Here is a 52,762-nt window from a genome sequence, read left to right as displayed (position 1 = left end):
AAGCCGTCGAAGATGAAACCCGGAGCGCCCTTGTTCTGCGCCAGCGCATCTTCGATCAGCTCGATCACGATCTCGTCGGAAACGAGCGAACCCCCATCCATGATCGCGGCGACCTTATTGCCGAGCTCGGAGCCAGACTTGCGCGCCGCGCGCAGCATGTCGCCGGTCGAAAGCTGCACGTAGCCGCGTTCGGCCGTGAGGCGCTTGGCTTGCGTCCCCTTCCCTGCGGCAGGGGGACCAAACAGGATCAGATTCATTTCTTGACGATCCCGCCGCCCGAGCCGCGCAGCTTCGAGCGCTTGATCAAGCCTTCATACTGGTGCGCGACAAGGTGCGACTGGATCTGCGCCACCGTATCCAGCGTGACGGAAATGACGATCAGGATCGAGGTGCCGCCTAGATAGAACGGCACCGCGTAAGCCGTGATCAGGATTTCCGGCAGCATGCAGACAGCGGTGATGTAGGCCGCGCCGATAACGGTGAGGCGCGTCAGCACGTAATCGAGGTATTCCGCCGTCTTCTTGCCGGGGCGGATGCCCGGCAGAAAGCCGCCGTACTTGCGCAAATTGTCGGCGGTCTCCTCCGGATTGAACATGATGGAGGTGTAGAAGAACGTGAAGAAGATGATGCCGACGGCGTAAAACGTCAGGTGCCCGACCGTGCCGTAACCGAGCCACGTCTGCAGCACCACCGCCCATTCGGGCGGGTTGGCGCCCATGCCGCCGAAGCCGATGATGGTTTGCGGCAGCATCAGCAGCGACGAGGCGAAGATCGGCGGAATGACGCCGGCGGTGTTGATCTTGAGCGGCAGGAACGAGCTTTCGCCCATGAACATGCGGTTGCCCTGCTGGCGCTTGGGGTACTGCACGACCAGGCGGCGCTGCGAACGCTCGATGAAGACGATGAATACGATCACCGCCACCATCAGGCCGATGAGCGCGAACACGGCGAATGCGTTGATGTCTCCCGTGCGCGCGAGCGCCAGAGTGGACATGATCGTGCGCGGCAATTCGGCGACGATGCCGGCCATGATGATAAGCGAGACGCCGTTGCCGACTCCGCGCGCAGTCACCTGCTCGCCCAGCCACATCAGGAACATCGTGCCGCCCGTCAGCGTGATGACTGTGGAGGCGATGAAAAAGATGCCCGGCTCCAGCACCAGGTTCCCCGTCTGAAGGGTGATCGCAATCCCGTAGGACTGTACGACCGCCAGCAGCAGCGTGAGATAGCGCGTGTACTGGTTGATCTGCTTGCGGCCGACTTCGCCCTCTTTCTTCAATCGCTCGAGCGAGGGCACCGACGTCGACATCAGCTGCATGATGATCGAGGCGGAGATGTACGGCATCACGTTCAAGGCGAAGACGGCCATCCGCTCGATCGCGCCGCCGCCGAACGTGTTCATCATGCCGAGGATGCCGCCGGCCTGGCTTTGGAAAGCCTCGGCGAAGCGGACCGGATCGATGCCCGGGATCGGGATGAAGGTGCCGATCCGGTAGACGATCAGCGCGATGATCGTGAACCAGATCCGCTTCTGGAGGTCGGTCGCCTTCGCGAACGCCGCGAGGTTGATGTTGGCGGCGAGTTGTTCTGCGGCTGAAGCCATGAGGGCGCGCTGCTCCGAATCTTATCCGGCGAGGCCGGGATACTCCCCGTCCGGAGAGCGAACCTTAGGCGGCTGCTTCGTCCGCGGCAGGCGGATTGAGCAGTGTCACCTTGCCGCCTGCCTTCTCCACGGCGGCGATCGCCGCGGCGGAGGCGCCGGAAACGGTGATGTTCACTTTGGCTTTCAGCTCGCCGCGCGCAAGGAGACGCACGCCGTCTTTCTTCCGGCGCAACACGCCGGCCTCGACCAGCGTGTCCTCGGTGATCTCGTTCTTCGCATCGATCTTCTTGTTATCGATCGCGTTTTGGAGCGTCGCCAGATTGATCCACTGCGTCGTCTTGCTGTTCAGCGCGTTGAAGCCGCGCTTCGGCATGCGCATGTGGATCGGCATTTGTCCGCCTTCGAAGCCATTGATCGAGACCCCGCGGCGGGACTTTTGGCCCTTCACGCCGCGGCCGCCGGTCTTGCCCTTGCCCGAGCCGACGCCGCGGCCGACGCGCATCAGCTTCTTGGTGGAGCCGGGGTTATCGGCGAGTTCGTTCAGTTTCATGTCGCTACGCTCCGAGGCGAATAGCGAATAGCGAATAGCGAATAGCGGTCGCCCGACTTTCGCGTTGTTCCCTATTCGCTACTCCCTACTCACTACTCACTTATTCTACGACTTCGACGAGGTGATTGACCTTGCGGATCATGCCCTGCACGGCGGGCGTGTTCTCGAGTTCAACCACCTGATTGGCGCGCTTCAGCCCGAGGCCGAGCAGCGTTTGGCGCTGCGAGTCCTCGCGGCGGATCGGGCTTCCGACCCGGCGCACTTTGATCTTCCCAGCGGCTTGCTTCTTCGGCGCCATCTATCAACCCTCCGCCGGCACTTCGCCGAGGCTCGCGCCGTCCTTGCGGCGGCCGACCAGCTCAGCAACCTTGAGGCCGCGGCGGTTGGCGACCTGACGCGGCGAGCTCTGTTCCTTCAACGCGTCGATCGTGGCGCGCACCATGTTGTACGGGTTCGACGAACCCTTCGACTTGGCGACGACGTCGGAGACGCCCAGCACTTCAAGCACGGCGCGCATCGGGCCGCCGGCGATGAGGCCGGTGCCCGCCGGCGCGGCGCGCAGCATGACTTTGCCCGCGCCCCAGCGGCCGGCGCCGTCATGGTGCAGCGTGCGGCCCTCACGCAACGGCACGCGAATGAGCGATTTCTTGGCTTCTTCCGTCGCCTTGCGGATCGCTTCCGGCACTTCGCGAGCTTTGCCGTGGCCGAAGCCGACGCGGCCCTTCTTATCGCCGACGACGACGAGCGCCGCGAACGCGAAGTTCTTACCGCCCTTCACGACCTTGGCGACGCGATTGATGGCGACCAGCTTATCGACCAGTTCGCCTTCGGCGCGTTCCTCCGTCCCCTGCGCGTCGCGCTGACCGCGGCGAGGGCCTCGCTCACCACCCGGGCCGCGTCCGGCGCCTGCGCCGCGGCGCGGACCACGCGGACCACGGCTGCGCGGTTGTTCAGTGCCTTCCGGGGCGCCGCCGCCTGCGGTTTCGTCCGTCATCTCTACTTCCTCAGAATTCGAGACCGCCCTCGCGGGCGGCGTCGGCCAGGGCTTTCACCCGGCCATGAAATACGTAGCGGCCGCGATCGAACACGACGGCTTTCTTGCCTTGAGCAAGCGCGCGTTCGGCGATGAGCTTGCCGATAGTGGCGGCGCCTTCCTTGTCCGAGCTTTTCTTGCCCGTGTCCTTGAAGGCCTTGTCGAGCGTCGAGGCCGACACGACGGTGACGCCGTTCGCGTCGTCGATCAGCTGGGCCGAAATGTGCTTCGACGAGCGGAAGACCGAGAGGCGCAGACGGCCTTCGCCGGCGAGCTTCTTCAGCCGGGTGCGGTTGCGCTGAGCGCGCCGGTCGGTGGGAGTGAGTTTCCGGACCATGGCTTACTTCTTCTTGCCTTCCTTGCGGCGGATGCGTTCGCCGGCGTAGCGCACGCCCTTGCCCTTATAGGGCTCGGGCGGGCGGAACGAGCGGATTTCCGCGGCGGCCTGACCGACGACTTGCGGATCGATGCCGCTGACCTTGATTTCGGTCGGCTTCGGCGTCGCCAGCGTCACGCCTTCCGGCGGCTGGTAGACGATCTCGTGGCTGTAACCGAGCTGCATCTGCAGGTTCTTGCCTTGCATCGCCGCCCGATAGCCAACGCCCGTCATCTCCAGGTTCTTCTCGAACCCTTCGGTGACGCCCTTCACGTTATTGGCGAGAACAGCGCGGGTGGTGCCCCACAACGCGCGCGCACGCGGCGTCTCGTGACGCGGCTTCACCGAGAGCTCGCCGTTGCCGAACGCGACCTCGACGTCGTCGTGCGCGCGGAAGTTCAGCGCGCCCTTCGGGCCTTTCACGTTCACGTCCTGGCCCTTCACCGTGATGGTGACGCCATTCGGAGCCGGGATCGGTTTCTTACCGAGGCGGGACATCTTAGTAGACCTCGCAGAGGATTTCGCCGCCGACGTTCTGATCGCGCGCAGCGGCGTCGCTCATCACGCCCTTCGGCGTCGAGATGATCGAGATGCCAAGGCCGTTGCGCACCAGACGCAGGTCCTTGATCGACGAATAGACGCGTCGGCCCGGCTTCGAGACGCGCTGGATCTCATGGATCGCCGGCGCGCCTTCGAAGTACTTCAGCTCGATCTCGATTTCCTTGTGCGCGCCGTTCTCGATGGCGCGGAAATCGCGGATGTAGCCCTCGTCCTTCAGCACTTGCAGCACGCGCATGCGCAGCGTCGAGGCCGGCGACGTGAGTTTCGAACGACCGCGCAGCTGGGCGTTGCGGATGCGAGTGATCAGATCGCCGACGGGATCGTTGATGTTCATCTATCGACGCTCCCTTACCAGCTCGACTTGACCATGCCCGGGACCTGGCCCTTGGAGGCCAGTTCGCGGAGCGCGATACGGGAAAGCTTCAGCTTGCGGTAGAACGCACGCGGGCGCCCCGTCAGCTCGCAGCGGTTGCGGATGCGCGTGGGCGAGGAATTGCGCGGCAGCTGCGCCAGCTTCAGGCGCGCGGCGAACCGCTCTTCCAGCGGCAGATCTTCGTTCAACGCAGCGGCGCGCAGCTTCGCGCGGCGGGCAGCGTACTGCTTCGCCAGGCGTTCGCGCTTTCTGTTGCGTTCGACTGCACTCGTCTTTGCCATACTCTCACTCTCTCCCGGTGCGTTCGCGGGGTGGATCGTCTTGCGGCGATCAGTTCCGGAACGGGAAATCGAATTCTCTCAGCAGGGCCTTGGCCTCGGCGTCGCTCCGTGCGGTGGTGCAGACGACGATGTCCATGCCCCAGATCTGATCGATCTGGTCGTAGTTGATCTCGGGGAACACGATGTGTTCCTTGATGCCCATCGCGTAGTTGCCGCGGCCGTCGAAGCTCTTGCCGTTGAGGCCACGGAAGTCCTTCACCCGCGGCAGCGCGATCGTGACCAGACGGTCAAGGAACTCGTACATCTGGTCTTTGCGCAGCGTGACCTTCGCGCCGACGTTCATGCCTTCACGCAGCTTGAACGCGGCGATCGACTTGCGAGCCTTCGTCGCCACCGGCTTCTGGCCGGAGATCGCCGTCAGCGCCTCGATCGCCGAGGTCAGCTTCTTCGAGTCCTGGGTCGCCTCGCCGACGCCCATGTTGATCACGATCTTCTCGAGACGCGGGATCTGCATCTCGTTCGTGTAGTTGAACTCGCTCTTCAGCTTGGCGCGAATCTCACTCGTGTAGCGCTGCTTCATGCGCGGCGTGTAATCGGCCGGCTTCGGCGCACGCGGCTTCGCCGGCGCTGCAGCTTTTTTGTCCGCCGCCGCTTTACGCGCCGCTTTCGCAGCGGCGTTCTCAGCCTTTTGGGCCTCTCTCGGGTCCTTAGACATCGATCTCAACTCCAGAGCCCTTGGCGACGCGGACCTTGCGGCCCTTGTCGTTGACCTTGAAGCCGACGCGGGTCGGCTTGCCGGTCTTCGGATCGCGCAGCGCCACGTTCGAGATGTGCAGCGGCGCTTCCTTGGCGATCACGCCGCCCTGCGGATTGGCCATGTTCGGCGCGGTGTGGCGCTTGGCCAGGTTCACGCCCTCGACGACGACGCGGTCCTCATCCGGCAGCACCTTGAGGACGCGGCCAGAGCGGCCTTTGTCCTTGCCGGCGATGACGATGACGGTGTCGTCCTTCTTAATGCGGGCGGCCATTAGAGCACCTCCGGCGCGAGCGAGATGATCTTCATCTGGTTCTTCGCGCGCAGCTCGCGCGGCACCGGCCCGAAGATGCGCGTGCCAATCGGCTCGCCCTGGTTGTTGATCAGCACGGCGGCGTTGGAATCGAAGCGGATGGTGGAGCCATCCTTGCGCTTGATGTCCTTCGAAACGCGCACGACGATCGCCTTGCGGACATCGCCCTTCTTAACGCGGCCGCGCGGCATCGCTTCCTTCACGGAGACGACGATGATGTCGCCCACGGTGGCGTAGCGCCGCTTGGAGCCGCCCAGCACCTTGATGCACATCACGCGCTTGGCGCCGCTGTTATCCGCGACGTCGAGATTGGTTTGCATCTGGATCATGACATCATGCTCCGACGCGGCCGACCACTTCCCAGCGTTTCAGCTTGGACTTGGGCGGGCATTCTTGGATTTCGACAACGTCGCCAGCCTTGTAGGCGTTGGCTTCATCATGGGCGTGGAACTTCGCAGACCGGCGGACGGTCTTCTTCAGGAGCGGGTGCAGGTAGGTGCGCTCAACCTGCACGACGACGGTCTTGTCGCCTTTGTCGCTCACGATCGTTCCTTGCATCACGCGGCGCGGCATGGGCTTAAACTTTCGCTTTCGGTGACTTTTCGCGCAGCACGGTCTGCACGCGCGCGATGGCGCGGCGGACTTGGCGGATGCGCGAGGACTTTTCGAGTTGGCCGGTGGCTTGCTGGAAGCGCAGATTGAACTGCTCCTTCTTCAGCGAGGCCAGTTCGTCCTTGAGGCGGGCCTCGTCCATGTCGCGGACGGTTTTGATGTCGGCGTTGGCCATGGCTTAGAGACCTTCCATCCGGGCGACGATCTTGGTGCGCACCGAGAGCTTCGCCGCGCCCAGACGCAGCGATTCACGGGCGACCGCTTCCGGCACGCCGTCGACTTCGAACATGATCCGCCCGGGCGCGACGCGCGCGGCCCAGAACTCGGGCGCGCCCTTGCCGGAGCCCATTCGGACTTCGACCGGCTTCTTCGAAACCGGCACGTCCGGGAAGATCCGGATCCACACGCGGCCCTGGCGCTTCATCTCACGCGTGATCGCGCGGCGGGCCGCTTCGATCTCACGCGCGTTGACGCGGTTCGGCTCCAGCGCCTTCAGGCCGAATTGGCCGAAGTTGAGCGCGCTGCCGCCCTTGGTGTTGCCTTTGATCCGGCCCTTGTGGGCGCGCCGGAACTTGGTTTTCTTAGGCTGCATCATGGCGGGTTAGCCTTCCGAGTCCGTAGCTTCTTCGCCGCCGCGGGGCGGACGGCGGCCGCGGCGCGGACGGTCGCCGGACGGCGGCCGGTCTTCGCGCGCGCGCGGCGGGCGATCGTCGCGGTCGCGGCGCTCACGGCTCTCGCCGGTCTCCAGCGAGCGCTTGTCTTGCGCCATCGGATCGTGCTCGAGGATCTCGCCTTTGAAAATCCAGGTTTTCACGCCGATCTTGCCGTAGGCGGTGTCGGCTTCGGCGAAGCCGTAATCGACATCGGCGCGCAGCGTGTGCAGCGGCACGCGGCCTTCGCGGTACCATTCCATGCGCGCGATTTCCGCGCCGCCCAGACGCCCCGACACGTTGATGCGGATGCCCTGCGCGCCGAGGCGCATGGCCGATTGCATCGCGCGCTTCATGGCGCGGCGGAACGCAACGCGGCGCTCCAGCTGCTGGGCCACGCCTTCAGCGACCAGGTTCGCATCGGTTTCCGGCTTGCGGACTTCGACGAGGTTCAGGTGCACTTCGGCGCCCGGCGCCATCTTCGCGAGGTCCTTGCGAAGCTTCTCGATATCAGTGCCCTTCTTGCCGATGACGACGCCCGGCTTCGCGGTGAAGATCGTGACGCGGCACTTCTTCAGCGGACGCTCGATGATGATCTTCGAGACGCCGGCGGCCTTCAGCTTTTCGCGCACGAACTTGCGGATCGCGAGATCCTCGTGGAGCAGGCGCGCGAAATCCTTGGTGTTCGCGTACCAGCGCGAGTCCCAGGTGCGGTTGACGCCGAGGCGCAGACCGATCGGATTGACTTTCTGACCCATTACGCGGCCTCAGCGGTTTCGGGCTGCTTCGTGGTGTCACGAAGCACGATGGTGAGTTGGGAGAACATCTTCTCGATGCGCACGCCGCGGCCGCGGGCGCGGGTGTGCATGCGCTTCATGGTGATGTTCTTGCCGACATGCGCCTGTGCCACCACGAGGCCGTCGACATCGAGGCCGTGGTTGTTCTCGGCGTTGTCGATCGCCGACTTCAGGCACTTCAGCACATCCTTGGCGATGCGCTTTTGCGAAAAGCGCAATTCGTTGACCGCCTTTTCGGCGGACAAGCCACGGATCGACTGAGCGACCAGATTGAGCTTTTGCGGGCTGATGCGAACCGTGCGCAGCACTGCGCGCGACTCGTTCGAGGCCTGCTTCGGAGGAGCCTTCGGTTTGCTCATCTCACTTCCTCTTGGCCTTCTTGTCGGCGCCATGGCCGAAATAGTTCCGCGTCGGCGCGAACTCGCCGAGCTTGTGGCCGACCATGTCCTCACTCACGAGCACCGGCGTGAATTGCTTGCCGTTGTGCACTTGGAAGGTGAGGCCGACGAATTGCGGCATGATGGTGGAGCGGCGCGACCAGGTCTTGATGGTCTCGCGACGGCCCGAGCCAGAGGCCTTCTCGGCCTTGGCGAGCAGATAACCGTCGACGAACGGGCCTTTCCAAACAGAACGCGGCATCTCGATTAGCTCACTTTCTTCGAGTGACGACGACGGACGATCAGGCGATCCGACGGCTTGGTTTTGCGGGTCTTCGGACCGCGCGTCTTCTTGCCCCACGGGGTGACCGGGTGGCGGCCGCCCGAGGTTTTGCCTTCACCGCCGCCGTGCGGGTGGTCGACCGGGTTCATGGCGACGCCGCGAACGCTCGGCTTGCGGCCCAGCCACTTGGTTCGGCCGGCCTTGCCCCATACTTCGTTCATGTTGTCCGGGTTCGACACCGCGCCGACTGTCGCCATGCAGACGTCCGGCACCATGCGAACTTCGCCCGACGCCATGCGCAACTGCGCGTATCCGGCGTCACGGCCGACGACTTGCGCGTAGGTGCCAGCCGAACGCGCCATCTGCGCGCCCTTCAGCGGCTTCAGCTCGATATTGTGCACGATGGTGCCGACCGGGATCGACTTCAGCGGCATCGCGTTGCCGGGCTTCACGTCGACGCGCTCGCCGGCGACCACCGTGTCGCCCGCCTTCAGGCGTTGCGGGGCGATGATGTAGGCAAGTTCGCCGTCCGTGTACTTGATCAGCGCGATGAACGCTGTGCGGTTCGGGTCGTACTCGAGCCGCTCGACCTTCGCCTCCATGCCCCACTTGCGGCGCTTGAAGTCGATGGTGCGGTAGGTGCGCTTGTGGCCGCCGCCGTGACGGAACGCTGTGACGCGGCCCATGTTGTTGCGGCCGCCGGACTTGGTGAGCCCCTCGGTCAGCGCCTTCACCGGCGCGCCCTTGTGCAGCTCGGCGCGATCGACGATCACGAGCTGGCGGCGACCCGGCGAGGTCGGGCGGAAAGTCTTGAGCGCCATTACGAGAGCCCCGTCGTCACGTCGATGGAGTAGCCGTCGAGCAGCGTCACGACCGCGTTCTTGTGGTCGGAGCGCTTGCCCGGGATGCCGCGGAAGTTCTTCGTCTTGCCTTTGCGGACAATGGTGTTCACCGCGCCCACTTTGACTTTGAAGAGAGCTTCGACAGCTTCCTTGATGTCCTTTTTCGTCGCGCTTAGCGGCACGCGGAAGACGACCTTGTTCTGCTCGGAAAGCAGCGTCGCCTTTTCCGTGATCACCGGCGCGATGATGGTGTCGTAGTGCTTGAGCGCGCTCATGCCGCCGCCCCTTCTTCAGTCTTCTTCGCCACACGCTTTTTCGGCGCCGGCTTGGCTTCGCCGGTCTTGCCCTTGAAGCGATCGTGGATCGCGCTCACGGCGTCCTGCGTCAGCACGAGCTTGTCGGCGCGCAGGATGTCGTAAACGTTGAGGCCGGCGTTCGGCAGCACGTCGATGTGCGGGATATTGCGCGCGGCGCGCGCGACATTCGCATCGACTTCAACGCCGGCGATGAACAGCGCCTTCTCGAGCTTCAGGTTCGCCAGCGACTTCTTCAGCGACGAGGTCTTGGCTTCGGCCAGCGTCAGCGCGTCGATGATGACGAGGTCGCCCGCATTGGCCTTGGCCGACAGCGCGTGGCGCAGCGCGAGCGCGCGGAATTTCTTCGTCAGATCGTGCGAGTAATCGCGGGGCAGGCGGTTGTGCGCATGACCGCCGCCGCGGAAAATCGGCGCGTTGGCGGCGCCGTGGCGCGCTTGGCCCGTGCCTTTTTGCTTGTAGATCTTCGAATGCGAGCGGGCGACTTCGCCGCGCGAGAGCGTCTTGTGCGTGCCGGCGCGGCGCTTGGCGAGTTGGTACTTCACCATGCGCTGCAGGATGTCGGCGCGGACTTCCTTGATGCCGAAAACAGCGTCGTCGAGATCGACGGAGCCGCCCTTTTTGCCATCTAGAGTTTGAACGTCGAACTTCATAATCGTCCTCACTCAGCCGCAGCTTGCTGGCGCAGACCGGCCGGCTTCGGCGCTTCTTTCGGCAGCGCGGACTTGGCCGCGTCGCGCACTTCCACCCAGCCGCCTTCGGCGCCCGGCACAGAACCGCGGACAAACAAAAGTCCGCGCTCGGTATCGACGCGGACGATTTGCAGATTTTGAGTCGTGACGCGTTCGTCGCCGAGGTGGCCGGCCATCTTCTTGCCTTTGAAGACCTTGCCCGGATCCTGGCGCTGACCGGTCGAGCCGTGCGAACGGTGCGAGACCGAGACGCCGTGCGTGGCGCGCAGACCGCCGAAATTCCAGCGCTTCATGGCGCCGGCGAAACCCTTGCCGATGGTGATGCCGGAGACGTCCACCTTCTGGCCCGGCACGAAATGCTCGGCCGAGATCACCGCACCGACCGGCAGCAAGTTGTCTTCGCTGACGCGAAATTCGCGCACGACAGCCTTCGGCTCGACCTTGGCGCGGGCGAATTGGCCGCGCTCGGCTTGCGCCTTGTTCTTGGCCTTTGCAGCGCCCGCGCCGAGGATAACGGCGGCGTAGCCGTCGGCCTTGGCTTCGTGCGCCGGCGCTTCCTTGCCTTCATTCTTGCGCGACTTCTTCGGCTTCAGCGCCACCGCCTCGCCAGCGGAGTTCTTGAACTCCTCGGCGTTCACGGTGCGGCGGCCGACGACTTGGCAGCCCGCGAGATCGAGCACGGTGACCGGAATGTGCGCGTTGTCTTCACCGAAGACACGCATCATGCCGACCTTGCGCGCGATGACGCCGGTGCGACGGGATTGGTCTTGAGCCATCGCTATCAACCCAGCACTTGGATCTGAACGTCGACGCCGGCGGAGAGGTCGAGCTTCATCAGCGCGTCGACCGTTTGCGGCGTCGGTTGGACGATATCCAGCACGCGCTTGAACGTGCGGATTTCAAACTGCTCGCGGCTCTTCTTGTCGACGTGCGGCGAACGGTTGACGGTGAACTTCTCGATGCGCGTCGGCAGCGGCACTGGACCGATCACGGTGGCGCCGGTGCGCTTTGCCGTCGACACGATCTCCTTGGCCGACATGTCGAGCGTGCGGTGATCGAAGGCTTTGAGCCTGATCCGGATATTTTGCTGCATCATCGCCAAGTCTTCCCGAACTCGAATTCCCGAAAGCGCAGAAGCTGCGCCCAAGACGCAAAACACGACGACGCAGCCTCTGGCCGCGCCGACGAATTCTGCGCCGCTTCAAACCGAACGGCTGCCTAAAGACGGGAGATCCGCAAAAAACCCAGGCCTTACGGGACCTTCGGTCCCGCGCGTCAACCCCGCTTGTCCCTGCTGGACGAATTGGGGGATGCTGCCCGCGTTAGGTGCGAACCGCGTCTAAGCTTAAGCTTACGGCCGGCTCGAAGGGGCGTGTCCTACAGAGCTGAATCGGGGGCGTCAAGGCGCGTTTTGCGCCGCCGCGCGCTTGTCGCAGATGGGGCTTTAGCGCCCCACCTGCACGTCGCCCGAACCCATGATGTGTTTGCTGACGCTGCCGGTGACGGACTGCGCCGTGACGTCGCCGGAGCCGGCAATATCCGCCTCTATGTCGCCGACCGCGCCTGCTACCGCGACGTCGCCCGAACCGACGATCGAGACGTTCAGCGTCTGCACCGGCGCGGTGATGGTGACGTCGCCGGAGCCGGCCAAATCTACGCTCGCCAGCGTCACGGCGCCGCCTTGGACGACCACGCTGCCGGATCCCGCGGAGTCTGCCGAGAGATCACCCGAGAGCGACGCGATGGTGACCGTGCCGGAGCCAGCGAGATCGATGTCGGCGCCCTCCGAGACGGAGCCGATGCTGATGTCGCCGCTGCCTGCCACATCCGCACTGAGGCGCCGTGCGGCCCCCGCCCGGACCCGGCCCGAGCCAGCAACCTCAAGGTCGAGCGCATCGGCCACGTCGGCCAGGGTGGCTGTGCTGCAGCCGGCGAGGTCGAGATCAACAGCCTCGGCAGCGGCAATGTCCGTGCTGCCTGCGCCATTGCGGTTGATCGTCAGCGCCCGAGGCGCGCGGATGACGATGCGCGGAAGCTGTGCGGCGGTGACGTTTTCGTAGCCGCGCAACTGGGCCCCGCCGTCTTCGGTGCAGCCTGAAATGCGGCCACGAAGCCGGCCATCGATGGTGACGCGGCCCTCCTCCGCGGTCACCGTCGGCATGGGCGTGCCGCCAGGGCTGCTGATCTCGATGAGGTAGTCGGAACGGTTTTCCGGGGTAATGGTGACAACGGCGGCCAGATGTTTCAAGCGCAATTCCCCGCCCGAATAGACCTGCGGCTCAAGCCGGCCCGCCGTTGTTTCCACGATCGGCGCCGTGCCGCCGTCGCCGTCCATGTCGAAGCTGATGAAATTTCCGCTGCCAAACACAGCGCCAATGCCGAATATGACCGCAACCACGATCGCGGTGACGAAAACGAAGCGCTCCATCGACTTCTCCCTCGCGCCGGCTCACGGCGTCATTCTTCACTTTGATGCCCCGAGCGGGCGCGCCGGATGCATCCGCGTTTCATGAATATCCTCGTAAGGTGAAACCTGGGAGTGTGTTTTCCCCGCACACGTAACCGAGATTTCACCCAACGCCGACCGATTGCTTTTCCGAAGCCGCGTTAACCACGCTACCACAAAGGGGCAGGGACACGCTGCGCCCGGCCAATCGCCGGTTCTCCAGGGGTTAGCAAACATGAAGAAGACAGCGCTTTTGGCGGCTGCGGCCGCAATGATGATGGCGACGCCGGCGGCCGCTCAGGGCTATCTCGGCGCCGAGTACGGCAACACGAACATCGACTTTTTCGGCAGCGACACCGACGCCGACAAGTGGCAGGGCGAGGGCGCGTTCGGCTGGAACCACGGCAGCTGGGGCGGCCAGATCGGCGGCAGCGTCGGCAACATCGACGCCGGCGGCGGTGATGTCGACTTCTACGATATCAACGGCCACCTGTATTGGGACGGCGGCGCTTGGAAGCTAGGCGTGATGGCGGCTCAGACTCAGGTCGATGACGCCGACGCCGAAGACACGACCTACGGCCTCGAGGCCATGTTCGACACCAGCCCGAACAGCAACATCTTCGCCAGTTATACGATGGGCGAGTCCGAATTCCTGACGGACTGGGATGTTTGGAATTTCGATGCGGGCGTGAACTTCTACACGTCGCCGAACATGCGCATCGGCGCTTTCGCCGGCACAGGCAACGTCGATGGCGGCGGCTTGGACGCCGACTCTTTCAGCTTCGGCATCAACGGCGAGTTCCAACCTTGGAGTGCGCCGGTGAGCATCACACTTGGATGGAATTCATTTGAGATCGAGGACATCGACCTCGAGTCCAACACCTTCACTGTCGGCGCGCGCTGGAATTTCGGCGGCGGCACGCTGCAGGATCGCAACAACGCGACGCCGTTCTCGACCCCGACGGGCCTCGTCAGCCGCACCTACGGCGTTTGGTAAAACATCAAACTCGTTTGCACATTACAACGCCCTGGCTCCGGCCGGGGCGTTTCTTTTTGCAGCTTTCCGGCAAAGCAAAAGGGCCGCTCGTCAGAGCGGCCCTTCGCATTTTCAGAGCGAGCTGAAGATTACTCGAGGATCTTCGCCACGACGCCCGAACCGACGGTGCGGCCGCCTTCGCGGATGGCGAATCGGAGGCCTTGATCCATCGCGATCGGCGAGATCAGTTCGACCGACATCTTAATGTTGTCGCCCGGCATGACCATTTCGACGCCAGTCGGCAGTTGAACGATGCCGGTGACGTCCGTGGTGCGGAAGTAGAACTGCGGACGATAGTTGGTGAAGAACGGCGTGTGGCGGCCGCCTTCTTCCTTCGTCAGGATGTACACTTCCGCTTCGAACTTCTTGTGCGGCGTGATCGAGCCGGGCTTGGCCAAAACCTGGCCGCGCTCGACGCCTTCACGGTCGATGCCGCGCAGCAGCGCGCCAATGTTGTCGCCGGCCTGGCCCTGGTCGAGCAGCTTGCGGAACATTTCGACGCCCGTGCAGGTCGACTTCACGGTCGGCCGGATGCCGATGATCTCGACTTCGTCGCCAACCTTTACGATGCCCTTCTCGACGCGGCCGGTGACGACCGTGCCGCGGCCCGAGATCGAAAATACGTCTTCGACGGGCATCAGGAACGGCTGGTCGATCGGACGCTCCGGCTGCGGGATGTAGGTGTCGACGGCGGTCATGAGGCCCATGATTGCGTCTTCGCCGATGGCCGCGTCACGGCCTTCGACCGCCGCGAGAGCCGAGCCCTTCACGATCGGAATGTCGTCCCCCGGGAAGTCGTACGAGGACAGAAGTTCGCGCACTTCCATCTCAACGAGGTCCAGGAGTTCCTGGTCGTCGACCATGTCGACCTTGTTCATGAACACCACCAGCGCGGGGACGCCGACCTGACGGGCGAGCAGGATGTGCTCGCGCGTCTGCGGCATCGGGCCATCGGCGGCCGACACGACCAGGATGGCGCCATCCATCTGGGCGGCGCCCGTGATCATGTTCTTCACGTAGTCGGCGTGCCCGGGGCAGTCGACGTGCGCATAGTGGCGGTTTTCGGTCTCGTACTCGACGTGCGCCGTGTTGATCGTGATGCCGCGCGCCTTCTCTTCCGGCGCGGCGTCGATGTCGGCGTACGACATGGCCTTGGCCTGGCCCTTCTTGGCCAGCGTCATCGTGATGGCCGCCGTGAGCGTGGTCTTGCCGTGATCGACGTGGCCGATCGTGCCGATGTTGCAGTGCGGCTTTGTCCGCTCAAACTTTTCCTTGGCCATTGTGAGGTCCTGTCTCTCCGGCGTCCAAAAATGCTGGTCGGCGCTTAGGCCCAGCCGAAGCGCGCGTAAGGTGCGGGTCTTTAGCCGCGCCTATGGCTACGTCAAGCCCCATGCGGCTTGGCGGACGTTTGAGTCGCGGCTAGAAGCAGCGGCGCGACGGTCGTCCAACCAGGACGTCAAATGGGAACGCGGTGCGGGGCCTCCACCCCTAACCCGCGGCTGTGCCCGCAACTGTAAACGGCGAGCGCTCCGCCACAACGCCACTATCCGGAACTCCGGTTGGGAAGGCGGCGGAAACGCGATCGAGCCGTGAGCCAGGAGACCTGCCGCCGCACGTCGCTCGTTCGCCGGCCGGGTCCAGCCGAACGAACCGGAGCTTTCCGTAGCAGCGACGCGGGCGGCCCCGCGCCTTCTTGCGCCCCGCTCGTCGCTTGGAGACGCGCCGCAGGGGCCGATGCGCGTTGCATAAGGGGAAAGCTCCCATGCGCAACTCGTTCAAGGCCGCACTGTTGGCGGTCACTTCCCTAATCTCTGTGCCTGCACATGCACAGGACGAAGAAGACCTTGTCGTGACTGCGACGCGCGCGCCGACGCAAGTCGAGCGGCTGCCCGCAGATGTCGATGTCATCGATGCCGACGACGCGCGGACCCGCGGCGTCCTGAACATCAGTGATGCGCTGGCGGAGGTGGCCGGCCTTGACGTCGTCCGCACCGGCGGATTTGGCCAGCAGAGCAGCCTCTTCGCCGGCGGGGCCAATTCGAACCACACGCTGGTGTTGTTCGACGGCTTGCGCCTGAACGATCCCTCGACACCCGGCTCATCCTTCGATGCTGGTCAAGAGACCCTCGCCGGGCTTTCGCGGATCGAGACCGTGCAGGGCCCGATGAGCGCAGTGTACGGCTCCGACGCGATTGGCGGCGTGGTGAACATCCTGCCGCGCCGGGGCGGCGACGGGCCGCTGAACGCGCGACTCGACGTCGCCGGCGGTTCGTTCGGCACACTGACGGCGAGCGCCGGCGCCGACGGCTCGATCGGGCCATTCCGCTATGCTTTGACCGGCGAGGGTTACACCACGGACGGGCACGATCTGGTGCCGGAGCGCATGGCGACCCACTCGGGCGACGCCGACGGCGCAGAATCTGCGACTTTCACGGGCGTATTCGATCTCGATCTCTCCTCAACCATTTCGCTCGATCTGCTAATGCGCCATCGCGAAGCGCGCGCGGATTTCGATGCATTCATTTTTCCGCCGCCCAGCTTTAACGAGCAGCGCGCAGACGACGCCGATCTTGAGATCGCCAAAAACGATCTGACGGTGATCCGCGCGGGCGTCACCTGGCGCTTAGATGAAGCCCTCTCGCTGCGCACCAGCGGCGGCGGCCTGCAGCAGGACCGCGAAGAAGCCGACGGTGGCGCCCTCACTGCAAGGTACGCCGGCGATCGCCGATTTGCGGATCTGACGCTGGAGTGGCGCGCCGGAACGATCCGCGCGCTGACGAACACACAGCTCGTCGCGGGAATCGAAGCGCAGCACGAGGAAGTGCAGATCGATCAAGGCTTCGCGACCGTCTCTGCCGATCAGCGTCACGAGGGCGCGTTCATCACTGCGCAGAGCGATATCAACGGAGTGACATTGACCGGGGCAATGCGAGTCGATGAGTTCGAAGGCTTCGGCCAGACCAGCACTTGGCGTCTCGGCGCGTCCTACACGCTCATCGAGAATGCGCGCCTGTATGCAGCGTACGGCACATCGTTCCGGGCGCCGACCCTGTACGAGCGCTTCATTTTCTTCGGCGACCCCAATCTCAATCCCGAGCAAGGTTCTGCTTGGGAGGCGGGCGCGGACGTCCGCCTTTCGCTTTTCGGCCAAGACGCCGGCGCTGAACTAGGCTTGGTCTATCGCTCGCAGGGGATCGAAGACCTGATCGATTTCGGGCCCCTGTTCACCTACGTGAACATCGACCAAGCCGAGATCGAGAGCGCCGAAGCGCGCCTCGCGCTGCGGCCGCTCTCGTGGCTCACGGCACGGATCTCCTACGTTCACACCGACGCGCGGGACGCGACAAACGGCGATGCGCTACTGCGCAGGCCCGAGCACGCTTGGTCGGCTTCGCTTGCGGTGGAGCGCGGGGCGTTTTCGGCCGAGTTGGCATGGCGTCAAGTGGGCGAGCGGGCCGATCAAGTCTACGGCGATAACGGCTTCTATGCCGGCATTGGCCAAACGCCGTCATACGATCTTCTTCGCGGATCGATCCGCTGGTCGATCACACCGAACGTCGAGACGTATGTCGCCGCCGAAAATATGGGCGACGAAACCTACGAACCGGCCAACGGCTTCGCGGGCGCGCCCGCGAGCGTGCTCGTCGGCTTGCGCTTGCGTTCATGAACAAGGAAGCTCCCCGAAAGGGGAGCTCGTCTTCACGGCTGCAGCGGACGCAGTTCGAGATCATCTCCCATTACGCGCTGTCGATCCGAGTCGTAACAGAGCGATCTCAGCTCGCCGTTCTGCTCCATGCCCTCCGGCATGGAATCGCGCCGGTACCATTGCCGGCTGAGCGACACCGAACCTGGCAGCGTCACACCGACCGGGGCCCATTCGGCGGCGATGCGAGTCCGCGCGCTTTCTGTGCGGGCCCATGTCGGCCAGTCGTCGGAGACGTGATTGAAGCGCACGCGCAGCGAACCGCACGGAAACTCGCCCCACTCCAGTTCGGTGACTTCGACCACCCTTCGTTGCGAGGGAGCGCAGAACGATGGGCGTTCGCCGCCATAGGGCGAACCGCGCAAATAGGCGACGCCCTCGCTGGTCAGCGTATATTCGACGACACCCGGCGCGATGTCCGGCCGCTCGCGCGCGATCAGGAAGCCGAGATCAACGAATTCCTGCATGCGCGCGCGGTTTCGATCGGCGATATCCTGGCCCCAATCCCGAGCCATCAGGTCATACCTGACAAAATAGAAATTGCGGCGGTCGCTGGCGTCCAGCCAGAGACCCGGCCAGGAGAAGCAAAGGCTCTCGCGCTGCACCAAAGTCTGAACGGCCGCCACGACTTCCTCGCGCGAGACCGTCGGCTCTACCGGCTCGATCATCATGTCGGCGGCGCCAGTTCGGATTTCCCGCGGCACGCGCTGAAACTCCGCCACGGATGGCGCATCGGCGATGGCGCAACCCGCCACGACAACTGCAAGCGCTGCGCCTGTGAGGCGCGCAACCGCTTTCGCGAGCGACATGTCCCGCCCTCCCCGCCAGGAAAACCGTCGCCAGTATTAACCCGCTGTCGCAAAAGGCAAATGCCTGCGTCGACCCCGGGACCGATTTCGCGGTGAGGTTCTGCGGCGGCGCCTGAAAATCAGGCGGGTCTGTGCGGTAGGATTGGAGCGGGTAGAGGGAATCGAACCCTCGTCTTCAGCTTGGAAGGCTGCGGCTCTACCATTGAGCTATACCCGCGGCGCGCTGCGCGCGCAGACGTCAGAAACCAGAAAACAGAAACGCTCGCCAGAGCCCTTCTGACTATTGGGTTCCGGCTTCTTTCCGCCGAAGGCGGTGGTGGAAGGGGCTGGATTCGAACCAGCGTACGCTCTCGCGGGCAGATTTACAGTCTGCTGCCATTAACCACTCGGCCACCCTTCCGGCCATGCTTCCGCGAACGGCAAAGCCTCTATAAGCAAGGCCCCTGATTTCGCGGAGCGCGTCCTATAGCCAAGCCCCCTCCTCCACTCAAGCCACACAACATCCCGGCTGACAGACTGCCGCGGCGCCAGTTCGAGGAAGAGACCGGCGGCCCGTCTTGGGTTTGGGGCGTGCATGCGGCGCTCGCGGTGCTGGCGAACCCAGCTCGTCGGGTCGAGCGTGTGGTCGCCACCCGCAACGCCGCCTCGCGCCTGCCCGAGGGTGTGGCGCCGCAGATCCTCGATCCGGATGCCATCGACGGCATGCTGCCCCCCGGCGCTGTGCACCAAGGCCTAGCGGTGCGAGCCTACCCGCTCGAGCCAATTGCGCTCGAAGCCGCCTGCACGCCGCCAGATGGTCGCAGCGTGCTGATCCTGGATGGCGTCACCGATCCGCAGAACGTCGGCGCGGCGTTCCGTTCCGCCGCAGCTTTCGGCGCGCGCGCCGTGATCCTGCAGGACCGCAAGTCACCACCGCTGACGGGCGTGCTGGCGAAGGCGGCGGCCGGCGCGGTCGAACTCGTGGCGCACGTGCGCGCGGTCAATCTCGGGCGCGCAGTCGAAACGCTGCGCGCGCGCGGCTACAACACGGTCGCGCTCGAGGGCGAAGCAACCCTCAGCCTGGCGGAAGCGCTGCAGGACAAGCGGCCAGTCGCTCTGGTGCTGGGCGCGGAAGGCAAGGGCGTGCGGCCTGGCGTTGCCGCAGCGTGCGAATATCAAGCACGCATCCCAATCGCGCCGGCGATGGAAAGCTTGAATGTCGCGGCCGCGGCCGCGATCTCCCTCTACGAGGCGTCGCGCCAGCAGTCCTAGTGTGCTTTGGCCTTCGCCGGCGCGGCTTTGAGGAACATGCGCTTCAGGAAGAACAGCACGCCGATCAGGATCAGGTAGCCGATATAGATCGACGCAAGCTCGATCCAGAACGCCGGCTCGACCACTTGTGGAAGCTCAAGCCCACCGGACGAGCCCGCCAGCATCGGTGCGAGCAACTCGATCAGCTTGTGCGCGACGACGGCGACCACGCCGATGGGAAGCCACTGCTTCCAGTTCTGCAGGAACACCGTCGCCGCAAGCGCAATGAGTAGCGCCTTCGCCGGATTGGCGTTCAGCTGCGCATAGCCTTCGCGCATGAAGTCCAGCACCGGCTGGATGTAGGACGTCACCGTTTCCATGCTGCCCTCCGAACGCCGGCGGCGCGTGTCCCCGCGCCGCTCCCCGGCAAGACCTTATGGGTTGCCGCCCATCACGTCCAGACGCCGTTGAGTCCTCTCTGAGATAAGGGGCAAAGTTCCCGATTGAGGCGTCAGTAAGCAAGGGTCAGGCACATCAGCACATCGTCCAACAGCGCGCCCTCGACCTGGATGCCGCCAGGGATGCAGCCGGTGCGGCGGAAACCGCACCTTTGATAGTACCGCAAGGCGGCTGAGTTCCGTTCATTGACCCAAAGCGCGACCCGCCGGGCGCCGCGAGACTTGGCCTCGTCCAGCGCCGCGCTCATTAGCGCCTCGGCCGCGCCGGCGCCGCGTGCGTCAGGGTGGACATAGATCGCGTGTAGCCAATGCGTATGGGCGAGGCACGCATAGGGCGGCGCGTCGATCACCAGCTTGCCAACGAGGCGCTCGCCTTCGAAGACGCCCCAGGCCTCGCCGCGCTCGATCATAGCTCCGACAACTGCATCAGGGCGCGCTGCATCGTCCGCCGGCGCTTCCACGAACGCGAGCGGCGATTCGGCGAGGCCGTACCGATGCAGCTCGCGATAGGCGCCGAGCTCTGGCAACGAGAGCACCCGCACCGAGAAGGCGCGCCGCGGCTCGCGCCAGAGCGGTTCGACTTCGACGTGCTCAGTCGCGACCCGCTCCTGCAAATGCCGCATCGCCTCGTGCGCTTGCGACGTGATGCGCCAGATTTGATGCTGCTGCTCGTGATCGGAGAGGCTGAGGCCGACCTTGTCGATGACTTGAAGCGCCTCGCGTATCTGTTCGATCGAAGTCAGCACTTCGCGCAGCCGGCGCTCGTTCATGCGCCAGCTCCGAACTGCGCCGCCCAGGCGGCGACATCCTCGTCCTCGATCTTCTTGAACAGGACCTCGGGCGGCGTGATGGCGAGGCCCCGCGGCAGCGCATCCCAAACGCCGCGGTCTTCCGGTTTCGGCCACATCCGCTTCTCTTCCGGGACGCCGAGCGCATCCAGCACCGTTTTCGCCGCGTCGGGAATGAACGGCTGCGCCAAGATCGCAAACAGCGCGCAGGCGTTGAGACCGGTGCGTACGCCGACGGCGGCGGCGGCACGATCCGTCTTGAGCGCAGTCCATGGGGCCGCGACCTGCAAGTATTCGTTGCCGGCAACCCAAATCGCGCGCAACTCCGCCGCCGCTTTGCGAAACTCCATCTGATCGTGGAATTGCGTCAACGCAGCGAGCCGCTGTGCGAAGTCATCGGCAAGTTTCTGCTCGTTGGCGCCTGCCTCACCGCCGTCCGGCACTTGCGCGTCGAACTTCGAGGCGCAGAAACGCGTGATGCGATTAACGAAATTGCCGAAGACGTTGGCGAGGTCGGCATTGATGGTTTGCTGGAATTGTTCAAGCGTGAACGCCGCGTCCGAACTCTCCGGCGCGTTCGCCATCAAGTACCAGCGCCAGTAGTCGCTCGGCAGGAGTTCGAGCGCCTGATCCATGAAGATGCCGCGCTTCTCGCTGGTCGAGAACTTGCCGCCGTACCAAGTGACCCAATTGAACGCCTTCAAGCGGTCGACGAGTTTCCACGGCTCGCCGGAGCCCATGATGGTCACGGGGAAACTCACGGTGTGGAACGCGACGTTGTCCTTGCCCATGAACTCTACGTAGGTGACGTCGCGCGCGCCCTTGTCCTCGCGCCACCAGCGCTCCCAACCGCCGCCGGTCGCTTCCGACCACTCGACCGTCGAGCCGATGTATTCGATCGGGGCATCGAACCAGACGTAGAACACCTTGTTCTCGAAACCCGGCCGCACCGCGCCATTCTGGGTGACCCTGATGCCCCAGGAGAGGTCGCGCGTGATCGAGCGGTCGATCAGGCCTTCGTCGAGCCATTTGTAGGCGATCGACCGGGCGAGCGGCGGCCACTCGGTCGACTTGTCGACCCACGCGCGGATGCGGTCCTGCATCAGCGGCTGTTTCAGAAAGAGGTGCGCCGTGTCGCGCGGCTCGACATTGGTGGAGCCGGAGATTTTGGATCGCGGATTTTTCAATTGGATCGGATCGAGCAGAGTCTGGCAATTGTCGCATTGGTCGCCGCGCGCGCGCTCGAAACCGCACACGGGGCACGTGCCTTCGACATAACGGTCCGGCAGGAAGCGCTTGTCGTCGATCGAGTAAATCTGTTTCGAGACGCGCTCTTCGATCAGTCCGTTCTTCTCCAGCGCCTCGCAGAAGTGCTGCGTCAGACGGTGGTTCGGCGGATTGGACGAGCGGCCGAAATGATCGAACGACAGCTTGAAGCCGTCGCAGGCGTCTTTCTGAATCTGGTATTGTTGATCGCAGTAGGTCTTCACATCCAGGCCGGCTTCGGCGGCGGCGAGTTCCGCCGGCGTGCCGTGCTCGTCGGTCGCGCAGATGAACAGCACCTCGTGGCCCTGCAGCCTGCGGAAGCGCGCGTGCACGTCCGCCGGTAGCATCGAGCCGGCGAGGTTGCCGAGGTGCTTGATGCCGTTGATGTACGGAAGCGCGGACGTGATCAGGTAGCGGGCCATAAGGCCCGCTACCTAGGCTGTTCTCAGCGACCGCTCAAGCCGATGCTCAGGCGATCAGGCTCGGATCGCGCTTCAGGTTCGCGTAAGCTTCGGCCATCCGCGTGTCGTATTGGTTGGCCGCATAGCTCGGGCCGTTGTAGCGGCTCGCGAACCCAGCCCAGTCGAGCCGCTGCAGTTCGTCGGCCAAGCCGTTGGCGCGGATGAAGCCCTCGAATGCGTCGAGCTGATCCTTCTCCGAGCGCGCCAGCTTCGACACGTACTCGTGCGCGTTGGCCATCTGCAGGTTCGGATAGTTCTGCCCGAGCACCTGAAAGCGGCCGTAACTCGCGCTCTCCAACGCCGCGGCGGGATCAAGCCCATAAGCTTCGGTGAGCTGCGCCCAACGATCCGCTTGGCTGCGCGGATAGCCGCCGGCGGTGCGGTTCGACACGTTCGGGTTAGACTGGTCGTAGCGCGAGTTGGTCTTGCGCGAGAATAAGTGGCGCTCGAACAGAATAATCGGGCGCCCGTCCTGACCGAAGCCGCCGAGCGGCCCCGACTCCACCTGCGCAACGGCGGCGAGCGCCTCCCACTCACAGCCGAGGCGACCTGCAACCTGTTCGTAGTCAGCGCGCGTGATCGGCGAGGCGTCCTGCACGCGCAGCGACGCCAGGTAATCGCCGCTGGGCGGGGGGGGCGGTGCGGCGGGCGGCGAAACTGGCGGCGTGACCGGTGGCGGCGCCGGCGGCGCGGCCGGTGGGCTCGTGGGCGGGGCCGGCGGCGTTTGCGGGCGGCTCGGCGGCGGGGAACCGGAGCGCGGTCTCCGGCGACCGAAAATGACGCCGAACAGCCAGTTAAAGAATCCCATCGTCCCCTCCAGCCTTGGTCTCAGCTCGTCGCCTTCAGGCGCTCATAGGCTTCACGCATGAGGCGGCCATAACGTTCCACCTGCCCTTGCCCGTTATAGCCTCCGGCAAAGCCTTCCCAGTTCTTCGCCACCAATTCGTCAGCCAAATTGTTGGCTTTGACGAACTTCGCGAACGCCTTGAGCTGCTGCGCTTGCGAGCGGCACATGTCGGAGACGAACTCCTTGGCCGAGCCGAAACCGCAGGCGTTGTGATTGAAGCCCATGATCTGGAACAGACCCCAACTCGCGGACGCGACAGCCGCTTCCGGATCGAGCGCATAGGCCTCGCGGAGCTGCGCCCAGCGTCCGTCCTGCGTGCGCGGATATTTGGAGGCGTCCCACGACCGATACGAGATCGTCGGATGGCTCGCGTCGTACTGGCGATTGGTGCGGCGCGAGAAGATGTGCGGCTCGTAGAGAATGACGGGCTTGCCGTTCGCCGCGAACGCGCCGAGCGCGCCGCTCTCCACCTGCACCACCGCCTGCACCGCTTCGACTTCGCAGCCCAGCTCGGTCGCGACCTCTTCGAAATCGGCGCGCGTCAAGCCGTCGGTCGTGCCGGCGACTAGTCCATCCAAATAGCCGTCGGACGGCGTTGGCGTCAGCGAGGCATGAGCCCGTGCGAGCGCAGAGGAATACTGTCCCGCGCCATGCTCGCCTTCGTAGCTGCGCGCGAATGCATCCCAATCGCGGCGCTGCAGTTCGTCGGCCAAACCCTTGCGCGTCAGATAAGCTTCGAACGCCGCGAGCTGGCGCGCCTCGGACTGCGCCATGTCGGCGACAAACGCGAACACGCTCGGATAGCCAGCGTCGGCATAGTAGCGACCCGGCAGCTGGAACGCGCCCCAACTCGCCGCGCCGAGCGCAGCGGCGGGATCGAGAGCATAGGCCTCAGCGAGCTTGCTCCACCGCGCGGTTTGATTGCCGCCGGCGTAGGCGCGGTTCGATGGCTGCGAGACGCCGGGATTGCTCGTATCGAAACGCCCCTCCGTCGTTTGGCTGAACACGAAGGGCTCGAACGAAAGCAGTGGACGGCCGTCCGCGCCGAAGCCAGGCCCAGCGCTTTCCACCTTGATGACCGCGCGCAGCACGTTCGCCTCGACGCCGAGACGCTGCGCGGCGGCTTCGATGTCGGCGTCGCCAACGCGCGTCGCGTCCTGCGCGTGCAGGTTCTCGATCGCAAAACCGCTCGGCGTTCCCGTTGAAGGCGGCGGTTCCGCGGGCGGCGGAGGCGGCGCGCCCGGCGGCGCTGCCGGAGGAGGAGTAGGCGGAGCCGCCGGCGGCGCGGCCGGTGGCGGTGCAGGCGGCGCGGCAGGCGGTGCGGCCGGTGGCGGCGCAGGCGGCGCGGCTGGCGGTGGCGCGGGCGGCGTTGCGGCGCGTGGCGGAGGCGCCGGCGGCGTCCGTGGCGGCGGAGGCGGCGAAGCCGGGCGCGAGCCGCGGGAGCCGAATACGGCGCGGAACACGGAATCCCAGAAGCTCATGATTTCCCCCTCTTCCCGTGTCGCGACAGGATCGGCGCCGAAACCGGCGACCGCAGCGTCCCACCGCCTCGGGCTTAACCATATCCCGCCAAGGGGGCAAAGGGGAGTTCGTTCAGCGCGCTCGCGCCTCGGCCCTTCCGCTTCGCCGCCGCTGCTGGCAAAACCGGCCCCACAAGCCGCCATAGCTCAGCTGGTAGAGCACCTGATTTGTAATCAGGGGGTCGGGGGTTCGAGTCCCTCTGGCGGCACCACCACTTGGAAGCGATCGGCGCCTCGCGGGTGCAGAGGTGAGGCGTACCGCCGCTTTGCCTCCAGCGCCCACCGGGTCAAATCTGCGACCCGCTATCAAGAACAAGGACGATACCGATGCGCCGACTTCTCCTCGCCACCGTCTTGATCGCCGCTCTCGCGGGCTGCGGACAAGGCGAGACACAGGCGCCATCGTCGTCCTCCACGGCCCCGGTCGCGGCCCAGGGCGCACGTTCGCCCGAGGAAATTCAGGCGGCGCTGGCCGCGCTTCCCGGCCCATACGCAACAGCGAATTACGAAGCCGGCCGGCGTGTTTTCGCGCAATGCCGCTCCTGTCACACGATCAATGCAGGCGGCCAGCATCGCGTCGGCCCCAACCTGCACGGTGTGTTCGGACGCGAGATCGGGACGGCCGCGGGGTTCAACTATTCTCAAGCGGTGCAGAACGCCGATTTCGCCTGGGACGCGGCGCAGCTCGATCATTGGCTGGCGAACCCGCAGACCTTCCTGCCGGGCAACCGGATGGCGTTCGCCGGCGTGCGCGATGAAGAGCAGCGCAGGGACGTCATCGCCTATCTAATGATCGAGACCGCGCCGCAGTGATCACTCGGCGGGGCGCGCGAGCGCCTCGCCGTGCTCGAACTCCTCGATCGCCTTGGCCGTCGCTTCCGGCGACTTGGTGAAGCGCGCGAGCAGATCGTAGAATACAGGCACCACAAACAGCGTCAGCATCGTCGACACCGTCAGTCCGAAGAAGATGACGACGCCGATGGTGCTGCGGCTCTCGGCGCCTGCGCCATGGCCGACGATCAACGGAATGGCGCCCACCACCGTGGCGATCGAGGTCATCAGCACGGGGCGGATGCGCAGATCGGACGCGTCGAGGATGGCGTCGCGCACAGACTTACCCTCGTCGCGCAGCTGATTGGCGAACTCGACGATCAGGATCCCATTCTTGGCCGACAGGGCGATCAAGATGATGAGGCCGATCTGGCTGTAGATGTTCAGCGTGCCGTCGGTGAGGAAGAGGCCGAATAGACCGCCCGCGACAGCCAGCGGCACCGACAGCATGATGACAACCGGGTGCACGAAGCTTTCGAACTGCGCCGCCAGCACAAGGAAGACGATGATCAACGCGAAGCCGAAGGCGAAGCCGACGGCGCCGGTCGCCTGCCGGTATTGGCGCGCCTGACCGGAATAATCGATCGAGATCGCCTGCTCGCCGATCTCCTCCATTGCGATGCGCTCGAGCTGCTGCATCGCGTCGCCGATGGCGAAGTCGCCGGGGATCGAAGCGCCGATGGTGACCGCCGCCTGCCGGTTCATACGCCGCCGTTCAGCGCTGTCGCCGACCGTGCGCAGCGAAACGATGGTGGAAAGCGGCACGAGTTCGCCGGTACGGTCGGATCGCACGAACTTGTTGGCGAGATCGGCGATGTCGGAGCGTTCGTCGCGCTCGGCCTGGAGGTAGACGTAATATTCCTCGCCGCGATCGCTAATGGTGTTGACGCGGCGAGCGCCCATCGTCGCTTCAAGCGTGCGCCCGACCGCCTGCACCGAAACGCCGAGCGCGGCGGCGCGCTCGCGGTCGATATCGACGAGGACGCGCGGCGACGTCGGCTCGTAATTCATGCGCGGGCGCAGGAAGTTCGGGTTCTCCCGCAGCCGGTCCATGATGCGCTCTGCGGTAGCGGCGAGCGGCTCGTACTCGGAGCCGAGCAGCACGATTGAGGCGCCGTCGCCGCCGCCACGCTGGAATGCGTTCGGCATGATCACACGCACCGTGGCGCCCGGGATCTGACTGAAGCGCTGGTTGAGTTCGGTGACGAGTTCTGTCGCCGGGCGGCGCTCGCCCCACGGCTCGAGGAACATCATCGCAAAGCCGCTGGAGAAGCGGCCGGTGCCAGCATCGCCGAAGCCGGGCAGCACGACCATGAAGCGGGCGAGTTCGCCGGCTTCGACATATTCCATCAGCGTGCCTTCGACCTGCTCCATCACGCGGCTGGTGTATTCGAAGCCCGAGCCTTCCGGCGCGTTGACGAAAGCCATCATCATGCCGCGGTCTTCCGCCGGCGTGAGTTCGCTCGACAGCTGCGTGAACAGGAAGCCGCCGCCTAGGAACACGGCCGCGAACATCGCGAACACGACCTTCTTGTGCTGCAGGGCAGCTTCCAGCGAACCGCGGTAGGACGCGCGAAGCGCATTCAAAAGACGGTCGACGAAGCGCGCGAGCGGCGTCGATTGGCTCGCCGGCTTCAGGAGCTTCGAACACATCACCGGCGACAGCGAAAGCGCCGCGAAGGCCGAAATCACGACCACCCCGGCGATCGTTACCGACAGCTCCACGAACAGTTTGCCTACATAGCCGCCGACGAACAGCATCGGCGCAAACACAGCCACAAGCACCGCCGAGGTCGCCACCACCGCGAAGAACACCTGCCGCGCGCCGCGCTGCGAAGCCACCAACTTCGGCTCACCAAGCGTGTCGACGCGCCGCTGCGCATTCTCCAGCACGACGATGGAGTCGTCGACGACGAGGCCGATCGAGAGCACCAGCGCCATCAAGGTCAGCAGATTGATGGTGAAGCCGAAGATGGCGATGATCAGGAAAGCGCCAATTAAGCAGACCGGGATCACCGCAGTCGGGATGAAGGCGGCGCGCCAGGAACCCAGGAAAAGATAGATCACGAGCACGACCAGGATGGTCGCCTCGAGCAGCGTCTGCGCCACACGCGAGATGGCCTGATCGATGAAGACCGTGCCGTCGTAGGTGAGATCGAGATTCACGCCTTGCGGCAGCGTCTCCTGGATGCGCTCCACCTCGGCTTTCACCGCGTTGGCGACATCGAGCGCATTCGACTGCGACTGGCGCACGATGCCGATGCCGACCTGGTCGCGCAGATTGCCGCGGAAGATGCGCCGATCCTCGACCGGCGCGAACTCGACTCGGGCGATGTCGCCCAGCCGGACCACGGCGCCATCGGCGGCGGTCGCCGTCCGCAGCGGCATGCGCGCGAATTCTTCCGGCGTCTGGAATGGTCGTTCGACACGGACCTGATAGTCGCGCTCCTGACTTTGCACGTAACCGGCGGGCAGATCGAGGTTCTGCGCTCTCAACGCAGTTTCGACGTCCTGCACGGTCAGGCCGCGCGCCGCCATCGCGTCGGTATTGAGCCAGATACGCAGAGCGCGCCGAGCGTCGCCGCCGATCTGCACATTGGCCACGCCGTTGATGACGCCCAGTCGATCGACGATGTAACGCTGCGCATAGTCCGACAGCTCGACCGTATCCATCGTGTCGGAGCTCAAGCTGAACCACATGATCGCGTTGGCGTCCGAGTCCGCCTTGCTGATCACCGGTTCGAGGACATCCGCCGGCAAGTTGCCGCGCGCGCGACTCACCGCGTTGCGCACGTCATTGGCCGCGTCTTCGAGATCGCGGTCGAGCGTGAATTCGATGTTGATCGAGGAGCGCCCGTCGCGGCTCACCGCGTTGATGACGTCAACACCCTCGATGCCGGAGAGCTGATCCTCGATGATGCGAGTGATCTGCGTCTCGACCACTTGCGCCGATGCGCCGGGGTAAGAGGTGCTGATCGACACGACCGGCTGGTCGACGTCGGGCAGTTCGCGCAGCGGCAGCGTCGTGAACGCAATCGCCCCGAACGCGATGATGATCAGCGAAAGAACCGTCGCCAAGACTGGCCGACGGACCGAAAGGTCGGAGAGCGTCATCGCCGACCTAACCGCGCGGCCGCAGCTGAGGCGCTTGCGCGGCGTCGCCAGCGGGCGCCGCAATCTGCACCGGCTGGCCGGGCCGGACGCTCTGCAAGCCCTCGGTGACGACGCGGTCGCCCGGGTTCAGCCCGTCGAGCACCTCGGCCATGCCGCCTGCGCGCGCGCCCGTCTGGATGCGGACCAGCTCAGCCAGTTGCGCCCCTTCCGCCGCAGCGATGCGGTAGACGTACGCGCCGTCCGCGCGGTCGAGGATCGCGATCTCCGGGACCGCCAGCGCCTCTCGCGGGTTCGAACGCACGTCGACGGTAAGCAGCATGCCCGGGCGCAGGGCCTCATCTTCATTGGGCAGGATCGCGCGCACGCGCACCGTGCGTGTGGTCGGATCGACACGGCTATCGACGTTGGAGATGCGGCCGGAGAAGGCGCGGTCGGGATACGCCGCCGTGCGCGCCGTGATCTCGACGCCCGCTCTTACGCGGGCGATCTGGGTTTCCGGCACATCGAAGTCGAGCTTGATCTCGGAGACGTCGTCGAGCGTGCCAATCTGATCGCCCGGGCGCATGTATTGGCCAGGACTCGCCGTGCGGAGGCCGACGATGCCAGCGAACGGGGCGCGGATGGTGCGGTCGGCGATCCGCGAACCGCCTGCATTGAGCCGCGCCTCGGCCGCTTCGGCTGCCGCGCGCACAGTGTCGAGCCGCGCCTGCGAAGCGAAGCCGCGGTCATAGAGCTCCTGGTAACGGCGTAGTTCGTCCTGGGCCGCCTGGTGCGCCGCGCGCACTTCGGCCAAATCCGCGGCCTGCTCCACGCTCGACATTTCGACCAGCACCTGCCCGCGCCGTACGCGGTCGCCGCTGTCGAAGCGAATGGAGCGGATCGTGTCAGCGACCTTGGGCGTCAGCACGATGCTTTCGCGCGCCTGCGCAGTGCCGAGCGCCTGCAGCCCGTCCGTGAACACATGCATGGTCGCAGTTGCGGCGAGCACAATCGCGCCGCCGCCGGGAGCGCCCAGACCACCCGCGCGCCCGGGTCCAGATGTCGCGGCCTTGGCCGCGCCCTCGCCCCCGCCGCTTGAAAGCAAAGCTTTGCCGGCCACTACAAGCGCCATCAGACCAAGCGCCGCGGCCACTACGGCCGCGAAGCTGTAGCGTCTGAAGAACCCCAACATGTAGCGGACCTTACAACGAACTCTTTTCGGAATTGTGTCTAATTCGCAGTGCCGTCCAGCGATTTGCGATCAACCGCCCGGCCGACCCCACAGTCCTACTACAAGCGCCGTCTCTTGGGCGCCTCCGTCAACGCGAGTCCGCAGCCCGACTTGAATGCCCCTACCGCTTGGGCGGAAATTCACCAGGGTGACCTGGGCCCTCAGGATCTCGTCACCCTCCCGCGGCGCTTCCAGCAACAGTTGCCCCATCGCCAGCCAATTTTCGCCGGGTCGGTACCCTACGGTCAGGTCCAGTCGCTCGCTCTCGCAGCCGCCCTCCAGCGCGCGGGTCGCCGCTTCCACATTGACGAAGCCGGTGCGGCCGATGCCTCGCCCGAGCAAGGCCCGGACCTCGGCGCCGCCTTCGCTGCAGCCTTCCTGCGGACGCGAGTTCCAGAGCGCGCCGGCCTGCAAGGCTACGATCGCGCCGCGGCCGGAGCGATAGACGACATGCTTGGCGGCGAGCGTCGCTTCCCCGCGCCATACTTCCGCAGGGTCGGCGTTTCGTTGCATCCAGGTGGAGACGACGACTGATGTGTCCCTCGCCGCCGGCGCTTCAACGTAGCCGGACAACTCGACGAAAGTGAAACCTTCGCTCTCGCCGGCGAACGACGTCCAGATTTTCTGGCCGCCTTCGGGGGCGATCCAGGCGCCGGCGTTGGCCGGCAAGGGCGCGAGCGCCGCTGCGATCCCTAGGAATCGTAGCCCGGCAAATGCCGGTCCAGTTTTCTGAGCAGCCCCGGCCACGCAAGCCCCGATACCATCCCCAAGCCTTTGCTCTGTCCGACCGTCTCCAGTTGGGCGGCCTCCGGCGCGATCAGCACTTTGTCACGCCCGCCCGAGACGGCGTTGACCTGCTGCGCGCACGCGCGTTCGAGGAAGAAGATGCCGATGAAGGCTTCCGCAGCGCTCGCGCCGACCGATAGCGTGCCGTGATTGCGCAGGAGCATCATCTTCTTCTCGCCAAGATCCTTCACCAGCCGTTCGCGCTCGTCGAGATTGAGGGCAACGCCCTCATAATCGTGGTAGGCGAGGTTGGGGAGGACCAGCAGCGAGTTCTGCGAAATCGGCAGCAGACCGTCCTGCTGCGCCGAGACGCCGACGCCGGCGTCCGTATGCAAGTGAATGACGCAAAGCGCATCTTCGCGTGCGGCGTGAATGGCGGAGTGGATCGTGAAGCCGGCCGGATTGATGTAGTACGGCGTCGGCGCGACGATAGCGCCTTCGAGATCGACCTTCACCAGCGAGGATGCGGTGATCTCCTCGAAGAACATCCCATAGGGATTGATCAGAAAGTGATGGTCGGGCCCCGGCACGCGCATCGAAATATGCGTGAAGATCATGTCGTCCCAGCTGTGCAGGGCGACAAGCCGGTAGAGCGCCGCGCAATCGACGCGCGCCTGCCACTCCTCCGCGCTCACCCGGCCCTTCAGGGATACTCCAACGTCGTCGGCCATCTGATCCTCCGCCGCCGACCCTAGCCCGATCGCCCCCACTGCTCAACCGGCCTTGCGCGAACCGGTGACGAGCGCGCTGGCGCAGCGTAAGAGGTTCCGGCATGAAGCTCGCCTTCACCGCCAGCGCTCGTCCGGAAGCGCAAGAAGCGCTGCGCCGCCTCCGCCACCGTTACGGCGAAGCCGGCGAGGCCGACGCGGACGTTATCGTGGCGCTTGGTGGGGACGGCCACATTCTCGATACGCTGCGCGCACGACTGCGGGACCGCAAATCCGTCTACGGCATGCACCGTGGCACGATCGGTTTTCTCATGAATGAGTACGCCGAGGACAATCTCGAGGAGCGCGTCGCCGGCGCCGAACCGGTTCGTATCCGCGCCCTGGTGGCGCATTGCGAGACGGCAGCTGGCGCAGTCGAGGAGCGCGCCTTTAACGAGGTTTCATTGCTCCGCCAGACGGCGCAATCGGCCAAGCTCCGCATCAGCGTCGATGGGGCTGAGCGGATGTCCGAATTGCTCTGCGACGGCGTCATGGTGGCGACGCCTGCCGGATCGACCGCCTACAATTTCTCGGCCCACGGCCCCATCCTGCCGATCGACTCGAGGCTCCTGGCGCTGACGCCGATCAGCGCCTTCCGGCCGCGTCGCTGGCGCGGCGCGCTCTTGCCTCATCGCGCTCATGTCCGCATCGAAGTGCTCGAGCCGCAGCGCCGGCCCGTAAGCGCCGCGGCCGACAATCTCGAGACCCGTGACGTTCTCGCAGTCGATATCCACGAGGACCCATTGGCGGCGCTGACGCTGCTTTTCGACCCGGGCCACGCCTTGGACGAGCGCATTCTCCGCGAGCAGTTCAGCGTCTAACGTCAACCTTCTGTTCACCAGCCAGCTCGATGCTCGCTCGCATGGCCGACGGTAAAGCTCAGCTGATCGATCCCCGCGACGCTGGCCGGCGGAGCGTCGCTCTGAGGCGGCCGGTGTTCGATGAGGAAACGCTCGCGCGCGCCGACAGCGTCCTGCACGCGCTGGCGGACTCGCTGTGCGAATGGCTCGACGGCGACATCGAGAAGCTGCAGCAGGCGCGTCTGGGCGCCGAAGCGGCAGGCTGGGCGGATACAGCGCTGGAGCAGCTGATGGCCGCCGCACACGATCTCAAGGGTATGGGCGCCACCTACGGGTATCCGATCGTTACGCAGATCGCCGCATCGCTTTGCCGTTCGATCGAGACACAAGCCGGCAAGGCGCAGGCGCGGCAAGATCCGACGCTCGTCTGCGCCCATGTCGACGCGCTCCGCGCCGCCGTGCGCGACCGAATAAAGGACGTGAACCACCCCGTGGGCCGCACCCTGCTGCGCACGTTGGAGCAGCGGGTCGAAGGCTTAGGAGTGGCGCCGCGCTGAGCCTAATGCAGCGTTCACCATCTTCGACCGCCGATCCTTAACTCCGCCCGTGCGATGAACGCAGCTCACGATAGCTGCGCACATGAACGTCATTCCCTTCCGCATCCGTTCGACGCCGGAGCCGCTGGCTTTCGCGATCGGCACGCGTGTCGATCTTCGCATCGGCGCGTTGGGCGGCGGCGTGGTGCGTCCCCGCGGCTCACCGGGCGAAGCGTTCGCGTTCTCGAATCTCGCCAGATTGATGCGCGGCGCCCGCATGGCGTGGCTGGAGCGCGGCGCGCGCTCGCCCCTGACGTTGGCGGTGCCTGAAGAGATACAGGGCTCGCTGGAAGCCGAGCTGCTCAGCGAGGCGGCGCTCGAAGCGGGCTGCACGCGTCGGAGCTTCAGCTTCCAGCTCAACGAACGCCAGATGGTCGCTGCCGGCCCCGGTCTGGCCGAGGCGCTTCGCGCGCGGGGCTGGAGCATCGTGCTGCGCGGCGATCCCGATTGCCCGCTGCCGTTCGGCGCGCGCGCGCGCGCGCTCTACAGTGAAGTCGTCGTCGACGCGCCGACGTCGCCGGATCCGTTCCTGGCGCTTGAATCGGGCGACCGCTCGCCATTAGGACGGCGGCTGCTGGCCGCCAAAGCCGCCGGGCTGATCGTCACCGCGGAGTGTGTCGCGACGGCGTCGCAGGCGCGCATGCTCGCCATCGCTGGCTTCGACCGCGGCGGCGGCCCTTTCGCGGAAGCGGGCCTCCGTTAGATCGCCGCGACGCGCTCCGACTGCAGGCCCGACGCGTCGAGCTTGTCGAGCAGGTAATCTAAGTCATCCTTCGGAACGGATTGGAAGAGCGTCAGCGTCCGCTCCAGCATGCGCTTCCGGAACGTGATCCGATCCTGCGCAGCGGCTTCACGCTCGACGCTGTGATACACCTCCACCGCGGCGCGGAAGGAGGAAAACAGGCGCGGCGGCAGACCGGCCCGGTCGAACGCGGCCTTGAGACCGAGCGGACCGCTATCATGCATCAGCAGCCACATGCGCTGATGCGGTAGGCCGCCCAATTCCGCCATCGCATGCTCGACGAAATCGAGATGCCCGAGGCACAGACCGCGCATCAGCAGAGACGGCGTCAGCCTGCCGTTCAGATTGAGCTGCTGCACGAAACGCGGCAGATCACTCTGACGGGCAGCCTGCTCGACGATATCAATCGTCGCCCGCTCGCGCGCGCCCATGGCGAGATCGATCGCGATCTGCGGGGGCAGTTCGTGATTGTTCACCAGGTGATCGAACAGTTCGCCTGTCACCATCGCGACCAGCTTTTCGGTCACACTCACCGGCAACGTCTCGCGTCTGACCATCGCGGCAGTAACCGATGATATCTCCGGAAAGCGCTGCAGCGCAGACTGAAGCCCAGTTTCGTCGAAGGCCGCATTGTCGTTGGCGAGCGCGCGTTCGACCGCCTCCGAAACGGCGTAAGCAGACAGCGCGCCGGTCACAGTGGCTGTGAGCTTTTCACGGCTAGCGACGGCAACCTGCTTTGCCGGCGGGGACGCACGCACGATCTCCACGAGATCGCTGTCGGTCAGCGATGGCGAGTTCATGATCACCGGCAGCGCAATGCTGTCGAGATCGCGCGCCAGCTTGTTGGCGATCTCCCGCGGCAGTTTCGGCGAGTTCTTCAGCGCCACCGCCAGCGCGCGGCGCACGAGCACGGCGGCGTCCTGCGCCATGATGGAGATGATGCCTTCGGCGTGCGCGCGGTCGTCGGCGGAGAGTTCGGCGTCTTCGATGCAGCGGCAGATCTTGTGCGCAGCCTGCGCGCGCGCATCCTCCGTCGGCCCCTTGATCAAGGTGCGGATGTCGCTATCGGTGAGATTGGCGCGCATGGTGACGATCGACATGGGTGCGCTCGCGCTGGCAGAGGCGACGGCGACTCTGCCGCGCCGGAGCGGCAAGCCTCGCGGGCGAGCCTTAATGAAAGCTTGACCGCACCTGCCGTTACGGGAGGGAAACGGCATGCTCGAAGGGCTGCGGATCGTCGAATACGCCACCTATGTCGCCGCCCCTGGCGCCGGTGGGGTGATGGCCGATTGGGGCGCTGACGTCATTAAGGTCGAACCCCCGGGCGGCGATCCGATCCGCATGTTCTTCTCCTCGCTCGGCGTCGAAGAGGCCTCCAATCCTGTTTTCGACATGGATAATCGCGGCAAGCGCGGGATCATTCTCGACACCACCCAAGAGGTGGGACGTGAAGCGCTGCTGAAACTGATCGATGGGGCGGATGTCTTTTTGACCAACGTGCGCCCTGGCGGGCTGCAGCGCGCTGGCCTCGATCACGAGACTATCCTGAAGCGCTGTCCGCGCCTGATCTATGCGATCCTGACAGGCTATGGGCTCGAGGGCGCCGAAGCCGATCGCCCCGGAATGGATTCGGCCGCCTTCTGGGCGCGCTCGGGTCTTGCGGCGATGTTTCGCCCAAAGGGCGGCGACCCGGTACAGCTGCGGACCGCGTTCGGCGATCACGTGGCCTCGCTCGCCATCGTCGGCGCGATACTCGCGGCGCTCTACGAGCGGCAGAGCACCGGGATAGGCCGTCTTGTTGAAGCGTCGTTGCTTCGGGTCGCCCATTATGTAGGCGGCAGCGATCTCGCCATTCAGCATACGCGCGGACGCATCGCTTCCAATCGCGCGCGCGCCGACGTGCCCAATCCGCTGATCAACTACTTCAAGACGCAGGACGATCATTGGATCAGCCTGCTGCAGCGTCAGGGCGAGAAGGACTGGCCGAAGCTCACGCGCGCGCTCGGGCTCGAACACCTGGTCGACGATCCGCGCTTCGCCAACAATCGCGCGCGCCGCGAAAACGGCGCGGAGCTCGTAGGCTTGATGGACACGGCGTTCTCAGCGCGGCCGCTGGCGGACGTCGCCGCTGCGCTCGATGCCGAAGAGATGGTGTGGGCGCCGATCCTCACGCCCGCGGAGGCGATCGCCGACCCGCAAGCGCGCGCGGCCGGCTGCATCGTGCAGACGCCGACGCACGATGGCGGTTCGATGCCGGCGCCTGCGGCGCCGGTTCGTTTCCCCGGCGCCGACGACGGGCCGAAGGGCCCTTCGCCTCGTCTGGGAGAGCACACACGCGCAATCCTCGGTGAGCTTGGCTACTCCGAAGGTGAGATCGACGCGCTATATGCCAGCGGCGCCGCAGCCTAGGTCTCGTTCATGCGCGCATAGGCGCTGATCGCTTGCAGCGAACTGTTCTCGCGCTCGTCGCCACCGCTGGGGCGCAACAGCGGCAACAGCGCCATATGAAACAGCGCCTGCGCCAACGCCGGTGAAATCCCTTGGCCGCCCCGGACATCGCCGGCGTGCGCACTCGGCGGCTCCGCGATGCCTGCGCTAGCGTCGAGGTTCAGCCGCTCCAGCAACCCCTGCGCCGAACGCGCTTGACCATGCGCATAAAACAACCCGCGGTTCGCCGCCGCCTCGCGCGGAAACAACGCGGATGCGTCCGGCGCGCCGTTCTGCGCCGCCTCGATTAACCTCAGTGCGCCGCCGGCGCCCATGACGTGCGCCGCGTAGAGTTCGCCCGCTGTCGGGGTGCGTCCGAGACGGCTCTGCAAGGCTTCCGCGTTCTCCCGCGCCAGCTCACCGGCCATCCGCGCAGAAAGCTCTGGATCGTTCCTAAGCGCAAGTATCTCGCGCCGTGTTTGCGCATCCGCGCCGCCGCGTAACGCCGCCGATTGCGCCGTGAGCCCGTGTGCGGGACCGTGTCGCCGCACCATGTCGAGCCATGTGCTTTCTATGAATTGGAAAAGCCCAGTCGCGCTCGACGTGCCTGCACGGGCGCCGGGATTAAGCGCGCTCTCGCGCCGCGCCGTCTCCACCAGGAGCGAGAAATCCACACCGGTTGCGTCGGCGGCGCGGCGGATCGCTGCGCGAACGGCCTCCTGCCCGACGGACGCAATCGGATCGCTCATGACATCTGCGGTCTATGTATTTGGTAAACGCTCTGTTAACGTCACGCCGCTTGATGGGGAGGGCACCATGCGTTTCGCAGCCGGTTTGACTTTGCTTGTCGCCCTAGGGCTGGCGGCACCGGTCGGCGCACAACCTATGCAGACCAGTGAGTCCGTCCGCGATGCAACCTTGGACCAGCTGGCGCGCCGCTATGTCGAGTTCGGCGGCGCGGAGGACATGTATGTGGAGGCATCGGTCTACGGATTCCGCAAAGGCGCGGAGGCGCGGCGCGTAGATCTCAGTGATGAGCAATGGCGGCGGATGGACGAGGCAGTGCGCCAGGCCTTCCGGCCCGCGGCGGAGTTCTACGTGCGCGAAGTGACAGCCTTCTATGCTCAGCACAACGCGCGCGAAGATTTGCTGGCCGCTATCGCGTTCTACGACACGCCCGAGGGCCGCGCCTATGTCGCAGCTTCGCTCGCTTATTCGCTACCGCTCACCGTGTACTTGGCGACACAAGGCCAGATTCCGCTGGAGCAACCGCCTAGCGCCGACTCGATCGCACGAGACCGCTACGACCTCGCACGTGAGTTGAGCGAGGTTCTTGTAGGGCGCATTCACCCCACGGACATCGCAATGATCGAGACGACTACTTTCGGGATGGCCGGCCTCAAAGACTACGTCGCGCGCTCGCTCGGTTCGTCATTGGAACGCGACGAACTCGCGGCCGCCCTCACCTGGGCGAACTCCGAACCGGCTCAGCGGTTGGAGGGAGTCTCGGCGGAACGGACACTGATGATGCAATCCGTGCTGCTGCGCGCCACTCAGCAGGTCGACATGCCGGCGCTGACGACCCGCGTGCAGGAGATAATGCGCGAGACGCCTGCATGACGTGAGCACTCGCGCTATCAGTAGCTCTTCGGTAGCCCAAGCACGCGTTCGGCAATAAAGTTCAGGATCATTTCGCGGCTGACCGGCGCGATGCGCGCAATCATCGCCTCGCGGAAATAGCGCTCGACGAAATATTCTTTGGCATAGCCCATGCCGCCGTGCGCTAGCACGGATGACTCGCACGCTCGGAAGCCGGCTTCGGCGCCGAGATACTTGGCCGCGTTCGCTTCGGCGCCGCAATCTCTGCCGGCGTCATATAGAGCGGCCGCTTTGAACGTGAGCAGGTTTGCCGCTTCCAGTTCGGCCCATGATTTGGCGAGCGGGTGCTGGATCCCCTGGTTCTGACCGATTGGCCGGCCGAACACGACGCGCTCCTTCGCATACTGCGCCGCGCGCTTCAGAGCGGCGCGGCCAAGTCCGATCGCTTCGGCCGCGAACAGTACCCGTTCGGGGTTGAGTCCCGAGAGCAGTATCTTGAATCCGGCGCCCTCCTCGCCGATCAGTTCTGCGTTCGAGACCTCGAGGTCCTCGATGAAGAGCGTGTTGCACTCCACCGCCCTGCGGCCCATTTTCGGAATCGGCTGCGCCTCGATGTGCTTGCGGTCGAAATCGGCGTAGAACAGCGACAAACCATCCGTCGGGCGCTTCACCTGATCCTTCGCCGTCGTGCGCGCGATGATCAAGATCTTGTTCGCGCGTTGCGCGTTGGTCGTCCAAATCTTTCGGCCCCGAATGCGATAGCCGCTGTTGGTGCGCTCGGCGCGCGTTTCGAGACTCGCGGTGTCGAGCCCGGAGTTCGGCTCCGTGACCGCAAAGCAGGCCTTGTCCGTGCCGTCGATCGCTGGCGGCAGGAAACGCGCCTGCTGCTCTTCCGTGCCGAACTTCACGATCGGCATGAGGCCGAAAATGTTAAGATGGATCGCGCTCGCACCCGAAAATCCGGCACCCGACTGCGCCACCGTCTGCATCATCAGCGCGGCTTCGGTGAGCCCCAGTCCCGCGCCGCCGAAGCGCTCCGGCATCGCGACGCCAAGCCAACCGCCCGCCGCGATGTCGGCGACGAACTCTTCCGGGAATTTCCCCGTCTCGTCCGTCCGTAGCCAGTAATGATCGTCATACTTGGCGCAGATTTCCTCGATCGCGTGCTTGATCGCGAACTGCTCTTCCGTGAGGTCGATGGCGAACGTCATGCTGTTCCAAATCTCGCCGGTGAAAGTGCGGCCCAATCCGGCGCGATCTCGGCGCCAAACACGTAAGCGCTTATGATCTCGGCGGTGATCGGCGCCAAGAGCCAACCGTTGCGGCCGTGCCCGGCGGCAATGAAGAGCCCATCACCGTCCAAACCTATCATCGGCCAGCCGTCCGGACTCATCGGTCTAATGCCGGCCCAAGCGCGGCCGCTGGTCTTGAAGGCGCCCGGCAGCGCACGCTCGGCTTTCGCCGCCAAATCGGCCGTGAGCGCCTTGTCCACGGCGCGGTCGTGGCGCCCAAGCTCCATGGTCGCGCCAAGCACTACGTCTTCGCGCCGTTGGGCGATGTAAAAGTCGCCGCCGCGCACAGTTGCGCCCAGGGGTCGCGGCAGCTCGATCTCAACCAGATGTCCTTTGCTGGCCTGGACGCGCTTCAACGCCGGCGCCGCGTTCATGATCTTCTCCGTCGCCCAGGCGCCCGGCGCGAGTACGATTGCGTCCGCTTCGAACGTGCGGTCGTCGTGCGCCACGGCTGCGTTCGCGCTGACGCTTGCGACATCGGTGTCGAACTCGATCAGCACGCCCATGGCGCGCGCCTGCATCGCCAGTCCGGTCAGCACCCGCAAAGGATCGGCGACACCTTCGTCCAAGACGAATACGGCATTCTCGACACGCGCATTGAGTCCAGTGCGCTTGACGAACTGGCCGGGACTGATCGGCGTAGCTTCTCGGCCCAACCGCTCCGCATTACGTTGGAAGGCAGCCGCCTCTTCGGCGTTGCCGTTCATCACCACGGCGCCATCGAAGCGCGCGCCGTCCGCCCATTCCGCGCCGGACCGGCGCGAACGCCACAGCTCGAACGAGTCGAGCATCAGGCGCTCGTGCGCCGAGGTCCCGCGCTCGAGCGGAGCTAGCATTCCCGCCGCCGCCGCGGACGCGGTGGGCCCGAATACGCTCGGATGCTCCGACTCGGCTTCAAGCAGCGTCACCTGCGCGCCGCCTTGGCGCAGGCGCACGGCGCAGCTCAGGCCGATGACGCCGCCGCCGACAATCACTACACGTTTCATCAGCTCTCATTCGCGCGCGGTGCGCCGCTCCGCCTCGCCCCACTCGGTCAGATCGAACTTCGGGTCCGGGTACGATGCATTCACGTAAGCACGGCCCGCCGCTACGCCAGTCTCGTAAAGCAGTTCAAGATTGGCTTCGCGCGTATTGTCGGTTCGCGCCAGAGCCTGCAGAGTCGCAGGATCGAGCTCGCGCCCGATCATGCGCTCGAGATGGGTCATGGGCGGCTGCGGATCGCCGACGTGCCTCGGCTTCGGCTTGGTGTCGAGCGCCACATCAATGCGCTGGTAGTCCAGCAGCGCGGCGATGGAAGCCTTCGACTGATCGCCGAGTTCCTGATTCACGATCCACGGCTTACGCGGACTCGACATTGCCTGCAGCAGCGCAACGCCATGCATCAGCGCGTCATAAGCCATCGCGCGAGTCACATGCATCGCGCGCAATCCGGGCGCGAGCCCCTCGAGGGCAGCGCCGGCGATCGCAGGGCGTCGGAGGCCGGAGCCGATCGAGGTCATCATCAACGCATCAGGTCCGGCGTACCAGCCGAACCTGTAGCCTGGATCCAGCGCCATGACGAAAAGCTGTTGGCCTGGATTGAGATTTGCATCGATGAAATAGCCCTTCTTCCGCGAGCGGCGCTTCTCGTCGAACTCCACGTCGACGGACACTGCATTGAGCAACGCCGGAGAGGCCACGCTCGCGGCAAGCACGTCGACAAGCCGATATTTCTTGTTGGCGAACTGTTCCCCCTCAGGGGGATCGTAAAAAGCGCCGAGAGGATGATTGGTGAACAGCCAACACGCGCCAGTGTCGACGCGCTTGGCGAGAATGGCGAGCCCCGTCTTTATGTCCTGCGAACCTAGCGTCCGGTTTGCGAATATCCGTTGCAACGCACGGCGCAGGCGCACGGGCGAAAACCTCGCGCCGATGTGAATGTCGTCCCCTGCGCTGCGGCCGTACGCCTCCGGCGCCATCGCAAGGAACGTTTCCGCCAACGGCTCGACGCCATAGCCGAGCGACAGACCGGCATCGACGATCGCCCCAGTCGAGCTGCCGCCGATCAGATCGTAGTAGTCGGAGAGGCGAAACCCCGAACCGCCCCCCGCGCGACGGCGCAGTTCGTCCTCCAGCGCTTTCAAAACGCCCAGCGTGAGCACAGAGCGCACGCCGCCGCCGTCGAGCGCAAGCATCCGCTTCGCGCCGGTGTCAGGCGACAGGTGCTCGAACAGCGTCCTCGACATGATCCCTCAGATCACCGTTTTACCGTCCGTCCGCCGCTAAAAGAAGACTAGAGAAGCCGGATCGCGCCCGCTGTGCACCGCTTTGTACTCAGCTGCGAGAAAAAGCCCTCCGGCAACGTAGACAACGCCGCCCTCGCCCGCTTCTGACAGCGCCAGCCGGCGCGCCTCTTCAACGCTCTCGGCAATTGCGATTTCCGCGCTCGGATTCGCCGCCGCCGCACGTGCGGCGATCTGCGCAGGTGGGGCGCCCTTGTGCCGCGCGGCGACGCAGATGATCGCTTCGAACGCCGGCGCAAGAACACCGACGATCTCCGCTACGCCCTTGTCGAGCGAAACGCCGAGCACCAGCACGCCTGACGGCGCGGACCGCATCTCGTTGAAGCCGTCGAGCGCTGCCCGCACGCCAGCCGGCGTGTGGCCGACGTCGATCACCGTCAGAGGCGCGCGGTCGATGATCTCGAGCCGGCCTGGCCAGCGCGTGGCCGCAAAGCCGGCGTCCGTCTGCTCCGGCGACAGCACCGCGATGTCCCGCGCCAGCGCGAGCGCCAGCGCCGCGTTCTGCGCTTGAAATCCGCCGGGCAACGGCGCCTGGTCGATTGCCGAAACAAGTACCGGCTCGATGCCGCGCGTCGCGCAATGGGACTCGATGACGGCGCGTTGTCCATTGCAGCTCTCGCCGTAGAACACTTTTGCGCCCGCGCGGGCCGCATCGAGCTTGTCGCGCGCGATCGCCTCGAGCGTGTCACCCAACAGATCGGTGTGCTCGAGATCAAGCGAGGTGAGCGCGAGGCGCGGCGCCCGGATCAGCCGCACGGGATCCAGCCTGCCGCCGATGCCGGCCTCCCAGACCGTGTGGGCGCAATCGTTCGCCGCGAAGAAGACGGCCGCGACCAGAAACAGAAACTCGAATGCGCCGAAATTGTCCTGCTCGCCGGCGCTCCGAACCGCGGTCAGGACGCGCTCCCAATGCGCCTCCAGCTCCTCATCGGCGATGTCGTCGCCATTCAATCGGAAGCGCTCGTTCAGATCGAGCAGATGCGGCGAGGTGAAGAGCCCGACGTTTCGCCCGGTCTGCTGCAGCAGCGCCGCCGTCATCGCCGCCGTCGAGCCCTTGCCGTTGGAGCCGACGATCACAGCGCCGGTTTCGCCGAAACGAGTAAGATCGATCCCGAGCGCCCGCGCAGCCTTGTCGACGCGCGCCAGCCCTGGCCCGACGCCGAACTTCGGAAACGGCGCCCGCCATGGCCTCATCGCAGCGCCGCCGCGAAGTTTGCGCGCCAGATCGCCTCGATCAAATCCCAGCGACCGTGGTCTTCGAGGGTCGCGATCATCGGATTGGAATTCACCTCGATAACCGCTGGCCCATCGTCGCCGCGATCGAAAATGTCCACTCCGGCTAGTCCTAGCCCGATCGCCGCCGCTGCTGTCCGCGCGATCTGCTCGAGGTGCGGCTCCGCGCCGTCGCGGAAGGCCGATGCGCCGCCGCCCGCCGACCGGTTCGCCGGCCCCTCGAGCGTGATCCGTTCGCCCACTGCGGGCAGGTCTCGTGCGCCCACCAGGGCGCCATGAGCGCCGCGTCCCCGCGGCTTCAGCGGCGGCGCGCCGTCTTCGCGCGGCAACGCTGCGACGAGATCGGCCAACGTACTGCGTCCATCGGCGATCACTTGCGGCTGGTGCTTGCGATACGAAAACAGCGCCTCGCCTCCAAGGACGAACACCCGATACTCAGGGGCACTGACGAAAGGCTGAACCAGGACAGCGAAGTGCTCGCGAGAGATGCGCTGCATGTAGTCCGCAAACGCGTCGGCGCATTCGATGACTTCCGCGTATAGCCCGTTCGACGCGGAGATCGGCTTACAGAACAGGGGATAGGCGGCGCTCGCCGCGTAAGCCAATGCGTCCTCAGGCTCGCGCCCTGGGGAGCGCATCTTCATCCAGCGCTTCGTGACAAAGAACACCCGCCCGGGCAGCACGGGCACGCCCGCTTGCCGGAGCGCCTCGGCGCAAAACGCCTTGTCACGGGCGATTGAAGCGGAGCGCGCGTCATTCAGCGCATAGGGTGTGCCGGCGCCGGCCGCAAACGTCGCCGCGCGCGGGCCGTCGCGCACTTCGAAGAGGTAGCCGTCGTCACCATCGAGCGAACGGAAAGCGTAGCCGCAGGCGCTGGCCGTGTGGGCCGCGTAACGCGCGTGCGCGCTCAGCAGCTTGGTGCGAATGGTACCGCCTCCAGGGCTCGAACCAGGGACCTCCGGATCCACAATCCGGCGCTCTAACCAACTGAGCTAAGGCGGCACATTCGGGGCGCGGAACCTAGCGCCGGCGCCGCAGCGAAGCAAGGCGGCGCCAAGCACTTGATTTCAGCGGCTTACACCGGCCCCCAGCCCTGCTCGTTGATGAAGTTCCGCAGGCGCTGGATGCGGCCCTCAGGGTCCGGGTGGGTCGATAAAAACGCCGGCGGGCGCGAGCCGCCGCCCGATTGCATGGCCTGCCAGAATGGAATCGCCTGCCTCGGATCGTACCCGGCGCTTTGCATGTAGCGGATGCCGATAATGTCGGCTTCGGCCTCCTGCTCGCGCGAGAACGGCAGGCTGATCCCGACCTGCGCCCCCAGGCCAAGGGCCGCCATTGCGACTTGGCTGTTGATCTGCGTGCCGGCGACTTGCAGCGCCGTCTGCGTCGCGATCTCGCGGCTGTAACGCTCGGCGGCGTGGCGGCCGGTCACATGGCCCACTTCGTGGCCGAGCACCGTCGCCATCCAGTCGTCGCGTTCGCAGATCTCGTAAAGACCGCGATAGAAGCCGACTTGGCCGCCCGGCAGCACGAACGCGTTCTTCTGGTCGCTATTGAACAGCACGAATTCCCAAGACTGATTGCCGCGTCCGGCCGCCTGGACGATGCGGCGGCCAACAGTCTCGAGCCGTCGCTGGGCCGCTGCGTTATTCCATTGCGGCGTCTGCTGGCGAACCTGCTGCCATGCGGACAGCGAAGCCTGCTGCAGCTGCGCCTCGTCGACGATGATGAACTGGCCGCGCCCGGTGACCGGATTTTCGTAGGTGGCGCAGCCCGCCAACAGCACCGCCGACCCCGCGCCCAAGCCCCGGAGCAGATCGCGGCGGTCCATCTTGGAGACATCGACCAGTTTGGCGCCGTCGGCGCCGTGATGTTCACACATGGCAGACCTCCTCGTGAGCGTGCGTTCTTACCACCTTTTCCGGTCAACGCGCCCCGCAATCAAGAGTTCAAACCGGCGGACGCGGAGACGCCCGGTCAGACGTGGACAGGCCGGAGCCGCCCCGCTATAGACCCTCGCTCCGCGCCGGCCCCAGTTTGCAGGGCCCGGCGACCGGGACGCCTGGGTAGCTCAGTTGGTAGAGCAGCGGATTGAAAATCCGCGTGTCGCTGGTTCGATTCCGGCCCCAGGCACCAGAACCCCGTCCAGGGACTTCCGCTAACGTCCGAAAACTTATGGTTTTCAAGCACGTGACGTCCGGTGACGTCCAAGGCCGTACGTTCACAGCGACGCGTTTTGGAGACACTTTGACGGACACGAAAGCGAGCGGAGAAAGTCGTGTCCGTCACTTTGACTGATGTCGCCGTGCGCAACGCGAAAGCGCGCGCAACTCGATACAAATTGAGCGCTGAGCATGGGCTCTATCTACTCGTGCAGCCGAGCGGCGCCAAAGCGTGGCGTTTCGACTACCGTTTCGCCGGCAGGCGCCGAACGCTCATCATCGGGCCCTATCCCCTCATCAGCCTGAGCGATGCGCGCGCGATGCGCGACGATGCGCGCAAACTTCTCCTCGCCGACATCGATCCCTTGGAACAACGCAAACTTGAGCGCATCGAAGCGGAGCTGAAGCGCGGCGTCACCTTTGCCGTCATCGCCGACGAACTGATCGCCAAGATGGAGCGCGAAGGCAGAGCCGAGGCCACCATGACCAAGACGCGCTGGCTGATCGACTTCGCTCGGCCTCAGCTCGGCGGCCGTCCGATCTCGGAGATCAGCGCACCGGAGGTGCTGGCAGTGCTGCGAAAGATCGAGGACCGCGGCCGCTACGAGACGGCGCGACGCCTTCGCAGCGTTGTCGGCTCCGTGTTCAGGTACGCCATCGCCACCGGCCGCGCCTCTAACGATCCCACCTATGCCCTGAAAGGTGCGCTGATCTCGCCTCCCGTTCAGCACTATGCCGCGATCACGACCGCCGAAGGCGCAGGCGAGCTGCTCCGCGCCATCGAAGGCTATGGCGGACACCCTGCCACCCACGCCGCGCTGAGGCTCGCGCCCCACGTCTTCGTCCGCCCCGGCGAATTGAGGACTGCCGAATGGGCGGAGATCGACCTTCAGCAGGCCGTCTGGAGCATCCCAGCGGCCAAAACCAAGATGCGGCGGCCCCTCAAGGTGCCGCTGACGCCCCAAGTCGTCGCGATCTTTGCATCGATGCGGAGGCTGACCGGCGATGGTCGTTACGTCTTCCCATCGCTTCGAGGCTGCGACCGCCCGATGTCGGACAACTGCCTCAACGGCGCGCTTCGGCGCCTCGGCTACGACAACACTGAGATGACCGCCCACGGCTTTAGAGCGATGGCGTGTTCGCTGCTCAACGAAAGCGGCCTCTGGCACGCCGACGCTATCGAGCGCCAGCTCGGTCATTGCGACGGGAACGACGTTCGCCGCGCTTATGCGCGCGCGGAATATTGGGACGAGCGCGTGCGGATGATGGCCTGGTGGTCCAATCGCATCGATGCGTTTCGTGCGAACTCCGCGGCGGCGATCGCAACGAAAGCAGCCCCTCCCCTATCACTGACGCAAAGACCTGCCCCGGGCCTCAAGAAGCCATTGTCAATGTTGCGGCCAAATCATTTGAGAAAACAGCCGCTGCTGCGCCGGTCAAACTCGCATTGAGCGGCGCCCGAACGCATCCGATAACCAGGAATGACAAAGAAGAACGCGAAAACTTGGCCGATTAAGAGGGCAAGATACAATGCGCCGCAGTGCTGGATGCACAGCGGCTTGTCTGCACATCTTTTTTCCTGCCGCACGTTCGCGGGCGGCGCCGCAAACTGCGGCAAGGTGATGAGAGCCGCTTTGCGCTGATATGAGAGCGCGAGCGATGGATCACGAAGACAGATTTGAAGGCGACGTCAGCCGCCAGCGCGCCAAGCGCACGCCAGAGTTTGCGTCGCTGTTTCGCCCACCATCCGCGGTCAGCTCAAAGCGTGTCGCCGCGCGCGCACGCGCCGCCTGGTTCAACCGCAGCCGCGGCGCAGGCAGTGTCAAGCTGAAGCACGACCGGCCGGCCGGCAGTCAGCGCGTGATGGTGAAGATCCACCCCAAGGTCCATGGCAGGCTGGCGGGCGGTGCAGGCTCGCTGATGCGGCACACGCTCTATGTCGAGCGCGACGGCGCCGGCCGCGACGGCGATCCGGTCCAGGTGTTCGACCGCGAGCTCGACCAGGCCGATGGCGCAGCCTTTGTCGCACGCTGCGAAGGCGACCGCCACCATTTCCGGGTCATCATCTCGCCCGAGTACGGCGGCGCGATCGATGACCTCAAAGCCTACACCCGCAAGCTGATGCAGCGCGTGGAGCTCGACCTCGACACCCGCATCGACTGGATCGCGGCCGAACACCACGACACCGGCCACCCTCATGTCCACCTGCTGATGCGCGGCGTGCGCGACGATGGACGCGACCTGGTGATCCCGCGGGCTTATGTTTCCCACGGTTTCCGCGAGCGTGCCGAAGACCTCGCCACCGAGCTGATCGGCCCGCGCCTTGAGCCCGATCGCGCCGATCGTGCGGTCAGACAGGAGCGCTTCACAGAGCTCGACCGCGAGCTTATCGCCCGCGCTCGTGACCGCGAGATCGCAATGAGCGAGCTTCCAGAGGACGGCGTTCACGCCGCCCGGCTGGTGCGGCGTCTCAATCGGCTCGAAGAGCTTGGACTGGCCGAGCCCACAAGAGCTGGCGTCTGGCGGCTTGACGCGGAGCTCGAAGACAAGCTGACGCGCCTTGCCGACCGGCGCGACCGCGAGCGCGCCGCAGCGCACCTGTTGGCGCAGGAAGATCGTGGGCTCGAGCCTGGTCGCACCCGTGAGCTGGAGGCGGCGGACTGGGACCAGCGCGTCGTCGGGCGCCTGGTTGGCTTTGAGCGCCTCAGCGACGACCCGCGCGGGCCGCAGCTGATCGGCGTCGACGGCATCGACGGCAGCTTCTGGACTGCCCGTGTCGCAAGCCCCGAGGATCTTCGCTGCCTCGCCGGCGTCGAGCGCGGCGCCATCGTCGAGATCGAGCGCGCCGCGCCCGCTTTGAAGCCGTCCGACCGCACCATCTGGGAAATCGCCCAGGAGAACGGCCTCGCCTATTCGGCTGCTATCCATCGGCAGGCGCGCCCTACAGACCGCGACGCCTACATCAAGATGCATGAGCGCCGGCTCGAAGCCTTGCGCCGCGAAGGCGTTGTGAGCCGCGAACGCGACGGCACGTTCTTGTTGCCGGAGGACTACCCGCTTCAGGTGATGGCCCGCGAAGTCCGAGGCGGGCGCGAAAGCGCACGGGTGACCTTGCTCGACCCGCATGCGTTGGAGCGGCAGGCCGAGTATCGCGGGCCTACCTGGCTCGACCGCATCGCAAGCGGCCTCGAGGACCGGAGCGAACTCCGCCTGGAGGGCTTTGGCAGGCAAGTGAAAGAGGCTTGGCTCAAACGCGAAACCACCCTGGAGAAGCTCGGTCTCGGCGAGCGTGGCGACGACGGCTTCCGCGCCAACCACGATTGGCGCACCGCTCTGGAGACCATGGAGGAAAAGGCGGTGCGTGATCGCATTGAGCGCGAGACCGGCCGAGTTGCGCACTTTGCGAGGAATGGCGAGGAAGCGCACGGGCTCTACACGAGCCGCATCCACATGGCCGAACAGAGCTACGCGCTGATCGAGCGGGCCGACGAGCGTTTCTTGGCGGCCCTTGTGCCGTGGCGGCCGGAGATGGACCGCGCCCTCAATCAATTCGTCTCAGGCCGCGTCAACGGCCTCAACTTCGATTTCAAGTACGGCCGCGGCGCCGAGAAGGAATTCGCCAAGGCGTTGAAACTCGACATTGGCGGGCGCGGGTGATCTAGCACGGTGTTTCCTGCTGTTGCCTCGCGTTGCATCGGCGAGAGGCGCGAAGCGCGAAGCCAGCAGCGTGATTGCGGCGAGGTGTCGCGACTTTCGCGCGCTCAGCGATTCCCATCCGATCAGCTTTGGAGCGGCCTCGCGCACAGAGGCGGAGGCCGTCTCCTCCTTTATCCCTGCGTTGCCGTCGTGTGCGCCGCGCGCGCGAATTCGCCCCTTGCGGCGCCTGCGTTGACCCGTCCGCGATGGGATGATCGCCTTCTCGCGTGGAAAGGCTCGAAAGGTGAAGCATGCAGGACGCACCTTTACTTCCTGGCGAGGACCAGAACCGGCTCTATTCGCGCAAGGAGGCGGCGCGCTACCTCACAGAGCTCGGATTGGAGACGGCGCCGCAGACGCTGGCGCGCAAGTTTCATGAAGGCACCGGCCCGCTCTGCACCCATGTCGGCGTGCGGGCGATGTACTGGAAGGCCGACCTCGACGACTACTTCGCGGCGCAACTCTCTGCGCCACGACGCTCGTCGAGCGAGCCGAAGCGGCCCGGTGCGCCGCAATCTCGTTGATTTATCCTTAGGGCGCGACATCCTGGCGAGCGCTGCCAGCAGCATCTACTCTGGCCGGATGCAGCTCATCTTCCTGTACGGCCCGCCCGCTAGCGGGAAGCTCACCGTCGCACGACACCTCACCCGTTTGACAGGCTATGCGCTCTTTCACAATCATTTGGTCGTCGATGCGGTGGGTCGTCGATGCGGTGGGCGCCGTTTTTCCATTCGGATCGCCTCCGTTCGTGAGATTGCGCGAGAGCTTCTGGGTCGAGACCTTCGCGGAGGCCGCAGCAGCTGGGCGCTCGCTCATTTTCACCTACGCTCCCGAGAGCACCGTCACGTCTGACTTCGTGCCCCGCGCCATATCGGTGGTCGAAGCGGCCGGCGGCGACATCAAGTTCGTGCGGCTCACGGTCTCTGACGAAGAGCAAGAGCGACGGCTCTCCAACGCAGACACAGGGCGCAGCATGACAAGCTCGTCTCACTGGAGCTGCTTCGCGAGCTGCGTCCGATTTTTAAGGCCGCCAACGAGGCGATGCCGGAGCCTGTTATCAACATCGACACCGTCACAATGCCTCCCGACCGCGCAGCCGTAGCGATTGTCGAGGCGCTTCGCTAACAGGAGCCACTCAGCGACGCGGGCCGCTCGGAAAAGCGCGCCTTCCCAAGTACGACTAGAAGGTCTCCTGGCCGCTACCCAACCTCACCTCTTGAGGCGCACTCCAGGGCCGCCGTCCTTGTTCTGCCTAGCGTCGAGGAACACCACGCCGGCATCCTCCAACACACGACGAACTGCATCGACATTCGCCGCCGTACTGCCTTCCGGACCGCGAACCCCTTCCATCCGCTTGATGGTCTGCACGGACAGTTTCGTCGCGTCCGCGAGCTGCTTCTGGCTCCAGTCGAGCAAGCCGCGTGCTGCACGAATTTGTCCCGCAGTCAGCAAAAGTCACCTTTAGTCCAACAAGGCACTTTTCAGTTGACGCAAAGTGCCTCCTGGCCTAAAAGGTGACATCTGTAGCTGAAGGTCCAGTTAAATGTCTCGACGCCCACCGGTGGCGGCGGCCGCGGACGCACGCCCTGATGGCCCCTCGCGCCGCACCCTGATCGGAGGCGCAACGGCTGCGCCCTTATTTGCGGGAGCGCTGTCCGCCCCGACAGACCACGCGATCGTCGCGTGCGAAAATTGGCTCGCGTTAGACGCTGAATACAAACGCCTGTCCCGCCGCTGGCAGAAGCTCGAGGCCCAGCTCGCGCGCGAGCAAAATTTCCTGAAGCTGTCGCGCCGCCAGCAGCGTGCGCTGCCGCAAGCGCAGGAGCTCTATCAGATTGACGATCGGTTGGAGGAGCTCTGGGAGGAGCAGGAGACGCTGCTGAAGATCCTGCCGACGCTTGCCGCCACCAGCGCCCTCGGTCTTGCCGGCAAACTCGCTGTCGCCGCGACCCACATCTGCAAGGACGAGAACGAAGAAGATCATCACCTGATCGCGTCAATCCTGCGCGACTTCAAGGCGATGACGCCGGAGGGCGCGTCATGACGTTAGCGTGCGTTTCCTTGTGTGTCCTGGCGTTGGCGGGCGCGCTCCTCCACTTGGCGTCGTGGCTCGCGCTCGCGGCGTTGTTTTGGGCGCTCTCCGGCGCCAGCGCCTTTGTTGTCGGCTGGTACGTCGCCGAGCGCTTGGAGAGCACTCTCCTGGGCGTTGCCGCAGGCGTCATTGCCGCCGCGCTAATGCGCTTCGCTCTTCTGAGACTGTGGGCGTGGTTCGTCACGCCGCGCTCGCTCACGCTAATCACTTGGAGGCAGGCCTGATGGAGGCGCGCAAACGTTCGGGCCCCTCCCGCCGTGGACTGATCGCCGGCGCAGCGGCGGCGCCGCTGCTCGCCGCCGAGGGCATTCCGTCAAAGCAGGCACCGCCGCTGCCGATGACTGTGGAGGCGTCGCCAAGCGTCATCGATCCGGTTGTCGAACTCGCGCGCGAAGCCTGGTTGCTTCATCGCGAGAATGAGCGGCTGCATCGTCGCTACGGCACGGTGGAGGCTTGGCTTGTCGACAAGCACAATTGGTTCAAGCTTACCGAAGCTGAACGGCACGCCCTGCCTGCCGGCCGCAAGCTCTACGCCATCCACGAACGCTGGGCCGTGCTCGACAAGGAGCTGCCGCGGAGCATCCGTCGGCTGCGACGCCTACGAGCGACGAGCATCGGCGGCGTAATCGGTAAGCTTCAGGTCGTCGCCGCAGCCATGGAGCCAGATGAATTTCCGAGCGCTTTTTCGTTGCTCAAATCGACGATCGGCGATCTGAAGCAGATGCGATCAGGGCGTTAATTCCTCGCGCTCCTTAAGACGGCCGCCGCCAAACTCGCACGGCAGGAATTGAGCGGATAGGCGACGTTGGTCATTGTTCGGTTAGCTGACCTGATATCGCCGATTGCCGACGTTCAGCCTATCCTTGACCGTACTACTTGGGTCCATGCTAGCCAGCCGATAGAACTGAATGAGACCGCCACCTCCTCATCTGACCGCCATTGTCGTCGCCGTTCTGATTGCCGCCGCCGCTTATGCCGCAGCGACTGCGTTCCTTTACGCCTTCTTCGTAACCGGTCTCCATTCGAGCTGGCGGGGATGGGCGATCAATATTGGATTGCTCTGGCCCTTCTTTGTCATCGGGCTCTGGCTTTTTCGCGCGCAACCGGCCTTAGACAAGCAGGTGCGCAACGAGGCCACGCAAGTTCATCCGTTAGTTTGGGCCTGGCGTGTGGTTGTTGGAGCAGATCAACGCTGACTCCCAGTCTTGCTTCCTCATCCGATATCCGCTTTGGGCCAGCACTTGGCCGATCGCGATCTTTCGCGAATGACCGGCGCGCTCAAAACCTGCCGATCGCGCCCTGCCCGCAAGTTCGGCGCGCTGTCGCCGGAAGCTATCATTACCGCGGCCTTACGCTCCGCTCACCGCATCGAGTTTGGTAACGTCGAAGCTTCGCCAGCTTCCTGCCGGTACCCTCCGGTGTTGCTTCTCTCCGATTACTTCCAGACTGCCGTCAGCTTCCAACTTCAATGTGTGCGCCTTCGTATCGAGCCGCGCGCCGGTCTCGCTCAGGATCGAGACAGCCACGGTGTTCGGTGTGCTCATGCACTCTACTCGCTCTACGATAATCAGGTTCAGTGCCTAAAAATCACAACTGGCGGAGTCGCTCAATTGGTGACGCTCGCGTCAAAGCTGAATCAGCGGCCGAAGTTCGCCGAAGGACGCCTTTGGTCACAAATTTGAGGTGTGCCCTCGGTCACGGCGACAAGCGCTGCCCCTGGGTAGGTTTGCTCATCGAAGCGATGACGCTTCGATCCGAGGAGCAAACCAAATGACCAAGTTTTACGCCCTGATCGCCGCCTGCGCCGTGTTCGCCCCAGTCGCTTTCGCGACCCTGAACCAAGCAGCGCTCATCGTCGCCTGATCGGCCCACATCCAAATTTCGAGAGCAAACCAATGACCAAATTCTACGCCTTGATCGCCGCTTGCGCATTGTTCGCACCGATGGCGATGGCCACGCTCAACCAAGCCGCTCAGATCGTCGCCTAACACCGCGATTAGATCGGCCGGCAAGACAAGGCCCGCGAAGGATGCTCCCCCTTCGCGGGCCTTGTTCTTTTCCGAATGGCTTGCGCCATCTGACGTGACCCCCGTTTCTCATCCAGCCGCCACTGGAGTCCGATCCTCATCAAACGCCCCCAATGGGCGTCCTTCAAGCTCTTCGTTCCTTGCCCAACGGGCGGCGTAGGCGGCTGGCGTGAGCCAGTCGAGCTTCCCGT

At 65.1% G+C, this 52,762-nt stretch carries 60 protein-coding genes, 5 tRNA genes, 1 pseudogene and 1 riboswitch (1 of these 67 cut by a window edge); of the genes and pseudogenes, 19 read left to right on the top strand and 47 right to left on the bottom strand.

All coding sequences use genetic code 11. The annotated features are described in order from the left end of the window. The 24 genes and pseudogenes from VEA80_RS12700 to VEA80_RS12585 form a co-directional block, all read right to left on the bottom strand. Positions 1–257 carry the 5' end (the start) of an adenylate kinase gene (locus VEA80_RS12700; RefSeq protein WP_325061118.1) on the bottom strand. The gene continues 310 nt to the left of window position 1, outside the view, so 257 of the gene's 567 nt are visible here — the first part of the coding sequence; its start codon is at positions 255–257; the stop codon falls past the left edge of the window. Continuing rightward, positions 254–1,603, bottom strand: coding sequence for a preprotein translocase subunit SecY (secY, locus tag VEA80_RS12695; protein ID WP_325061117.1), 1,350 nt, complete (start codon positions 1,601–1,603; stop codon positions 254–256). Before secY ends, VEA80_RS12700 begins: the two co-directional genes overlap by 4 nt. Positions 1,604–1,667: 64 nt before the next feature. Then, the gene (gene rplO, locus VEA80_RS12690) at positions 1,668–2,153 is read right to left on the bottom strand and encodes a 50S ribosomal protein L15 (RefSeq protein WP_325061116.1); all 486 of its coding nucleotides are present in this window, start codon (positions 2,151–2,153) and stop codon (positions 1,668–1,670) included. Between the two features lie 100 nt (positions 2,154–2,253). After that, positions 2,254–2,451 (bottom strand): 50S ribosomal protein L30, encoded by a 198-nt coding sequence (gene rpmD, locus VEA80_RS12685; RefSeq protein WP_325061115.1) that lies wholly within the window; start codon positions 2,449–2,451, stop codon positions 2,254–2,256. A 3-nt stretch (positions 2,452–2,454) separates the two neighbouring features. After that, complete coding sequence (gene rpsE / locus VEA80_RS12680) at positions 2,455–3,147, bottom strand: 30S ribosomal protein S5 (RefSeq protein ID WP_349257255.1); 693 nt, start codon at positions 3,145–3,147, stop codon at positions 2,455–2,457. A gap of 10 nt (positions 3,148–3,157) precedes the next feature. Then, positions 3,158–3,523: a 50S ribosomal protein L18 gene (gene rplR, locus VEA80_RS12675; RefSeq protein ID WP_325061114.1), complete on the bottom strand. Its 366-nt coding sequence runs from the start codon at positions 3,521–3,523 to the stop codon at positions 3,158–3,160. Between the two features lie 3 nt (positions 3,524–3,526). After that, entirely contained in the window at positions 3,527–4,060 is a 534-nt protein-coding gene (gene rplF, locus VEA80_RS12670; protein WP_325061113.1) for a 50S ribosomal protein L6, read from the bottom strand. 1 nt (position 4,061) lies between these two features. Beyond that, the gene (gene rpsH, locus VEA80_RS12665; protein WP_325061112.1) at positions 4,062–4,457 is read right to left on the bottom strand and encodes a 30S ribosomal protein S8; all 396 of its coding nucleotides are present in this window, start codon (positions 4,455–4,457) and stop codon (positions 4,062–4,064) included. Positions 4,458–4,471: 14 nt separating this feature from the next. Further along, the gene (gene rpsN, locus VEA80_RS12660; protein ID WP_325061111.1) at positions 4,472–4,777 is read right to left on the bottom strand and encodes a 30S ribosomal protein S14; all 306 of its coding nucleotides are present in this window, start codon (positions 4,775–4,777) and stop codon (positions 4,472–4,474) included. Positions 4,778–4,826: 49 nt separating this feature from the next. Further along, positions 4,827–5,357, bottom strand: coding sequence for a 50S ribosomal protein L5 (gene rplE, locus VEA80_RS12655; RefSeq protein ID WP_325061143.1), 531 nt, complete (start codon positions 5,355–5,357; stop codon positions 4,827–4,829). A gap of 127 nt (positions 5,358–5,484) precedes the next feature. Then, positions 5,485–5,805: a 50S ribosomal protein L24 gene (gene rplX / locus VEA80_RS12650; RefSeq protein ID WP_325061110.1), complete on the bottom strand. Its 321-nt coding sequence runs from the start codon at positions 5,803–5,805 to the stop codon at positions 5,485–5,487. Further along, positions 5,805–6,173 (bottom strand): 50S ribosomal protein L14, encoded by a 369-nt coding sequence (gene rplN, locus VEA80_RS12645; RefSeq protein WP_325061109.1) that lies wholly within the window; start codon positions 6,171–6,173, stop codon positions 5,805–5,807. The genes rplX and rplN overlap by 1 nt, the downstream gene beginning before the upstream one ends. Positions 6,174–6,177: 4 nt before the next feature. After that, positions 6,178–6,417, bottom strand: coding sequence for a 30S ribosomal protein S17 (rpsQ, locus tag VEA80_RS12640; RefSeq protein ID WP_325061108.1), 240 nt, complete (start codon positions 6,415–6,417; stop codon positions 6,178–6,180). A gap of 4 nt (positions 6,418–6,421) precedes the next feature. Continuing rightward, positions 6,422–6,631: a 50S ribosomal protein L29 gene (rpmC, locus tag VEA80_RS12635; RefSeq protein WP_325061107.1), complete on the bottom strand. Its 210-nt coding sequence runs from the start codon at positions 6,629–6,631 to the stop codon at positions 6,422–6,424. 3 nt (positions 6,632–6,634) lie between these two features. Next, on the bottom strand, positions 6,635–7,051 hold the full coding sequence (gene rplP / locus VEA80_RS12630; protein ID WP_325061106.1) for a 50S ribosomal protein L16: 417 nt from the start codon (positions 7,049–7,051) through the stop codon (positions 6,635–6,637). A gap of 6 nt (positions 7,052–7,057) precedes the next feature. Continuing rightward, the gene (gene rpsC, locus VEA80_RS12625; RefSeq protein WP_325061105.1) at positions 7,058–7,864 is read right to left on the bottom strand and encodes a 30S ribosomal protein S3; all 807 of its coding nucleotides are present in this window, start codon (positions 7,862–7,864) and stop codon (positions 7,058–7,060) included. After that, positions 7,864–8,262 (bottom strand): 50S ribosomal protein L22, encoded by a 399-nt coding sequence (gene rplV / locus VEA80_RS12620; RefSeq protein WP_325061104.1) that lies wholly within the window; start codon positions 8,260–8,262, stop codon positions 7,864–7,866. Before rplV ends, rpsC begins: the two co-directional genes overlap by 1 nt. A 1-nt stretch (position 8,263) precedes the next feature. Further along, a complete protein-coding gene (rpsS, locus tag VEA80_RS12615) occupies positions 8,264–8,542 on the bottom strand; it encodes a 30S ribosomal protein S19 (RefSeq protein ID WP_325061103.1) in 279 nt (92 codons plus the stop codon). A 5-nt stretch (positions 8,543–8,547) separates the two neighbouring features. Further along, positions 8,548–9,384: a 50S ribosomal protein L2 gene (rplB, locus tag VEA80_RS12610; RefSeq protein ID WP_325061102.1), complete on the bottom strand. Its 837-nt coding sequence runs from the start codon at positions 9,382–9,384 to the stop codon at positions 8,548–8,550. After that, the gene (locus VEA80_RS12605) at positions 9,384–9,680 is read right to left on the bottom strand and encodes a 50S ribosomal protein L23 (protein WP_325061101.1); all 297 of its coding nucleotides are present in this window, start codon (positions 9,678–9,680) and stop codon (positions 9,384–9,386) included. Before VEA80_RS12605 ends, rplB begins: the two co-directional genes overlap by 1 nt. A gap of 71 nt (positions 9,681–9,751) precedes the next feature. Further along, positions 9,752–10,372 (bottom strand): annotated as a pseudogene (gene rplD / locus VEA80_RS12600) (50S ribosomal protein L4); the annotation flags it as partial. 8 nt (positions 10,373–10,380) lie between these two features. After that, a complete protein-coding gene (rplC, locus tag VEA80_RS12595; RefSeq protein WP_325061099.1) occupies positions 10,381–11,187 on the bottom strand; it encodes a 50S ribosomal protein L3 in 807 nt (268 codons plus the stop codon). A gap of 5 nt (positions 11,188–11,192) precedes the next feature. Next, complete coding sequence (gene rpsJ, locus VEA80_RS12590; protein ID WP_325061098.1) at positions 11,193–11,507, bottom strand: 30S ribosomal protein S10; 315 nt, start codon at positions 11,505–11,507, stop codon at positions 11,193–11,195. A 348-nt stretch (positions 11,508–11,855) separates the two neighbouring features. Next, positions 11,856–12,839, bottom strand: a complete 984-nt coding sequence (locus VEA80_RS12585) for a GIN domain-containing protein (RefSeq protein WP_325061097.1) — start codon at positions 12,837–12,839, stop codon at positions 11,856–11,858. 253 nt (positions 12,840–13,092) lie between these two features. Here VEA80_RS12585 and VEA80_RS12580 point away from each other — a divergent pair, with 253 nt between their 5' ends. Then, the gene (locus VEA80_RS12580; RefSeq protein WP_325061096.1) at positions 13,093–13,854 is read left to right on the top strand and encodes a hypothetical protein; all 762 of its coding nucleotides are present in this window, start codon (positions 13,093–13,095) and stop codon (positions 13,852–13,854) included. Between the two features lie 128 nt (positions 13,855–13,982). Here the strand turns inward: VEA80_RS12580 and tuf are convergent, their stop codons facing one another. Continuing rightward, entirely contained in the window at positions 13,983–15,173 is a 1,191-nt protein-coding gene (gene tuf, locus VEA80_RS12575) for an elongation factor Tu (RefSeq protein ID WP_325061095.1), read from the bottom strand. A gap of 140 nt (positions 15,174–15,313) precedes the next feature. Beyond that, positions 15,314–15,518, top strand: a riboswitch (cobalamin riboswitch). A gap of 224 nt (positions 15,519–15,742) precedes the next feature. Here tuf and VEA80_RS12570 point away from each other — a divergent pair. Then, positions 15,743–17,560, top strand: a complete 1,818-nt coding sequence (locus VEA80_RS12570; protein ID WP_325061094.1) for a TonB-dependent receptor plug domain-containing protein — start codon at positions 15,743–15,745, stop codon at positions 17,558–17,560. A 32-nt stretch (positions 17,561–17,592) separates the two neighbouring features. Here the strand turns inward: VEA80_RS12570 and VEA80_RS12565 are convergent, their stop codons facing one another. The 3 genes from VEA80_RS12565 to VEA80_RS12555 all read right to left on the bottom strand — a co-directional run bounded on the left by VEA80_RS12565 (position 17,593) and on the right by VEA80_RS12555 (position 18,805). Beyond that, positions 17,593–18,405: a hypothetical protein gene (locus VEA80_RS12565; RefSeq protein WP_325061093.1), complete on the bottom strand. Its 813-nt coding sequence runs from the start codon at positions 18,403–18,405 to the stop codon at positions 17,593–17,595. A gap of 143 nt (positions 18,406–18,548) precedes the next feature. Then, a tRNA-Gly gene (locus VEA80_RS12560) sits at positions 18,549–18,622 on the bottom strand. A gap of 97 nt (positions 18,623–18,719) precedes the next feature. Then, positions 18,720–18,805: transfer RNA gene (locus VEA80_RS12555), tRNA-Tyr, on the bottom strand. A gap of 170 nt (positions 18,806–18,975) precedes the next feature. On the opposite strand from VEA80_RS12555, the gene VEA80_RS12550 reads away from it, so the two are divergent. Further along, positions 18,976–19,656, top strand: a complete 681-nt coding sequence (locus VEA80_RS12550; protein ID WP_325061092.1) for an RNA methyltransferase — start codon at positions 18,976–18,978, stop codon at positions 19,654–19,656. On the opposite strand, the gene VEA80_RS12545 is transcribed toward VEA80_RS12550, so the two are convergent. The 5 genes from VEA80_RS12545 to VEA80_RS12525 form a co-directional block, all read right to left on the bottom strand. Continuing rightward, the gene (locus VEA80_RS12545) at positions 19,653–20,015 is read right to left on the bottom strand and encodes a hypothetical protein (protein ID WP_325061091.1); all 363 of its coding nucleotides are present in this window, start codon (positions 20,013–20,015) and stop codon (positions 19,653–19,655) included. The two genes, VEA80_RS12550 and VEA80_RS12545, sit on opposite strands and share 4 nt — an antisense overlap. 131 nt (positions 20,016–20,146) lie before the next feature. Further along, positions 20,147–20,863 carry a GNAT family N-acetyltransferase gene (locus VEA80_RS12540; protein WP_325061090.1) on the bottom strand — a complete coding sequence of 239 codons (717 nt, stop codon included), beginning with the start codon at positions 20,861–20,863 and terminating at the stop codon, positions 20,147–20,149. Next, entirely contained in the window at positions 20,860–22,569 is a 1,710-nt protein-coding gene (gene metG / locus VEA80_RS12535) for a methionine--tRNA ligase (protein ID WP_325061089.1), read from the bottom strand. The genes VEA80_RS12540 and metG overlap by 4 nt, the downstream gene beginning before the upstream one ends. Positions 22,570–22,615: 46 nt before the next feature. Beyond that, entirely contained in the window at positions 22,616–23,416 is an 801-nt protein-coding gene (locus tag VEA80_RS12530; protein ID WP_325061088.1) for an N-acetylmuramidase family protein, read from the bottom strand. 20 nt (positions 23,417–23,436) lie between these two features. Further along, positions 23,437–24,936: an N-acetylmuramidase family protein gene (locus tag VEA80_RS12525; RefSeq protein ID WP_325061087.1), complete on the bottom strand. Its 1,500-nt coding sequence runs from the start codon at positions 24,934–24,936 to the stop codon at positions 23,437–23,439. Between the two features lie 175 nt (positions 24,937–25,111). Here VEA80_RS12525 and VEA80_RS12520 point away from each other — a divergent pair. Together VEA80_RS12520 and VEA80_RS12515 are read left to right on the top strand one after the other, a co-directional pair. Then, positions 25,112–25,187 (top strand) — tRNA-Thr (locus tag VEA80_RS12520). 115 nt (positions 25,188–25,302) lie between these two features. After that, positions 25,303–25,788, top strand: coding sequence for a cytochrome c family protein (locus VEA80_RS12515; RefSeq protein WP_325061086.1), 486 nt, complete (start codon positions 25,303–25,305; stop codon positions 25,786–25,788). Here the strand turns inward: VEA80_RS12515 and VEA80_RS12510 are convergent, their stop codons facing one another. From VEA80_RS12510 to VEA80_RS12495, 4 genes are all read right to left on the bottom strand, one after another. Then, a complete protein-coding gene (locus VEA80_RS12510) occupies positions 25,789–28,920 on the bottom strand; it encodes an efflux RND transporter permease subunit (RefSeq protein ID WP_325061085.1) in 3,132 nt (1,043 codons plus the stop codon). It lies immediately after the preceding gene. A gap of 7 nt (positions 28,921–28,927) precedes the next feature. After that, on the bottom strand, positions 28,928–30,091 hold the full coding sequence (locus tag VEA80_RS12505) for an efflux RND transporter periplasmic adaptor subunit (protein WP_325061084.1): 1,164 nt from the start codon (positions 30,089–30,091) through the stop codon (positions 28,928–28,930). A 69-nt stretch (positions 30,092–30,160) separates the two neighbouring features. Beyond that, positions 30,161–30,799: a hypothetical protein gene (locus VEA80_RS12500; RefSeq protein ID WP_325061083.1), complete on the bottom strand. Its 639-nt coding sequence runs from the start codon at positions 30,797–30,799 to the stop codon at positions 30,161–30,163. 23 nt (positions 30,800–30,822) lie between these two features. Further along, the gene (locus tag VEA80_RS12495; RefSeq protein ID WP_325061082.1) at positions 30,823–31,587 is read right to left on the bottom strand and encodes a class II aldolase/adducin family protein; all 765 of its coding nucleotides are present in this window, start codon (positions 31,585–31,587) and stop codon (positions 30,823–30,825) included. Positions 31,588–31,688: 101 nt separating this feature from the next. Between VEA80_RS12495 and VEA80_RS12490 the strand changes: the two genes are divergently transcribed. The 3 genes from VEA80_RS12490 to VEA80_RS12480 all read left to right on the top strand — a co-directional run bounded on the left by VEA80_RS12490 (position 31,689) and on the right by VEA80_RS12480 (position 33,722). Further along, positions 31,689–32,444, top strand: coding sequence for an NAD kinase (locus VEA80_RS12490; RefSeq protein ID WP_325061081.1), 756 nt, complete (start codon positions 31,689–31,691; stop codon positions 32,442–32,444). Positions 32,445–32,485: 41 nt separating this feature from the next. Further along, complete coding sequence (locus VEA80_RS12485) at positions 32,486–32,980, top strand: Hpt domain-containing protein (RefSeq protein WP_325061080.1); 495 nt, start codon at positions 32,486–32,488, stop codon at positions 32,978–32,980. An 82-nt stretch (positions 32,981–33,062) separates the two neighbouring features. After that, on the top strand, positions 33,063–33,722 hold the full coding sequence (locus VEA80_RS12480; protein WP_325061079.1) for a hypothetical protein: 660 nt from the start codon (positions 33,063–33,065) through the stop codon (positions 33,720–33,722). On the opposite strand, the gene VEA80_RS12475 is transcribed toward VEA80_RS12480, so the two are convergent. Then, positions 33,719–34,861 carry a DUF2336 domain-containing protein gene (locus tag VEA80_RS12475; RefSeq protein WP_325061078.1) on the bottom strand — a complete coding sequence of 381 codons (1,143 nt, stop codon included), beginning with the start codon at positions 34,859–34,861 and terminating at the stop codon, positions 33,719–33,721. The genes VEA80_RS12480 and VEA80_RS12475 overlap by 4 nt on opposite strands. A 115-nt stretch (positions 34,862–34,976) precedes the next feature. On the opposite strand from VEA80_RS12475, the gene VEA80_RS12470 reads away from it, so the two are divergent. Further along, positions 34,977–36,170, top strand: coding sequence for a CaiB/BaiF CoA-transferase family protein (locus VEA80_RS12470; protein WP_325061077.1), 1,194 nt, complete (start codon positions 34,977–34,979; stop codon positions 36,168–36,170). Here the strand turns inward: VEA80_RS12470 and VEA80_RS12465 are convergent. Then, positions 36,167–36,937 carry a transglycosylase SLT domain-containing protein gene (locus tag VEA80_RS12465; RefSeq protein WP_325061076.1) on the bottom strand — a complete coding sequence of 257 codons (771 nt, stop codon included), beginning with the start codon at positions 36,935–36,937 and terminating at the stop codon, positions 36,167–36,169. The two genes, VEA80_RS12470 and VEA80_RS12465, sit on opposite strands and share 4 nt — an antisense overlap. Between VEA80_RS12465 and VEA80_RS12460 the strand changes: the two genes are divergently transcribed. Then, positions 36,936–37,808, top strand: a complete 873-nt coding sequence (locus tag VEA80_RS12460; protein ID WP_325061075.1) for a hypothetical protein — start codon at positions 36,936–36,938, stop codon at positions 37,806–37,808. The genes VEA80_RS12465 and VEA80_RS12460 overlap by 2 nt on opposite strands. A 17-nt stretch (positions 37,809–37,825) precedes the next feature. On the opposite strand, the gene VEA80_RS12455 is transcribed toward VEA80_RS12460, so the two are convergent. From VEA80_RS12455 to VEA80_RS12425, 7 genes are all read right to left on the bottom strand, one after another. Then, on the bottom strand, positions 37,826–38,998 hold the full coding sequence (locus VEA80_RS12455) for an acyl-CoA dehydrogenase family protein (RefSeq protein ID WP_325061074.1): 1,173 nt from the start codon (positions 38,996–38,998) through the stop codon (positions 37,826–37,828). After that, complete coding sequence (locus VEA80_RS12450; RefSeq protein WP_325061073.1) at positions 38,995–40,065, bottom strand: FAD-dependent oxidoreductase; 1,071 nt, start codon at positions 40,063–40,065, stop codon at positions 38,995–38,997. The genes VEA80_RS12455 and VEA80_RS12450 overlap by 4 nt, the downstream gene beginning before the upstream one ends. Before the next feature lie 6 nt (positions 40,066–40,071). Continuing rightward, positions 40,072–41,304: a patatin-like phospholipase family protein gene (locus tag VEA80_RS12445; RefSeq protein ID WP_325061072.1), complete on the bottom strand. Its 1,233-nt coding sequence runs from the start codon at positions 41,302–41,304 to the stop codon at positions 40,072–40,074. A 36-nt stretch (positions 41,305–41,340) separates the two neighbouring features. Beyond that, on the bottom strand, positions 41,341–42,555 hold the full coding sequence (locus VEA80_RS12440) for a bifunctional folylpolyglutamate synthase/dihydrofolate synthase (protein ID WP_325061071.1): 1,215 nt from the start codon (positions 42,553–42,555) through the stop codon (positions 41,341–41,343). Continuing rightward, complete coding sequence (locus tag VEA80_RS12435) at positions 42,552–43,412, bottom strand: ATP-grasp domain-containing protein (protein ID WP_325061070.1); 861 nt, start codon at positions 43,410–43,412, stop codon at positions 42,552–42,554. Before VEA80_RS12435 ends, VEA80_RS12440 begins: the two co-directional genes overlap by 4 nt. Positions 43,413–43,519: 107 nt before the next feature. After that, a tRNA-His gene (locus VEA80_RS12430) sits at positions 43,520–43,596 on the bottom strand. A 73-nt stretch (positions 43,597–43,669) separates the two neighbouring features. Then, entirely contained in the window at positions 43,670–44,476 is an 807-nt protein-coding gene (locus VEA80_RS12425) for a M48 family metallopeptidase (protein ID WP_325061069.1), read from the bottom strand. A gap of 178 nt (positions 44,477–44,654) precedes the next feature. On the opposite strand from VEA80_RS12425, the gene VEA80_RS12420 reads away from it, so the two are divergent. The 4 genes from VEA80_RS12420 (at position 44,655) to VEA80_RS12405 (ending at position 48,976) form a co-directional block, all read left to right on the top strand. After that, a tRNA-Phe gene (locus VEA80_RS12420) sits at positions 44,655–44,730 on the top strand. Between the two features lie 142 nt (positions 44,731–44,872). Next, entirely contained in the window at positions 44,873–46,207 is a 1,335-nt protein-coding gene (locus tag VEA80_RS12415) for a tyrosine-type recombinase/integrase (protein ID WP_325061068.1), read from the top strand. A gap of 208 nt (positions 46,208–46,415) precedes the next feature. Continuing rightward, entirely contained in the window at positions 46,416–48,413 is a 1,998-nt protein-coding gene (locus tag VEA80_RS12410; RefSeq protein WP_325061067.1) for a DUF3363 domain-containing protein, read from the top strand. Between the two features lie 290 nt (positions 48,414–48,703). Continuing rightward, entirely contained in the window at positions 48,704–48,976 is a 273-nt protein-coding gene (locus tag VEA80_RS12405) for a hypothetical protein (protein ID WP_325061066.1), read from the top strand. Positions 48,977–49,661: 685 nt separating this feature from the next. Here VEA80_RS12405 and VEA80_RS12400 read toward each other — a convergent pair. Next, entirely contained in the window at positions 49,662–49,904 is a 243-nt protein-coding gene (locus tag VEA80_RS12400; RefSeq protein ID WP_325061065.1) for a helix-turn-helix transcriptional regulator, read from the bottom strand. Between the two features lie 91 nt (positions 49,905–49,995). Here VEA80_RS12400 and VEA80_RS12395 point away from each other — a divergent pair, with 91 nt between their 5' ends. The 5 genes from VEA80_RS12395 (at position 49,996) to VEA80_RS12375 (ending at position 52,226) form a co-directional block, all read left to right on the top strand. Further along, a complete protein-coding gene (locus VEA80_RS12395) occupies positions 49,996–50,496 on the top strand; it encodes a hypothetical protein (protein WP_325061064.1) in 501 nt (166 codons plus the stop codon). Next, positions 50,493–50,768, top strand: a complete 276-nt coding sequence (locus VEA80_RS12390) for a hypothetical protein (protein WP_325061063.1) — start codon at positions 50,493–50,495, stop codon at positions 50,766–50,768. The genes VEA80_RS12395 and VEA80_RS12390 overlap by 4 nt, the downstream gene beginning before the upstream one ends. Beyond that, a complete protein-coding gene (locus VEA80_RS12385) occupies positions 50,768–51,283 on the top strand; it encodes a hypothetical protein (RefSeq protein ID WP_325061062.1) in 516 nt (171 codons plus the stop codon). The genes VEA80_RS12390 and VEA80_RS12385 overlap by 1 nt, the downstream gene beginning before the upstream one ends. Positions 51,284–51,452: 169 nt before the next feature. Continuing rightward, positions 51,453–51,740 carry a hypothetical protein gene (locus tag VEA80_RS12380; protein ID WP_325061061.1) on the top strand — a complete coding sequence of 96 codons (288 nt, stop codon included), beginning with the start codon at positions 51,453–51,455 and terminating at the stop codon, positions 51,738–51,740. 45 nt (positions 51,741–51,785) lie between these two features. Next, positions 51,786–52,226, top strand: a complete 441-nt coding sequence (locus VEA80_RS12375; protein ID WP_325061060.1) for a hypothetical protein — start codon at positions 51,786–51,788, stop codon at positions 52,224–52,226. The last annotated feature ends 536 nt before the right edge of the window (positions 52,227–52,762 follow it).

Origin of the sequence: Vitreimonas sp. (assembly GCF_035627415.1) — a bacterium.
In the GTDB taxonomy this organism is placed as follows: Bacteria; Pseudomonadota; Alphaproteobacteria; order Caulobacterales; family Aquidulcibacteraceae; genus Vitreimonas.
Note: the sequence above shows the minus strand (reverse complement) of the source record. Positions and strands in the feature narration are given on the sequence as shown.

What these genes read in the sequence shown, in the direction of transcription:
- secY (WP_325061117.1), bottom strand. Translation starts at nt 1,603, where the DNA reads ATGGCTTCAGCCGCAGAACAACTCGCCGCCAACATCAACCTCGCGGCG.
- rplO (WP_325061116.1), bottom strand. Translation starts at nt 2,153, where the DNA reads ATGAAACTGAACGAACTCGCCGATAACCCCGGCTCCACCAAGAAGCTG.
- rpmD (WP_325061115.1), bottom strand. Translation starts at nt 2,451, where the DNA reads ATGGCGCCGAAGAAGCAAGCCGCTGGGAAGATCAAAGTGCGCCGGGTC.
- rpsE (WP_349257255.1), bottom strand. Translation starts at nt 3,147, where the DNA reads ATGACGGACGAAACCGCAGGCGGCGGCGCCCCGGAAGGCACTGAACAA.
- rplR (WP_325061114.1), bottom strand. Translation starts at nt 3,523, where the DNA reads ATGGTCCGGAAACTCACTCCCACCGACCGGCGCGCTCAGCGCAACCGC.
- rplF (WP_325061113.1), bottom strand. Translation starts at nt 4,060, where the DNA reads ATGTCCCGCCTCGGTAAGAAACCGATCCCGGCTCCGAATGGCGTCACC.
- rpsH (WP_325061112.1), bottom strand. Translation starts at nt 4,457, where the DNA reads ATGAACATCAACGATCCCGTCGGCGATCTGATCACTCGCATCCGCAAC.
- rpsN (WP_325061111.1), bottom strand. Translation starts at nt 4,777, where the DNA reads ATGGCAAAGACGAGTGCAGTCGAACGCAACAGAAAGCGCGAACGCCTG.
- rplE (WP_325061143.1), bottom strand. Translation starts at nt 5,357, where the DNA reads ATGAAGCAGCGCTACACGAGTGAGATTCGCGCCAAGCTGAAGAGCGAG.
- rplX (WP_325061110.1), bottom strand. Translation starts at nt 5,805, where the DNA reads ATGGCCGCCCGCATTAAGAAGGACGACACCGTCATCGTCATCGCCGGC.
- rplN (WP_325061109.1), bottom strand. Translation starts at nt 6,173, where the DNA reads ATGATCCAGATGCAAACCAATCTCGACGTCGCGGATAACAGCGGCGCC.
- rpsQ (WP_325061108.1), bottom strand. Translation starts at nt 6,417, where the DNA reads ATGCCGCGCCGCGTGATGCAAGGAACGATCGTGAGCGACAAAGGCGAC.
- rpmC (WP_325061107.1), bottom strand. Translation starts at nt 6,631, where the DNA reads ATGGCCAACGCCGACATCAAAACCGTCCGCGACATGGACGAGGCCCGC.
- rplP (WP_325061106.1), bottom strand. Translation starts at nt 7,051, where the DNA reads ATGATGCAGCCTAAGAAAACCAAGTTCCGGCGCGCCCACAAGGGCCGG.
- rpsC (WP_325061105.1), bottom strand. Translation starts at nt 7,864, where the DNA reads ATGGGTCAGAAAGTCAATCCGATCGGTCTGCGCCTCGGCGTCAACCGC.
- rplV (WP_325061104.1), bottom strand. Translation starts at nt 8,262, where the DNA reads ATGAGCAAACCGAAGGCTCCTCCGAAGCAGGCCTCGAACGAGTCGCGC.
- rpsS (WP_325061103.1), bottom strand. Translation starts at nt 8,542, where the DNA reads ATGCCGCGTTCTGTTTGGAAAGGCCCGTTCGTCGACGGTTATCTGCTC.
- rplB (WP_325061102.1), bottom strand. Translation starts at nt 9,384, where the DNA reads ATGGCGCTCAAGACTTTCCGCCCGACCTCGCCGGGTCGCCGCCAGCTC.
- VEA80_RS12605 (WP_325061101.1), bottom strand. Translation starts at nt 9,680, where the DNA reads ATGAGCGCGCTCAAGCACTACGACACCATCATCGCGCCGGTGATCACG.
- rplC (WP_325061099.1), bottom strand. Translation starts at nt 11,187, where the DNA reads ATGGCTCAAGACCAATCCCGTCGCACCGGCGTCATCGCGCGCAAGGTC.
- rpsJ (WP_325061098.1), bottom strand. Translation starts at nt 11,507, where the DNA reads ATGATGCAGCAAAATATCCGGATCAGGCTCAAAGCCTTCGATCACCGC.
- VEA80_RS12585 (WP_325061097.1), bottom strand. Translation starts at nt 12,839, where the DNA reads ATGGAGCGCTTCGTTTTCGTCACCGCGATCGTGGTTGCGGTCATATTC.
- VEA80_RS12580 (WP_325061096.1), top strand. Translation starts at nt 13,093, where the DNA reads ATGAAGAAGACAGCGCTTTTGGCGGCTGCGGCCGCAATGATGATGGCG.
- tuf (WP_325061095.1), bottom strand. Translation starts at nt 15,173, where the DNA reads ATGGCCAAGGAAAAGTTTGAGCGGACAAAGCCGCACTGCAACATCGGC.
- VEA80_RS12565 (WP_325061093.1), bottom strand. Translation starts at nt 18,405, where the DNA reads ATGTCGCTCGCGAAAGCGGTTGCGCGCCTCACAGGCGCAGCGCTTGCA.
- VEA80_RS12545 (WP_325061091.1), bottom strand. Translation starts at nt 20,015, where the DNA reads ATGGAAACGGTGACGTCCTACATCCAGCCGGTGCTGGACTTCATGCGC.
- VEA80_RS12540 (WP_325061090.1), bottom strand. Translation starts at nt 20,863, where the DNA reads ATGAACGAGCGCCGGCTGCGCGAAGTGCTGACTTCGATCGAACAGATA.
- metG (WP_325061089.1), bottom strand. Translation starts at nt 22,569, where the DNA reads ATGGCCCGCTACCTGATCACGTCCGCGCTTCCGTACATCAACGGCATC.
- VEA80_RS12530 (WP_325061088.1), bottom strand. Translation starts at nt 23,416, where the DNA reads ATGGGATTCTTTAACTGGCTGTTCGGCGTCATTTTCGGTCGCCGGAGA.
- VEA80_RS12525 (WP_325061087.1), bottom strand. Translation starts at nt 24,936, where the DNA reads ATGAGCTTCTGGGATTCCGTGTTCCGCGCCGTATTCGGCTCCCGCGGC.
- VEA80_RS12515 (WP_325061086.1), top strand. Translation starts at nt 25,303, where the DNA reads ATGCGCCGACTTCTCCTCGCCACCGTCTTGATCGCCGCTCTCGCGGGC.
- VEA80_RS12510 (WP_325061085.1), bottom strand. Translation starts at nt 28,920, where the DNA reads ATGACGCTCTCCGACCTTTCGGTCCGTCGGCCAGTCTTGGCGACGGTT.
- VEA80_RS12505 (WP_325061084.1), bottom strand. Translation starts at nt 30,091, where the DNA reads ATGTTGGGGTTCTTCAGACGCTACAGCTTCGCGGCCGTAGTGGCCGCG.
- VEA80_RS12495 (WP_325061082.1), bottom strand. Translation starts at nt 31,587, where the DNA reads ATGGCCGACGACGTTGGAGTATCCCTGAAGGGCCGGGTGAGCGCGGAG.
- VEA80_RS12490 (WP_325061081.1), top strand. Translation starts at nt 31,689, where the DNA reads ATGAAGCTCGCCTTCACCGCCAGCGCTCGTCCGGAAGCGCAAGAAGCG.
- VEA80_RS12485 (WP_325061080.1), top strand. Translation starts at nt 32,486, where the DNA reads ATGGCCGACGGTAAAGCTCAGCTGATCGATCCCCGCGACGCTGGCCGG.
- VEA80_RS12480 (WP_325061079.1), top strand. Translation starts at nt 33,063, where the DNA reads ATGAACGTCATTCCCTTCCGCATCCGTTCGACGCCGGAGCCGCTGGCT.
- VEA80_RS12475 (WP_325061078.1), bottom strand. Translation starts at nt 34,861, where the DNA reads ATGTCGATCGTCACCATGCGCGCCAATCTCACCGATAGCGACATCCGC.
- VEA80_RS12470 (WP_325061077.1), top strand. Translation starts at nt 34,977, where the DNA reads ATGCTCGAAGGGCTGCGGATCGTCGAATACGCCACCTATGTCGCCGCC.
- VEA80_RS12460 (WP_325061075.1), top strand. Translation starts at nt 36,936, where the DNA reads ATGACATCTGCGGTCTATGTATTTGGTAAACGCTCTGTTAACGTCACG.
- VEA80_RS12465 (WP_325061076.1), bottom strand. Translation starts at nt 36,937, where the DNA reads ATGAGCGATCCGATTGCGTCCGTCGGGCAGGAGGCCGTTCGCGCAGCG.
- VEA80_RS12455 (WP_325061074.1), bottom strand. Translation starts at nt 38,998, where the DNA reads ATGACGTTCGCCATCGACCTCACGGAAGAGCAGTTCGCGATCAAGCAC.
- VEA80_RS12450 (WP_325061073.1), bottom strand. Translation starts at nt 40,065, where the DNA reads ATGAAACGTGTAGTGATTGTCGGCGGCGGCGTCATCGGCCTGAGCTGC.
- VEA80_RS12445 (WP_325061072.1), bottom strand. Translation starts at nt 41,304, where the DNA reads ATGTCGAGGACGCTGTTCGAGCACCTGTCGCCTGACACCGGCGCGAAG.
- VEA80_RS12440 (WP_325061071.1), bottom strand. Translation starts at nt 42,555, where the DNA reads ATGAGGCCATGGCGGGCGCCGTTTCCGAAGTTCGGCGTCGGGCCAGGG.
- VEA80_RS12425 (WP_325061069.1), bottom strand. Translation starts at nt 44,476, where the DNA reads ATGTGTGAACATCACGGCGCCGACGGCGCCAAACTGGTCGATGTCTCC.
- VEA80_RS12410 (WP_325061067.1), top strand. Translation starts at nt 46,416, where the DNA reads ATGGATCACGAAGACAGATTTGAAGGCGACGTCAGCCGCCAGCGCGCC.
- VEA80_RS12405 (WP_325061066.1), top strand. Translation starts at nt 48,704, where the DNA reads ATGCAGGACGCACCTTTACTTCCTGGCGAGGACCAGAACCGGCTCTAT.
- VEA80_RS12395 (WP_325061064.1), top strand. Translation starts at nt 49,996, where the DNA reads ATGTCTCGACGCCCACCGGTGGCGGCGGCCGCGGACGCACGCCCTGAT.
- VEA80_RS12390 (WP_325061063.1), top strand. Translation starts at nt 50,493, where the DNA reads ATGACGTTAGCGTGCGTTTCCTTGTGTGTCCTGGCGTTGGCGGGCGCG.
- VEA80_RS12385 (WP_325061062.1), top strand. Translation starts at nt 50,768, where the DNA reads ATGGAGGCGCGCAAACGTTCGGGCCCCTCCCGCCGTGGACTGATCGCC.
- VEA80_RS12380 (WP_325061061.1), top strand. Translation starts at nt 51,453, where the DNA reads ATGAGACCGCCACCTCCTCATCTGACCGCCATTGTCGTCGCCGTTCTG.